Source organism: Enterobacter sp. R4-368 (assembly GCF_000410515.1).
Classification (GTDB): domain Bacteria; phylum Pseudomonadota; class Gammaproteobacteria; order Enterobacterales; family Enterobacteriaceae; genus Kosakonia.
Genome location: NC_021500.1, coordinates 1,671,510 through 1,728,112, shown reverse-complemented (window position 1 = coordinate 1,728,112; position 56,603 = coordinate 1,671,510). Strand labels below are relative to the sequence as shown.

Genomic DNA, 56,603 nt, shown 5'->3' with positions numbered 1-56,603 from the left:
ATCGGGAAATTTATAACGTTCATGCCTGAGGTTAAATCTGCTGTATACCACTGCACATAAATGCCATTGGGAAGTACCATATAGCCATTCAAGGAGGATGATGTTGACCATGCTGACATATCAGGTACTTGCCCCAATCCCGTCCCGATATCTCTCTGAGAGGCAGAACCAAGGCCAAGGTTTGACCTTGCTCCGGCTTTGTCGGTTAAGTCTGATAAGTTGGCGAGTTTATTCATTGCATTAACGAGTCGCGAATCATTGCCAGCAGCAACTGTATTAGCAGTGTTGCCAATATTTTTTGTCGCAGAATCTCCTAGTCCGAGATTCCCTCGGGCTCCGGCTTTATCTGTCAGGTCGGCGAGGTTAAAAATATTTTGTAGCGCCCGGCTGTACCAGTCATCGGAACGATGAATGACATCAGTTAACCCCAGGTACTGAATAAGACTTGCAACATTCTTTCCGGACAGGTCTGAAAGCGTCGCATCAAGAGGTTGTTTCCCGCTCAATCCGGATTGTACAAATGCCGTTGTGGCGAGCTGGGTGGTGTTATCCCCTATAGCTGCAGTCGGCGCTTTCGGTGTTCCTGTAAATGTCGGGTTGGCAATCGGTGCATATTGCGCATGCGGGTTACTGGCGGCGACATGCTGTTTCATCAGCTCGTCGGAATAGGCTTTTACCTCAATCACTTTATCGTCGACATATTTGCGTGTCGCCAGCACCACCGACGGGTCGATTTTCAGCGTCACCGCCGCCGTTGACGAGACAATCAGCGCCATGCGAATGGTTTGCGTGCGGCCGCTGCCTTCCTGTAACAACGGCTTGTACGTTTCCGGGCAGTTGGCAATGGCAATCAGCACGCCATCGTCATCAAAAAGCCCCATTTCGCGGATCCAGTAGCCCCCTTCGTTTTCCGGGATCACCTGTTCGGCAATGATCTGATTTGCGTTGGCCGCATCGACAGTGAGCGTGTTCACCGCACCGATGCGCTTCTGGTTAAGCAGTTGGGTTTGTGTGGCGTCGGGCGTTGGCAGGCTGCCATTACCGTCGCCGACGGCCATTTGCGTGATATGGATTTGCGTGCCAAGCGCGGTGGCTGCTGCCAGCTTCGCCGCACCTTGATTGGTCAGAATGGCATAATATTTCGCGGTCATGCGTTCACTCTCAGTTGTCGGAAACGTGAGCACTATTTTCCGGTGAGCGCATCGGGCAGGGCTATCGGTTGGGGTTGGTTTATGGGCAGGACAACTATGAATGAAAAAAACGGGCCGTAGCCCGTCTGGTGTTATTGCGGTTGTTGCGGCCAGTTGATATTCGGTGCCGTTGCGGTATCCACCGCCTGGAGCAGCTTGATGTACTGCAACCAGGCAATCAGCCGGGCTTTATCGTCATCGCTGATGATGTCGAGCTGCAACTCGGTCTGCCACAGGCTGATAGTGTTTTTTGCCTCACTCAGTAACTGCGTTTTTTTCTGTTCCGCCCCGGTGACAAGCGCTGTCTGCTGTGCGGTTGTATCGGTCAACCATTTGCTGCCATCCCATTGATCGTAAGCGGTCGCTGGCGCAAGCGGTGTAACGTCTGCCGGGTAATCACCCAGCTTATCCAGTTGCGTCTGCTTGCCGCTGGCGATGTCATAAACCGTTTCGCCGCGGTGATCAGCAACATATTCCCAGCCACTCGAATCGGCCTTACGGCAAACCGCAAAGCCGCTTTTCAACGCAGGCGGCGCATCGATGGCTGCGTTTGCCGGAATACCAACGCCGACAGCCAGATACTCCACCGAGGTCGAACGATATTCGCGCGTACCGGCTGCGAAGTTATAGACGGTTTGCTCTCCGGCAACGGTGGCAATCAGGTTCTGGTTCAGTGTCGCTTGCGTCATTATGCAGCCCTCACGATGTAGTTAAATGCGATGTTATGCGGGCGAGTTTCCGCGCCACCGGTGTTTTCCATCCAGATATAGGTCCATGCCCGCTTGCCAGGAGTAACGGAACCATCCACGCTTTCACTGTTTTCATCTGTAAAAGCAATAATCCTTATGGTCGGTGTAGCGTATTCGTTAACAAAACGGTGGTTATGTGCTCTCAATTCATCGGCCTGCGCCGAAAGCAGCACTCGTCCGGCATCCAGCCCGCGGCCATTATCCCAGCCGCGAATAAACTCGCCGCGCAGATCGGGAAGAACACCGGATGGATACGCCAGCGCCAGTTTGGGATATTTCGCTTTATCAAACGCCGCGCCATTACATGTAAACCACCCTAATGGCGGCGTCGCCTGCGGCCAGGCAACAACACCCCCTACGGGCAGGATATAGTTGTCATCATTCAGGACATCATGAACAAACTTTGTGTTGGCGATTTGTCGGCCATAGTTGCCGATGTGCGTATCCGGGACGGTAGGCACACCGCTAAATACCGGGCTGGCAAGCGGTGCATATTGTGTATGTGGGTTAGAAGCGGCGACATGCTGTTTCAGCAGATCGTCTGAATAGGCCTTTACTTCGATAACTTTATCATCAACGTATTTACGTGTTGCCAGCACCACCGACGGGTCAATCTTCAGCGTCACGGCTGCGGTCGATGAAACAATCAGCGCCATGCGAATCGTCTGCGTGCGTCCGCTGCCTTCCTGCAACAACGGCTTGTAGGTTTCCGGGCAGTTGGCGATAGCAATCAGCACGCCGTCATCGTCGTAAAGGCCGATTTCGCGGATCCAGAAGCCGCCTTCGTTTTCCGGGATCACCTGTTCGGCAATGATCTGATTGGTGTTATTTGGATCAACGGACAGGCGGTTCAGCGGGGCAATTCGCTTCTGATTAATCAGTTGAGTTTGCGCCGCATCGGGCGTGGGCAGTACGCCGTTGGCATCGCCGAGCGCCATCTGCGTAAGGTTAAGCTTTGTGCCAAGCGACGCGGCGTTCGCCAGCTTCGCGGCCCCCTGATTGGTCAGAATGGCAAAGAATTTTGCAGTCATGCGTTAACTCTCAGGTTGTTGGGTGATGAATCAGTACAGAAGACATTTTCCGTTCAGCGACAGGCGAACGCTATCAGGCGGGGTTGGCTGCCCGCTGGCACAACGAGGCGGGTAAAAAAAACGGGCCGCAGCCCGTTTGGTGTGATGTTACGTGGTTAAGTGATGATGACATCATCAATCAGGTGAACCGCTGAAGCCGGATAATATTCACCGCCAACAACAATCTCTTCCGGCATGTAAGGGTAAACGGTCAGCTCTTCACCCAGATAGCAACCGGCGCCGACATAAAACTCGCCGCTGCTGCTCAGGCTGATGTTTAACCCGGTCAGGTGGCGGCTCGCCGGTTTGGCATCATTAATCAGCCGCTCCAGCTCAAGGTACATCTCCTCGGTAATGCCATTCTCCTGGACGCCAATCACCAGTTTAAAGGTGCCCGGCTCGGCGTTGTCCTCCCACCATTCGCGCAGCTCAATCAGAAAACCGAGCGGCTCAACCACCCGGCGTAGCGCGCTGCGCGTGCCTTTGTGTTGATGAACGAAGAATGAAGCGGCAATCACTTTGCGTTTGGTCGCTTCCGGCCAGTTAAAGTCCCAGCGATCGACGGAGAGCGCCCATGCCAGGTAAGGCAGCAGCTCCGCCGGGCACGTTTGCGGATCCCACAGCGTGCGCAGCGGCACCGGCACGCGCTCAATATCTGCCGCCGCTTTTGCCGCTGCCACCTCAAGAACGGATGAGCCAACAGGCAACAAACGGTCGTCACTCATCGGTGCCTCCGGCATTAATGCTCCAGGCGGTGCAGTAAGAGGCCTGATTTTTCGCCAACACCAGATCGCTTTGCGGCGCGCTCAGCTCCACTCGCTGCACGCCTTCAACGTGCAGCGCGGCATAAATCGCCGACTGGCGGATATCGCGCCCTAAACGCCGTTGCGCGTTGATATAGGCTTTTAACTGCTGCTCAGCGGCCTGGCGAATCGGTTCCGATTCCGGGCCGGGGTAGAAGTAGAGCGTGGCGTTAATCTGGTAAGGCACGATCTCCGCGCTTTGCACCGTCACACGGTCGCCCACCGGGCGCACATCTTCGGCGTTCAGGGCTTTATCCACTATGGCGATCAGCTCATCGCTGGCGCGGCCGTCCCCCTCGCGGGAGAGCACGGAAATGGTGATATACGCCGGGTTCGGGCTGATGACCGAAATATCGGCAACCCGCCCGTCGGCACTGCGACCATGGTATTCGTAAGCGCCTTCCGGCCCGGCGACGCTTAGCCCTTCAAACGCCTGCTGCGCGCGCAGACGCAGATCTTTGTCAGACTCCATCACCGCCGGCGTTGGCGGAATGGTGCTCTCGTCAGCGGGCGAAACCACCAGCCGCGCGGTGTTGCTGTTGGCGGCCATCACATCCAGATCCTTCCCGGCGGCGTAGGCCAGCATCACCGCGCGGGCCGCTTCGTTAACGCGGCTGCGCCACATCACTTCACGGTAGGCGTTCTCTTGCAGAAATTTGGTCAGTGGTTCGGACTCCAGCGCCAGCGTGCGCGCCAGCGCTTCTTGTTCATCGGCGGGAAACAGGGAAATCAGCGTCGCTTTGCGGTCGTTGAGGATAGCCTCATAATCAAGCTCCTCGACCACATCCGGCGCCGGCAGTTGGCTAAGATCGATAATCGGCATGGTTTTAACTCACTGGAAGGGTTAACGAAAGGGACTCGCCGGTGCTGGCGAGTTGCGCGGTCAGGTTGACCAGTAATTTGCCGTCGAACTGGCGCTCGGTGGTGACCGCGCTAACGCTAATGCGCGGCTCCCATTTCAACAGTGCCATGTAACAGGCGGCCTGAATTTGCAGCGTCAGCGCCGGGGTCTGCGGCTGGTCGATCATCTCAAACAGCAATGAGCCGTAATCGCGGCGCATCACTCTGGAGCCTATCGGCGTGCGCAGAATGTCGCTGATGCTCTGGCGAATATGCTCGGTGTCGGTAAGACGCTTGCCGGTGGTGCGGTTTAACCCGCTGTAACGAACTGTCATAAAGGCGCTCCTGTTGTGCCGCCGCTGTCGCCGGGGTGTTTATGGGTATGCAACACTTTGCCGTTGGAAGTGAGCGATCCGCCGCTGTGCTCAATGTTGCCGCTCATCGTGCCGCCTTTTTGTACCTCCAGCGTGCCGGTGATGAGCTTGTTGGTGCAGACCACTTCCGGCGTATCCAGCGTGATGCGGGTCGTGGCGGTCACCCGCACGTCGGGTACGGTAGCGGTAAGGGATTGCGACGCGCTGATGGTGGCGGTTTTAATGCCGCTCACCGTTAACGCGCTGGTTCTCGGTTCATATTCCACGACGGCGCCATCGGGAAAGGCGACATGCAAGGCGTCGGCGGATGCCGAAGGGGCCGGGTTGTCATCGGAAAAAATTCCCGGCAGCACGAACGCGGTGTCAAGCTCGCCGCCGACCGCCAGCAGCAACACCTGTTCGCCGATGGAAGGTGCCCACCAGCTCCGTGAATGCCCGGCGCGGTGGGTTAACCACTGCAACCATTGTGTTACGAGGCCGCCGGTCTGCACCCGGCAGCGCCCGCTGTTCAGATCGATATCAACGATTATCCCGGTGCGGATCATATTGCGCAGCAAGCGGGACAGTTCCTGAAGCGAGAGTTGTCTGTTCATAACGGAAATCATCCTATGCGTGACGGGCGTTGAAAAACGGACAGGGCTGTCCGGTTTTTGGCACAACGCCGGGCGATTCAGGCCGGCCAGCGGCTCACCAGTTCACCGTTGATATAAAGCTCGGTCGGGCGGGTCACGAACGCGGGCGGCAGCGGTTCCGGCAGTGTTTCGGCATGCAGCGCGCCGTCGATTTCCGTGACTTTGGTGCGCTCGGTCAGTTGCAGCACCATCGTCAAATCCTGGGTGTTGTCGGTGTTCGTCACCAGCGACCAGCTGAAGCTGCCTTTGCGACCGGCTTCGGTAGTGAGGATGTCGGGCTGGTTAGCGCGAAGCCACGCCATCACCGGTACGAACAGCGCATCGATATCACCGGCAAAACCGCTGACGGTGACATTGAGGCTGAACTGTTTTTCAAAAGAGAGTGAGCTGGCGAGGGTGGCGGTGTTACTGCCTTTATCCACCCACAGGCGCAGCATTGAGGGGTTATCGCGCAGCGCCGGCACGGCGTCAGTCAGCGCGGTGCGTAGCGTATTGGGTTTTAGCATTGATCTCATCCTGGCAATGTTTAAGGGTTTCGACCTGGAGCGCACACTGTGCCAGCGCAAGCTCCAGTCGGCGGATATCGGCGCTCAAATCGCCGTTAGTTTGTGGGTTACTTCCCGGCATCGGGCACAGGCTGACCAGCGGGCAACTGTTGTAAACAGTGACCGGCGGAAGGGCAGGCGGGGCGCTGGTGCACCCGGCGCACAGCATCAGGCAACTCAGCGCTGTACCAGCGGCGAAACGCGTCATTTTCATTGAGTAACCTCGTTATCGATTGTTCGCGCCGCACCGCTTGCGTGCTGGCGGCATCCAGTTGCAGGCGCAGTGCCACTTGCGCCTGCTGGTTTTTGTCCGCCAACGCGGTGGCGGCGTTCAGTTGCGCTTTCAGCTGCGTAATGGCGCTGTTTTGCTCACGCGTAAGCTGGCGGGATTGCGCCAGCGAGGCGCTCAGCGAGTAGTTTTGCTGCACCAGCCACAGCAGGCCGAGCGAGGCGATCAACAGGGCGATCAGACGAGCATTCATTGCGCCCCCTGCAGGCACCAGGCGCGTTCGCGCTGGCGGCGGTTTTCCAGTCCCTGGTTACGTACACCGTCGATAAACACCCAGCGCGGCAGCTGATTGCAGGCCTGGCGCCACTGCTTTTGGCTAAGGAAATAAACCAGTGTCGAGCGGCAAGCCGCGCCGCTGCCAACGTTAAAGGCGAAGCTGACCACCGCGTCATACACCTGCGGCGGCATCGCCACCGGTGCGCACTGCGCCAGTCTGCGCTCAACCTGTAATACATCGGCGACAAGGTTGCTCGCCGCCTCTTTTTCACTGATATCGCGCGTTGGTATGACGCCTGCGGTATGACCGATGCCGGATGTCCAGACCCCGGCGCTGCACTGGTAAGGGCGCAGGCGACAACCTTCAAGATCGGCAATCAGTGCCAGCCCCTGCGGTGAAGTTTTCAGTAAGCGGAAATCTGGCAGCAGTACCGCCAGCGCCAGCACCGCCGCCGCGCTACAGCGTTTTACGGGTAATCCCATTCATCACCTCCTGGGTTGACGCGCAGGACTGGAGGAACAGATAGCTTTTGCGGCGGTAGTACCAGTTCACCGCCACGGTGACGGCAACACCCAGCGCGCCAAAATAGGCGGCAAAGTCTTGCGGTGTCATGGCGCCGAAAAAGGTCAGCGCCACGCTTATCCAGTACGCCAGCGATGAGGTGACTTTTTCGATGGTCAGCCCCATAGATTCACCGTCTCTTTAATGGTTTGCGTCTGTACTTCCGGCAGGTTGACCGTGGTGCCATAAGGCAAAATAACGCCCAGATCGGCGAGCCCCGGGTTGGCGGCGAGCACTGTTTCGACCACTGATGCGGTGCGCCCGTAATAACGCAGGCAAAGCAGGTCGAGGGTATCGCCTTGTTGTGTTTTCACATTCATCGTTCGCGTCTCTTTCCATCAGGAAGGTTTTTCCCCATGGTTAAGTTTCCTGACCGCAGGCGATGGACGCTATCTTTCGGGGCTGGTTAAGCGCTGGCACAACAGGTGGGCGCAGGGAGAAAAGCACAGCACGAATGCACCAGGCAGCAGTGCCGCTGGCGCATCGAGAGAAGGGCAGCGTTAACTGCCGGGAAGGGTCGTGGCGGGGCGCTATTCGGCCTTGTAGAAAATGTTTTCATCCTCATCGGTAGCGTTTTCGCTGTTGGCCAGGTCCGCAATCAGACTCAGCGCCAGTTTCAGATCGGACGGTTTGCAGTTAGCCAGCAGAGACACCTCGGCAATGAATTGCACGCATGCCCACTTGTGCTGAGTCTGATTTAGTCGCTCAGAGACCATGAATCCCTCTCATGAATTTCTTGTACTGTATGTTTATACAGTATCATAGGCTGATTATTAATGGGAAGCGATAATTATTTGTTCCCATCACTATGTTGCTGATAAAGAAAACCATTATGGCTTTCTGCTCGCGCTTTAAACCCGGTGTTTCCAGCTATTTCCCTGCTACTCCTGCCAGTACAGCGCACGCTTTTTGGCGTACGTTTGCGCGCCTGCAGAATATCGCTGCGCAGCCAGGCGGTAAGTTGCCGACGCTGGCGGCGGTTTAACCGCTGATCGGGCTCGAAGGGCGTACAGTTATTGACAGAACTCCAAGGAAGGGCGGTATCCGGCACGTTTTCCTGCGCGCGCTTTGGCACGATCTTCCACTTTTTCAGCCGCGTCAGCAGCGGCGATCCGCTTCCAGCTACGCTGTCATACACGCCGCGTACGCGCAGCGTCTCTTCGCCATACTGATTAAAATCGCCGTCTGCTTCATAAAGAGTGCGCACCTGCACCGCATCGCGTTTGACGAACGGCCCGCCTTGCGCGTTGACATAACCCGCCCAGTCGCCGCGATCGGCGGCTTCATGCACCTGCGTAAACTCCACGCTTAATCCGCGCGCGGCATCGTTATCGACCAGTTTGCGTAGCTCGCGGTAAACGGTGACCGGCGCGCCGCCAATAAACTGAAACTGGCGGATGCGCCAGCGTACGGCCCAAGCGCAGACCGCGCAGGCGCTCTCTTTCAGCAATGCGCCGCTCTCAACGTCGGTTTCGCCGTCCAGCGCATAGCCGTCGATATTTTTCGCGATATATTTCGCCAGATAACCGGTCGCGCTGCCTTTTTGTGCATCAATGGTTTCGGCGTGAAAGCGTGCCCGTTGCGCTTTCGCGCTGGACAGCTCGTGGCGGTCTTGCTGGCAGGCGAAATCTCGCAGGATCTCGCGCACGCGGGCAACCTCCTGCGGCTGCATAAACAGCAGCAGGTGCCAGTGCGGAGTGCCGTCGTGATGCGGCTCTGCCACGCGAATACCGAAAACGCGCAGGCCGTTGCGGTGCAGCTTCGCGCGGATACGCGCCCACAACGTGGTGAAATACGCCTGGGTTTGCGCCGGGCTGGCGCCGTTCCATTTCCGGTTACGGTAGCCCGCGCGCGTTGTTGCGTGCCAGGCCGAGGGAGCGGTTAACGTGTAAAACTCGCCTGCGTAACCAAGGTTCTGGCAGATGGTTTCGAAACCGCGAAGGCGCGTCATCAGCTCACAGCGACGGATTGCCGGGTTGGCTACCGAACCGTCGTGTTTATCAATAAGGCTAATGCGGTTTCCCTCTTCATCTTCCAGCTCCATGCTTTTAAGAAACTCGCGATTACGCCGTTTTTGCTCGCGCCAGGCAGTTACACACTGCGCGCTGGCGTAGGGCTGTTTTTTCTTGCTGACATTGCCGAGGGCAATGTGCAAATGTTCGCGCCACTGCCCGGCGGCTTTGCGCAGATGCCCGCGCCACCACTGCTCGCTGAACAGGCGCATGATCGCCGGGGCGAGATCTTCCGTGCTGACGACTTTTTGCATTACTCGCTGCCAGTGCGGGGGAGTGACGTTGAATTGCAAAGCGATGGTGCCTGCGTGCAGATACCAGCGATGCAGCGTTTTCAGCTCCGTTGCGCTTGTGTCGTCGTGCTCTGCCAGTTCACCGCGAATAAAATTGGCGATGTCCGCTGCCAGCCTGTCGACAGGAGCTTTGTTCATATCCGGTAACTGGTTGTAGCGGGTAAACAGCGAGACTAAGCGGTGCGCCAGCCCCTGCTGGATAACTGTATCAAAATGGCCGTTGAACACCGCTCTGGAGACGCGCGGCTGTAAATGATCCAGTTGATAGCGTTGCGCCACCGCGTTGAGCCTCGGCAGCGTGCGGCGATAAAAATGCAACAGAAAAGCCTCCGCCCGCGCCATACCGTGCTCTTTTTCTATCGTATCCGCAGCTCGGGTGAGTGAAACGCGTACGCACTCCGGCTGGAGCGCCAGTGCCTGACGCGCCTGCGACACCGCCGCAATATGGCGATTACGGCGGTGCAGCTCAGCGTGAGTGAGCAAGGGGCTGGAGATAGCTGAACGCGGCGCATTCCACGGATAAGCCCAGGTGACAGACAATTAGCGTCTCCTGTAGTGCTTGTCTTTCAGTTCGGCGATCTGCTGGCAACAAACGCAACAGGTGACGCCGGGCAGCGCCATGCGCCGCGCTTGCGGGATAGGCGCATCGCAGCTTTCACAGGTCAGCCTTGAGGGTGCCAGCAGGCGATTGCGTGCATGCTGAATATGCCGCTCGCGTTCTTCCATCTCGCGTTGCTGGGCGAGATCCATTTCGTCGGCCATTAGTGCAGCTCCTGCGCCTGGTTGTCGATGTGGCTGGCTTCCTGGCGCAACAATTCAGCAGCATCATGCCATTCAAGGCGATGCGAACTGATGAATGTGGCCAGTGCGTCCAGACGGGCGGAGATAACGCCGGCGCAGCGCAGACGTTCATTGTTGCGCGCTTGCGCAAGCTGGAGCGCGAGCGCTTCCGGGCTGTGGTTCGGTGAATTGAAGGGGTGTTTTCTCATTGTGTTGCTCCTGAATTTGGGCAAGGGGATGCCCGACGGGTTGACGTCATGGTTGTGGATTTAGGGTTTACAGCGGCATGGTGAGCCGTTTCGGAAACTGGCTGACTACCGCGCGGAAATGGTTCATGGCGGCGATCACCGCCCGCTTCTCATCAAGCGTTAATGCGTGCGGGTTGAGCGCCTGGCGCGCGGCGGGCACTCGGGCAAGAAAGAAAATGGCCGCCAGCGCCCGGTTGTTCTCTTCTGCGTGTTCGTCACGCGGGTCGCGCAGATCGTCGATAAAGCGTGCTACGTCGCTCCAGTTATCGCCCCATAAACGACCGCGAAGCTCGGCGATATGGTTTAGCCCGCTTAGCCGCTCTGATGTGCTAAGCGGAACATGCACGACAAGGGATGTGATAGCCATAAGCTCTCCTGCGATAGTGTTGGCTTGCAAAAGCAAATTCAGCGTAACACCATGCCGAAAGGGCGTTTAACGCCGTGACGGCACTTTTCCTGTTGCGTAAAGGCAACATGCAAAGCGCTGGCATTCACCTGCGCATTGCGCCATGTTGCGGTGTCGTGAAGGTCAGACATGTGGCGGTTAAGTCGGCTCTGCGATATGCGCTCAGCGTATTGCTGATCTCTCTGACATTCGCGCTGGCTATGGATTGCCGAGGATGTTTTCTGGTTTGCTGGCGCGGACTTTGTTATGCGAGTCGCGGCGTAGCATGCCGGAAAACGGGCCGTTATCTCAGTGCTCACCCGGCTGTGGCAGCCACGTTTGGATCGCATTTGAGTAGCGGATTGCGGATGCGACGGCGTTGATTTTGCATCTGACATATCGCATTATCTCCTGTTGTTTAAAATGTACTGCGAAGCTGTGCTTTTTGGTCGATGTACAGCAATATAAATCGCAAATGCGATTATGTAAATCACTTTTTCGATGTTGGTGTCCATGGGTGAAAACAAGATGAGTGTTCAGGATGTGATTGAGCGCATTGCCGCGTCCTATTCCGTCTCCAGCCAGAAAGCCCTCGCTGAGGCGCTGGATGTGCCGGCGAACAATATCAGCAGCTGGATCCAGCGCGATAGCGTGTCGTATAAAGCGGTGGTCAAATGCGCACTCGACACCGGCGCAGACCTGCACTGGCTGGTGACAGGTGAATTTGCAAATACGAAATTGACGGATAAACCGGTGCCGAAGGGCAAAGCGCTGTACGACGAAATTTTGTCGACCGGCGGGCGTCCGGTGCTGCGCCGTATCCTTGATGCGTACGGGTTCGAGATGCAAAAAGAGCTGGGAGATTTACTGGATATCTCCTCCGGCACCATCAGCACCTGGGTGCGACGTGAGTTTTTCCCTGGCGATGTAGTGGTGACTTGTGCGCTGGATACCGGCGTCTCTTTAGGCTGGCTGGCGACGGGCAAAGGCGAAATGTATCCCGCTGCAACCGCGTGCGCCGCGCAAAATGACGCGGCGCTGAGCATCCCGAAATTTCGCCATGAGTCTGGCGAGCTGAAAGAGGCGGGCGTCTGGTCGCTGGATCGCAGTCTCGCGCCAGCGTCTACCGACAGTTTGAATTTTATTGAAGGGCTAAATGCGGGCTGGCTGGTGGATACCCGTGCGCAAAAAATTGGCAACGGCCGCTGGTTTATCAGCATTGACGATACGCTGGATGTTTTTGATGTGGTGCGTCTGCCGGGCGGCAAAGTGCGCCTTACCAACGGTGCGGTGGATTTTGAGTGTGCGGTAGCGGAAATCGTGCCGTATGGCGTGGTGATCTTTACGCTCGAGAAACATGTCTGAGCCGCTGGCGCTGAGTCTGCAGAAAAACGACAAGTAAATTAACTTTCTGGTGATGTTTAATTTACAATGCCGCTTCGACCGGGAGGGGAAGTGGTGAGGAACGTTTTTCATCAATACGCCGCACAACGCGCAGCCGCAGGGCTGGCGCTGTTTGCGATCTTGCTGATCCTCGTCGCGCCGCTGATTTCGGTCTCGCTGCAGCAAGACCCGATGAGCGCGATGCCCGGCATGCACCACGTGATGAGCATGCCAATGCATGCACACCACGATGCTGCATCGCCGTCGAACGAGATGAGCATGCCGATGCGCGCGCATCACGATGTCACATCGCCGCCGAATGAGATGAGCATGCCGATGCGCGCGCATCACGATGCCGCATCGCCGCCGAATGAGATGAGCATGCCGATGCACGCACATCACGATGTCGCATCGCAGCCCAATGAGATGAGCATGCCGCTGCACGCACATCACGATGTCTCATCGCCGCCGAATGAGATAAGCATGCCGATGCACGCACATCACGATGTCGCATCGCAGCCCAATGAGATGAGCGTGCCGATGCACGCACATCACGATGCCGCATCGCCGCCGATGTCGCGCCATCAACCTTCGCCGCAAAGTATGCCGCTTGATCACGCCGAAGCCTGTGGCTACTGCGTACTGCTGGCACATGTTCCCGGTCTTCTCTTCCTCGTTATTTTGCTCCTGCTCGGCCGTGTGCTGCGCATCTGCCTGGTCGTTGCCCGTCAGCCTGTTCAGCACTGGCACTTCTTTCCCTGGCTTTGTCCTGATACCCGCGCCCCGCCGCGCGTCTGCTTTTCCTGATCCTAAAAAAATGTCCGTTCGCCTGTGCGAAACGGCGACCTTTTGCTATTTCTGAGGAAAAGTATGACAACCTGCACTCCGCGTGCGGCGTGGCTCAGCGTGCTGCGACGCCTGCATTTTTACATTGGCCTGTTTGTCGGCCCGTTTATTTTTGTCGCCGCCCTGAGCGGCACGTTATATGTGGCGACGCCACAGCTGGAAAACTGGCTCTATCACGATGCGCTTTACGGTGTGGAAGGGGGAACGCGGCAGCCGCTCGCCGAACAGATTGCCGTTGCTGAACAGCTAACCGGCGGCCATTTGCGTCTGCATGCGGTGCGCCCTGGTCTTACCGGGAGTGACACTACCCGCGTAATGTTTGCTGACCCACAACTGGGGGCATCGGAGAACCGCGCGATTTTTATCGATCCGGTGACGCTGCAAGTGAAAGGGGATATGACGGTCTACGGCACCAGTGGAATTTTGCCGCTGCGCCAGTGGATTGACTATTTCCACCGCTCGCTACTGCTGGGCGATGTGGGTCGTCTGTACAGCGAACTGGCGGCGTCCTGGATGTGGGTTGCCGCGCTTGGTGGTATTGCGCTGTGGTTTTTTACCCGCCCGAAACGGCGCATTAATAACGCTGTGCAAAATCATCGTCGCCTGCATGTCTCTTTAGGTTGGCTCCTGCTTATCGGGATGCTGCTGTTTTCCGCCACCGGTCTGACCTGGTCGCAGTGGGCGGGCGGCAATGTTGACAGCCTGCGTGCAGCGCTTGGCTGGATGACGCCGCAGGTCAATACGCAACTGCATGGTGTGCAGGAGATGCACGATCCGCATGCGGAACACCATATGATGCATGAGGGGATGGTTATGCCGGATATGCAGCTGGACCGGGTGCAGTTCGATGAAGCGTTGCACAGTGCGCGGCAGGCCGGGATCGCCGCCGGCAAGCTGGAGATACGCCCGCCACGCAGTGCGGATAAAGCCTGGACGGTAACCGAAATCGATCGCGGCTGGCCCACGCGTGTGGATGCGGTGGCGATTGATGGCAGCACGATGACGGTGGTGGATCGCACAAGGTTCACGGACTTTCCGCTGATGGCGAAGCTGACCCGCTGGGGCGTTGATTTCCATATGGGCATTCTGTTTGGCCTGGCGAACCAGTTGCTGCTGATCGCCTTTGGCAGTGCGCTGTGCGTCATGATTGTGGTTGGTTACCGGCTGTGGTGGATCCGCCGCCCGGCCAGTGCCAACGCCAACCCGGCAAGTACGCTGCTGCACAATTGGCTGGCTTTACCGCTGTCAGGACGGGTAATAAGCGCGTTCCTGGCGCTGTTGCTGGGGCTGGCGTTACCCGTCATGGGCGCCAGCTTGCTGCTGTTTATCCTCATTGATGCTTTGCGCTGGAAACAACATGCCAGACGTTCTGCCGTAACGATGTAGTAGCAAAACGCCACCAAGTGTAAAAATATAATTACACTTGGTGGCGATTAAATGGCAATTAATTTGCCATTGTAAAGTAATCGTTACGTTATGTGGATTGAAATCTTTACCAGCTATGGTATCGTTACGTCATCCTCACTTGAGGAACAACTATCGCAAACGAGCCATACAGGATTTTCGATCATGCAAAAAGACGCGCTGAACAACGTACATATTACCGATGAACAGGTGCTGATCACCCCGGATCAGTTGAAAGCGGCCTTCCCGTTGACTGCCGAGCAGGAAGCGCAAATTGCCCAGTCCCGCCAGACCATTTCCAACATCATTGCCGGGCGCGATCCGCGTCTGCTGGTGGTCTGTGGTCCCTGCTCGATTCACGATCCTGAAGCCGCGATTGAATATGCCCGTCGATTTAAAGCCCTTGCCGCAGAGGTCAGTGATAGCCTCTATCTGGTGATGCGCGTCTATTTTGAAAAACCCCGGACCACCGTTGGCTGGAAGGGGCTGATTAACGATCCGCACATGGATGGCTCGTTTGATGTGGAAGCTGGCCTGAAGATTGCGCGTCGTCTGCTGGTTGAGCTGGTCAGCATGGGGCTGCCGCTGGCAACTGAAGCGCTGGATCCGAATAGCCCGCAGTTCCTTGGCGACCTGTTTAGCTGGTCGGCGATTGGTGCGCGAACCACTGAATCGCAGACGCACCGCGAAATGGCTTCAGGTTTGTCAATGCCGGTTGGCTTCAAAAACGGCACCGATGGCAGCCTGGCGACCGCTATCAATGCGATGCGCGCCGCAGCCATGCCGCACCGCTTTGTGGGGATCAACCAGGCCGGCCAGGTCTGCCTGCTGCAAACCCAGGGCAACCCGGATGGACATGTGATCCTGCGCGGCGGTAAAGCGCCGAATTACAGCCCGGCGGATGTCGCGCAGTGTGAAAAAGAGATGGAACAGGCGGGACTGAGACCGTCGCTGATGGTAGATTGCAGCCATGGTAATTCCAATAAAGATTACCGTCGCCAGCCTGCCGTTGCTGAATCGGTGGTGGCGCAGATCAAAGATGGCAATCGTTCGATTACCGGTCTGATGATTGAGAGCAATATTCATGAAGGCAATCAATCTTCTGAGCAGCCGCGCTGCGAGATGAAGTACGGCGTTTCCGTGACCGATGCGTGCATCAGTTGGGAAGCGACCGAAGCGCTGCTGCGTGAAATCAATAACGATCTGCGTAACAGCCTGGCGGCGCGTTTTGCTTAAGAGGGTGTTATGGTTGCTGAACTGACCGCGCTGCGCGATCAAATTGATGAAGTTGACAAGGCGCTGCTGGATTTGCTGGCGCGCCGCCTGGAGCTGGTGGCGGAAGTTGGCGAAGTCAAAAGTAAATATGGCTTGCCAATTTATGTACCGGAGCGCGAAGCGACAATGCTGGCATCGCGTCGCAAAGAGGCTGAATCACTGGGCGTGCCGCCGGATCTGATTGAAGATGTGCTGCGCCGCGTCATGCGCGAATCCTACTCCAGTGAAAATGACAAAGGGTTTAAAACCCTGTGTCCGACGCTTCGCCCGGTGGTGATTGTTGGTGGCGGCGGGCAGATGGGGCAACTGTTTGCCAAAATGCTGACGCTCTCTGGCTACCAGGTGCGCATCCTTGAAAAAGAGGACTGGGCGCAGGCCGATATGCTGCTGGCTGACGCGGGCATGGTGATTGTCAGCGTGCCTATTCACGTTACCGAGCAGGTGATCGGCAAACTGCCGACCTTGCCGGAGGACTGTATTCTGGTCGATCTGGCGTCGGTGAAAAGTGGCCCGTTACAGGCGATGCTGACCGCGCACAAAGGGCCGGTGCTCGGGCTGCATCCGATGTTTGGCCCGGACAGCGGTAGCCTGGCTAAACAGGTGGTGGTCTGGTGTGATGGCCGACAGCCGGAAGCGTACCAGTGGTTCCTGGAGCAGATTCAGGTATGGGGCGCGCGGTTGCACCGCATTAGCGCCGTTGAGCACGATCAGAACATGGCCTTTATCCAGGCGCTGCGCCACTTCGCGACCTTCGCATATGGTTTGCATCTGGCGGAAGAGAATGTTCAGCTCGAACAGTTGCTGGCGCTTTCCTCACCGATTTATCGCCTGGAACTGGCGATGGTCGGGCGCTTGTTTGCTCAGGATCCACAGTTGTACGCCGACATTATTATGTCGTCGTCCAGTAACCTGGCGCTGATTAAACGCTACTACCAGCGTTTTGGCGAAGCGATTGGCCTGCTGGAGCAGGGCGATAAGCAGGCGTTTATCGACAGCTTCCGCAAAGTTGAACACTGGTTTGGCGATTATGCGCAACGTTTCCAGAGCGAAAGCCGCGTGTTGTTACGCCAGGCCAACGACAGCCGCCCGTAAATAAAAAAGCCGTTTATACTGAAAAGCCAGTGGTTACCCGCTGGCTTTTTTCATTTAAGGGATGCGCAATGGCTGAGCTGCACACGCTGTTTGATTACACCGGGCATTTGCCGGAATGCCCCACCTGGAGCGACGCGGAGCAGGCGCTCTACTGGGCGGATATTATTGAAGGTGAGATCCACCGTTATCACTTATCGTCTGGCGAACATACGGTGCTGTCGTTTGCCGAAGAGGTTGGCTGCTTTGCGCTACGTGAGGAAGGCGGCTTTATCGTGGCGATGCGTAATGGCATCTGGCTGACGGATGCGCGCGGTTTGCTGCGTCAAAAAGTGTGTGATAACCCTTCAAACCCGCAACTGGCGCGCTTTAACGATGGCGGCACCGATCATCTTGGCCGTTTTTATGCGGGCACATTCTGGGGGCCGGGCGATTATAACGGCGCGTTGCTGTTGCGCATTAATCATGACCTCACGCCCAAAGTGTTGCAGTGCGACATTCACGGTGCCAATGGTCTTGCCTTCAGCCACGATAAGCAGTGGATGTTCACCTCGGACACGCCGAACGCGGTGATTTACCGCACGCCGCTTGATGAGCAGGGTGAGCCGGGTAAACGCGAGGTTTTCCGCCGCTTTAACGCCGGGGAAGGTATTCCGGACGGGGCGGCGATGGATGTGGAAGGTTGCTACTGGAGCGCAATGTTTGATGGCTGGCGCATCGCGCGTTTTTCGCCGCAGGGTGAACAACTGGCTGAGTATCGCTTGCCGGTGCGTTGCCCGACGATGGTCTGTTTTGGTGGGCCTGATATGAAAACGCTGTTTATCACCACCACGCGGGAAAATATGACGGCGGACGAAGTGGCGCAATATCCGCTGTCGGGAGCGATCTTCACCCTGCCCGTGGCGGTGGCAGGAATGAAGAAACCGCTGTTTAAAGAGGTTTAAGCCGGGTCGACCGGCACCACATTTTCACTGGGGTAGCAACCGAGGACTTTCAGCGAACGCGCGGTGTCGGTGAGTTCGCGCAGCGCTTTTTGCATCTGCCCGGATTGCAAATTGGCCTGCACATCGATGTAGAACATCTCTTCCCACGGGTTGCCATGGATCGGGCGCGATTCCAGTTTGGTCATGATCAAATTGTGGTTACGCAGCACCAGCAGGGCTTCAACCAGCGAGCCTGCTTGCTGGCCGGTTGCCATCAGCAGCGTAGTTTTTGCCGGAACCTGATCGGATACATCAATGGCTTTACGCGCCAGCACCACAAAGCGTGTGATGTTCTGCGTCTGGTTCGCCAGATTACGTTGCAGTACCTGCAAGCCATACAGCGCGCCACCGGCTTCGCTGCCCAGTGCCGCAACTTGCGGCGAATTCGCCTGCGCGACCTTTTCCATCGCGGCGGAAGTGCTTTCGCAATACTCAATTTTCCACTGTGGATAGCGGTTAATGAACTGGCTGCACTGCTGGAAAGGCTGCGGATGGCTGTAAACCGTGGTGATGTGTTCTAAATCGGTGGAGCCGGAAACCAGAATGCAATGGTCGATAGGCACCGTCAGTTCACCAACGATAGACAAACTGGTGTGCTGGAGCAGGTCGTAAACGTCGTTAATTGCCCCGGAGCTGGTGTTCTCCAGCGGCACCACCGCGTAATCGGCCTGACCCGTTTCCACCTGGCTGAAGATATCGTGAAATTTCAGGCAACCGCTTTCAATGAACTGCTCAAAATGGCGCGCCGCGTACTGACGGGCGGCCAGGTGTGAATAGGATCCTTTTGGCCCCAAAAAGGCGATGCGGGCAGAGTGCGGGTTGATTTTATTCAGATGCTGCTGGAGCAGGGCTTGCTGGGTGAGAACGGAATCTTCGATGATCAACTGAAACAGGCGGGTGATGTAGTGGGCATCCAGATGATGCGCTTTGCCGAGCTCTATCAAACGTTCGAGTAAATCACGTTCGCGATCGATATCGCGTACCGGACGGTGTGAATCCAGCTTGGCCTTGCCGACTTCAACAGAGAGCTGGCGGCGTTCGGCCAGCAGCGTCAGCAGCTGTTCATCCAGTGCGCTGATCTTTACGCGTAAATCCAGTAAGGGGTTTTCAGCCGTCATGTTGTTGCCTTTCGTCTTTAATTGTTATCAATAAAAAAGGCCTCCCGGTGTGGGAGGCCTTATTGTTCGTCTTCGCATTCTTTATCACAAAACGAATCGCCTCCCTAATTGGGGAAGGTAAAAAAGAATGCGAAGAAGAACGGAACAAGTTTCATGGAGTTTTCCTTTGTGCGACCGAAGTACAGTACCCGTACTGTTTTCGCTCTGTCAATAAAAAACGCGCCCGTGGGCGCGTTGGGATGGGCTCAATGTAGAGACTACTCTTCTTCTTCCTCAACGAAGCTTGTGTCTTTCACCGATGTTGCGGCGCGACGTGCTTCACCTTTGTGTTGCACTTTATTCAGCTGCCGTTCCAGCTTGTTAATCAAATCGTTGATGGCGGTATACATATCTTCATGTTTCGCACTGGCAACCAGTTGTCCGTTCGGTGTGTTGATGGTTGCATCGGCGATAAAGCCCTGTGGTTCTTTCGACAGGATGATATGCGGATTAATCAGTTGAGTTTGCCATTTATCCAGTTTGGCGAGACGGTCTGTGACATGCTGGCGGATTGCCGGAGTAATTTCCATTTGTTTACTGGTAATGTTCATTGTCATAAATTTTACCTCTTGTCTTTCCGTCTTGGTGATTTCAGCATACCGTCCACAATGTCAAAATGTGTGATTTAAATCACATTATTTTGTCACTTTTTGTCAATGAAAGGGTTTTGTGAGGCAGGGCAGGAAGAGGGCAAATTTACCTTGTCTACGCCATCATTAACAGTCATAGTTGATAGGATGAATTGCGGCTAAACCGCTTTAGTGATAGATAAAATGAATAAAAAAACGGCAGCCTTAAGGCTGCCGTTTTGTATTTCAGGCGATCAGGTCAATCAGGTTCGATTGCTGTTCGCCGCAATAATTTTCGCCACTTTATCCGCCTGTGCGTTGAGTTGCAGCTCGCGATAGGCTTTTTCCATCAGCGGCAGCGCGTCATGGGTCGCTTTTGTATCCGGGAAGTCACGCAGCATCCCTTCTACGCGGTTGGTTACTGCAACCCACGCACCGCGATCGGTGTAGTATTCCGCAACCGACAGTTCGTATTTCGACAGACGATCTTTCAGGAACACCAGTCGTCTGGTGGCGTCGGTGACGTACTGGCTGTTCGGGTAGCCGCGCACCAGTTTGGAGAAGTCTTTGAATGCGTCACGGGCATGCGCCGGATCGCGATCGCTCCGGTCTACGCCGAAGAACCCTTGCAGAGCACTGTCATCCAGCGCCATGTTGGTCAGCCCACGCATATACATTACATAATCAATGTTCGGGTGGGTTGGGTTCAGTCGAATAAAACGGTCAATCGCGGCTTGCGCCAGCGGCAGATCGGCATTTTTGTAGTACGCGTAGATCAGATCCAACTGCACTTGTTGTGAGTAAGGACCAAACGGATAACGATTATCCAGTGCTTCCAGTTGCGTTATTGCCGCCTTCCAGTTACCGTCTTGCAGCTTTTGCTGAGCTGTCGCGTAGATTTCGTTTGGCGGATTATCAGGTACTTCTTCCTTTGAACCGGAGCAACCTGTCAAAGCCAGACTCAACGTGGCGGCTGCCACCAGATATTTCAAGCGCGTCATGACGTTTAGACTTTCCTCAGAATGTTTACGCGGGAGATTCTTTATTCCTGCTCCCGACTAAGACCAGCTACAATAGCACACTATATTAAACGGCGAAGCCGTAAAACCCAACGTTAACGAAGAAGCTGTATATGGCACAACTGGTACAACTCACCGCAACGGTATCCGAAAACCAACTCGGTCAACGCTTAGATCAAGCTTTGGCCGAATTGTTCCCGGATTATTCACGTTCGCGTATAAAAGAATGGATTCTCGACCAGCGCGTGCTGGTCAACGGCGTTGTCAGCGACAAGCCGAAAGAGAAAGTGTTGGGTGGCGAACTCATTGCTATCAATGCGGAAATCGAAGAAGAAGCACGTTTTGAACCGCAGGATATTCCACTTAACATCGTCTATGAAGACGATGACATTATCGTCATTAACAAACCGCGCGACCTGGTTGTACACCCGGGCGCAGGTAACCCGGATGGCACTGTCCTTAACGCTCTGCTGCATTATTACCCGCCTATTGTGGATGTTCCGCGTGCAGGCATCGTCCACCGCCTGGATAAAGACACCACCGGTTTGATGGTAGTGGCGAAAACCGTACCCGCTCAGACGCGGCTGGTGGAGTCGCTGCAACTGCGAGAAATCACGCGTGAATACGAAGCGGTAGCGATTGGGCATATGACTTCTGGCGGCACGGTGGAAGAACCGATCAGCCGCCATCCGACCAAGCGTACCCATATGTCGGTGCACCCGATGGGCAAGCCGGCGGTGACACATTACCGAATTATGGAGCATTTCCGTGTGCATACGCGTCTGCGTCTGCGCCTGGAAACAGGCCGTACGCATCAGATTCGCGTACATATGGCGCATATCACTCACCCGCTGGTGGGCGATCAGCTCTATGGTGGTCGCCCGCGTCCGCCGAAAGGCGCATCGGACGAATTTATCGATGCGCTGCGCAAGTTTGACCGCCAGGCGCTGCACGCTACCATGCTGCGCCTTTACCATCCTATCAGCGGTATTGAAATGGAATGGCATGCGCCAATTCCGCAAGATATGGTTGATTTGATTGATGCGATGCGCGCTGATTTTGAAACCCATAAGGACGATGTTGCCTGGTTATGACCAAACTGATCCTCCCGGACTGGCCGCTGCCGAAAGGTGTCGCGGCTTGTAGCTCGACGCGCGTCGGTGGTGTAAGCCTGCCACCTTACGATTCGCTGAATCTTGGCGCACACTGTGGTGACAATGCTGAGCATGTGGAAGAGAATCGCGCGCGCGTATTCGCGGCGGGCGGTTTGCCTTCGAAGCCGGAGTGGCTTGAACAGGTTCATGGCACTGACGTGCTCACACTTAGCGGTGGTCCTTATGCGTCGAAACGGGCGGATGCGTCATACAGCAACACACCCGGTACGGTCTGTGCGGTGATGACCGCAGACTGTTTACCGGTCTTGTTTTGTAACCAGGCGGGCACCGAAGTTGCTGCTGCTCACGCTGGCTGGCGGGGTTTATGTGCAGGTGTGCTGGAACAGACAGTTGCGTGTTTCGCCGATAAGCCGGAAAATCTGCTGGCGTGGCTGGGGCCAGCAATTGGGCCGCAAGCGTTTGAAGTCGGTGCAGAAGTTCGTGAAGCGTTCATGGCGCACGATCCGCAGGCCGACAGCGCTTTTCGTCCTCACGGTGAAAAATATTTTGCTGATATCTATCAGCTCGCACGCCAGCGTCTGGCGAGCGTAGGCGTCCGGCATGTGTTCGGCGGCGATCGCTGTACCTTCAGCGATAAGGATAATTTTTTCTCATACCGCCGGGACAAGACGACCGGGCGTATGGCAAGTTTCATTTGGCTGATATAACCTAAAGAATCAAGACGATCCAGTACGCGTAGGTTTTCTTTCGCATAATTCAGGTCATTCACCTTGAATAATTGAGGGATGACCTCATTTAATCTCCAGTAGCAATTTTGACCTGTTATGGGAGGAGTTATGCGTCTGGATCGTCTTACTAATAAATTCCAGCTTGCTCTCGCCGATGCCCAGTCGCTCGCACTCGGGCACGACAACCAGTTTATCGAACCTCTTCATTTAATGAGCGCCTTACTCAATCAGGAAGGCGGTTCGATTCATCCTTTATTAACCTCTGCTGGCGTGAACGCCGGCCAGTTACGCACAGCGATTGAACAAGCGCTGAGCCGCTTACCGCAGGTGGAAGGCACCGGTGGCGACGTACAGCCTTCTCAGGATCTGGTACGTGTACTGAATCTTTGCGACAAGCTGGCGCAAAAGCGAGGTGACAACTTTATCTCGTCGGAACTTTTCGTTCTGGCTGCGCTTGAATCACGCGGTACGCTGACGGATTTGCTTAAAGCTGCTGGTGCGACAACGGCCAATGTGACCCAGGCGATTGAACAAATGCGTGGGGGAGAGAACGTGAACGATCAGGGGGCCGAAGACCAACGTCAGGCCTTGAAAAAATTTACCGTCGATCTGACTGAGCGCGCCGAACAAGGCAAGCTCGATCCGGTTATCGGTCGTGACGAAGAGATTCGTCGTACGATCCAGGTACTGCAACGGCGTACCAAAAATAACCCGGTGCTGATTGGTGAACCGGGCGTCGGTAAAACCGCGATTGTCGAAGGGCTGGCGCAGCGTATTGTTAACGGCGAAGTGCCGGAAGGGCTGAAAGGCCGCCGCGTACTGGCGCTGGATATGGGCGCACTGGTTGCCGGTGCAAAATATCGCGGTGAGTTTGAAGAGCGTTTAAAAGGTGTGCTGAACGACCTGGCGAAACAGGAAGGCAACGTCATTCTGTTTATTGACGAGCTGCATACGATGGTCGGTGCCGGTAAAGCCGATGGTGCAATGGATGCGGGCAACATGCTGAAACCTGCGCTAGCGCGCGGTGAGTTGCACTGTGTGGGGGCTACGACGCTGGATGAGTATCGCCAGTATATAGAGAAAGATGCGGCTCTCGAACGCCGTTTCCAGAAAGTGCTGGTGGCCGAGCCGACGGTGGAAGACACCATTGCGATTCTGCGCGGGCTGAAAGAGCGTTATGAACTGCATCATCACGTGCAAATTACCGACCCGGCAATTGTTGCGGCGGCAACGCTGTCGCATCGCTACATCGCCGATCGTCAGCTGCCGGATAAAGCCATCGACTTGATTGATGAAGCCGCGTCCAGCATTCGTATGCAGATTGACTCGAAACCGGAAGAACTCGACCGGCTCGATCGCCGCATCATCCAGCTCAAGCTGGAGCAGCGGGCGCTGATGAAAGAGTCCGATGAGGCCAGTCTCAAGCGGCTCGAAATGCTGAATGAAGAGCTGGAAGATAAAGAACGCCAGTACTCATCATTAGAAGAAGAGTGGAAAGCGGAAAAAGCCTCCCTCTCCGGAACCCAAACCATCAAGTCGGAACTGGAGCAGGCCAAAATTGCCATGGAGCAAGCGCGTCGTAATGGTGATTTGGGACGCATGTCGGAACTTCAGTACGGGAAAATCCCGGAACTTGAAAAACAGCTGGCTGCCGCAACTCAGGCCGAGGGTAAAACCATGCGCCTGCTGCGTAACCGCGTGACCGATGCCGAAATTGCAGAGGTGTTGGCGCGCTGGACTGGCATCCCGGTAGCGAGAATGATGGAAGGCGAGCGCGAAAAATTACTGCGCATGGAGCATGACCTCCATCATCGTGTAATCGGTCAGGATGAAGCTGTCGAAGCCGTTTCTAACGCTATTCGCCGTAGCCGCGCAGGGCTGTCGGATCCGAATCGTCCGATCGGTTCGTTCCTGTTCCTTGGCCCAACCGGGGTGGGTAAAACCGAACTGTGTAAGTCTCTGGCAAACTTTATGTTCGACAGCGACGATGCAATGGTGCGTATCGACATGTCGGAATTTATGGAGAAACACTCCGTTTCGCGTCTTGTCGGTGCGCCTCCGGGATATGTTGGCTATGAAGAGGGTGGTTATCTGACAGAAGCGGTTCGCCGTCGCCCTTATTCCGTTATTCTGCTGGATGAAGTAGAGAAAGCGCATCCGGATGTGTTCAACATTTTATTGCAGGTACTGGATGATGGTCGTCTGACAGACGGACAAGGCAGAACGGTTGATTTCCGTAATACGGTCGTCATTATGACTTCCAACCTGGGGTCTGATTTGATCCAGGAGCGTTTTGGCGATCTGGATTACAGCCACATGAAAGAGCTGGTGTTAGGTGTGGTAAGCCAGAATTTCCGTCCGGAATTCATCAACCGTATTGATGAAGTGGTAGTGTTCCATCCGTTGGGTGAAAAACACATTGCGTCTATTGCGCAGATCCAGTTGCAGCGTTTGTATAAACGCCTGGAAGAGCGTGGTTATGCTGTAAGCATTTCCGACGACGCGCTGAAACTGCTCAGCGCAAACGGGTACGATCCGGTGTATGGCGCGCGTCCACTGAAACGCGCTATTCAACAGCAGATTGAAAACCCGCTGGCGCAGCAGATTCTTTCGGGTGAGCTGATTCCGGGCAAACCGGTGCAGCTCGTAGTGAAAGATGAGCGCATTGTGGCAGTGCAGTAAGTCACAAAAGAAGAAAACGAGCCCTTTCGGGCTCGTTTTTGTTTGAAAACCAGGCAAGAATTTAACTTCTCAGCGTAATTCGCCTGAAAAGTGAGCGAACGGTTACTTTTTTCAAATTAAGGGTTGTCAGCGGGAATTAACTCCCTATAATGCGCCTCCACTGACACGGCACAACGGCAAACACACCGGCCTGTCAGGTGAAGCAATCTGAAAATAAACAGTTGACTTCACGGCGGGAAAGCGTAGTATACGCAACCCGCGCCGCAGCAAAAAAGCGAGGCGGCACTGCTCTTTAACAATTTATCAGACAATCTGTGTGGGCACTCAGGGTGACTGGATTCTTGACGTCCTCGGACGAAAAATGAATACCAAGTCTCAACGAGTGAACACGTAATTCATTACGAAGTTTAATTCATTGAGCATCAAACTTTTAAATTGAAGAGTTTGATCATGGCTCAGATTGAACGCTGGCGGCAGGCCTAACACATGCAAGTCGAACGGTAGCACAGAGAGCTTGCTCTCGGGTGACGAGTGGCGGACGGGTGAGTAATGTCTGGGAAACTGCCTGATGGAGGGGGATAACTACTGGAAACGGTAGCTAATACCGCATAACGTCGCAAGACCAAAGAGGGGGACCTTCGGGCCTCTTGCCATCAGATGTGCCCAGATGGGATTAGCTAGTAGGTGGGGTAACGGCTCACCTAGGCGACGATCCCTAGCTGGTCTGAGAGGATGACCAGCCACACTGGAACTGAGACACGGTCCAGACTCCTACGGGAGGCAGCAGTGGGGAATATTGCACAATGGGCGCAAGCCTGATGCAGCCATGCCGCGTGTATGAAGAAGGCCTTCGGGTTGTAAAGTACTTTCAGCGGGGAGGAAGGGAGTAAGGTTAATAACCTTGCTCATTGACGTTACCCGCAGAAGAAGCACCGGCTAACTCCGTGCCAGCAGCCGCGGTAATACGGAGGGTGCAAGCGTTAATCGGAATTACTGGGCGTAAAGCGCACGCAGGCGGTCTGTCAAGTCGGATGTGAAATCCCCGGGCTCAACCTGGGAACTGCATCCGAAACTGGCAGGCTTGAGTCTCGTAGAGGGAGGTAGAATTCCAGGTGTAGCGGTGAAATGCGTAGAGATCTGGAGGAATACCGGTGGCGAAGGCGGCCTCCTGGACGAAGACTGACGCTCAGGTGCGAAAGCGTGGGGAGCAAACAGGATTAGATACCCTGGTAGTCCACGCCGTAAACGATGTCTATTTGGAGGTTGTGCCCTTGAGGCGTGGCTTCCGGAGCTAACGCGTTAAATAGACCGCCTGGGGAGTACGGCCGCAAGGTTAAAACTCAAATGAATTGACGGGGGCCCGCACAAGCGGTGGAGCATGTGGTTTAATTCGATGCAACGCGAAGAACCTTACCTGGTCTTGACATCCACAGAACTTTCCAGAGATGGATTGGTGCCTTCGGGAACTGTGAGACAGGTGCTGCATGGCTGTCGTCAGCTCGTGTTGTGAAATGTTGGGTTAAGTCCCGCAACGAGCGCAACCCTTATCCTTTGTTGCCAGCGGTCCGGCCGGGAACTCAAAGGAGACTGCCAGTGATAAACTGGAGGAAGGTGGGGATGACGTCAAGTCATCATGGCCCTTACGACCAGGGCTACACACGTGCTACAATGGCGCATACAAAGAGAAGCGACCTCGCGAGAGCAAGCGGACCTCATAAAGTGCGTCGTAGTCCGGATTGGAGTCTGCAACTCGACTCCATGAAGTCGGAATCGCTAGTAATCGTGGATCAGAATGCCACGGTGAATACGTTCCCGGGCCTTGTACACACCGCCCGTCACACCATGGGAGTGGGTTGCAAAAGAAGTAGGTAGCTTAACCTTCGGGAGGGCGCTTACCACTTTGTGATTCATGACTGGGGTGAAGTCGTAACAAGGTAACCGTAGGGGAACCTGCGGTTGGATCACCTCCTTACCTTAAAGAACCTGCCTCTGCAGTGTCCACACAGATTGTCTGATGAAAAGTGAATAGCAAGGCGTCTTGCGAGCGAGACTTTACGTCCCCTTCGTCTAGAGGCCCAGGACACCGCCCTTTCACGGCGGTAACAGGGGTTCGAATCCCCTAGGGGACGCCACGCGTTAACTGATGAGGTCAAACCTCCCAGGGGACGCCACTTGCTGGTTTGTGAGTGAAAGTCACCTGCCGATGTATCTCAAAACTGACTCACGAGTCATGTTTGAGATATTTGCTCTTTAAAAATCTGGATCAAGCTGAAAATTGAAACACTGAACAGTGCGAACTGTTCTGTGAGTCTCTCAAATTTTCGCGACACGCGGATGTTCACGAAACATCTTCGGGTTGTGAGGTTAAGCGACTAAGCGTACACGGTGGATGCCCTGGCAGTCAGAGGCGATGAAGGACGTGCTAATCTGCGAAAAGCGCCGGTAAGGTGATATGAACCGTTATAACCGGCGATGTCCGAATGGGGAAACCCAGTGTGACTCGTCACACTATCATTAACTGAATCCATAGGTTAATGAGGCGAACCGGGGGAACTGAAACATCTAAGTACCCCGAGGAAAAGAAATCAACCGAGATTCCCCCAGTAGCGGCGAGCGAACGGGGAGCAGCCCAGAGCCTGAATCAGCTTGTGTGTTAGTGGAAGCGTCTGGAAAGTCGCGCGATACAGGGTGACAGCCCCGTACACAAAAGCACACAGGCTGTGAGCTCGATGAGTAGGGCGGGACACGTGGTATCCTGTCTGAATATGGGGGGACCATCCTCCAAGGCTAAATACTCCTGACTGACCGATAGTGAACCAGTACCGTGAGGGAAAGGCGAAAAGAACCCCGGCGAGGGGAGTGAAAAAGAACCTGAAACCGTGTACGTACAAGCAGTGGGAGCACCTTCGGGTGTGACTGCGTACCTTTTGTATAATGGGTCAGCGACTTATATTCTGTAGCAAGGTTAACCGAATAGGGGAGCCGAAGGGAAACCGAGTCTTAACTGGGCGTTAAGTTGCAGGGTATAGACCCGAAACCCGGTGATCTAGCCATGGGCAGGTTGAAGGTTGGGTAACACTAACTGGAGGACCGAACCGACTAATGTTGAAAAATTAGCGGATGACTTGTGGCTGGGGGTGAAAGGCCAATCAAACCGGGAGATAGCTGGTTCTCCCCGAAAGCTATTTAGGTAGCGCCTCGTGAATTCATCTCCGGGGGTAGAGCACTGTTTCGGCTAGGGGGCCATCCCGGCTTACCAACCCGATGCAAACTACGAATACCGGAGAATGTTATCACGGGAGACACACGGCGGGTGCTAACGTCCGTCGTGAAGAGGGAAACAACCCAGACCGCCAGCTAAGGTCCCAAAGTCATGGTTAAGTGGGAAACGATGTGGGAAGGCCCAGACAGCCAGGATGTTGGCTTAGAAGCAGCCATCATTTAAAGAAAGCGTAATAGCTCACTGGTCGAGTCGGCCTGCGCGGAAGATGTAACGGGGCTAAACCATGCACCGAAGCTGCGGCAGCGACACTATGTGTTGTTGGGTAGGGGAGCGTTCTGTAAGCCTGCGAAGGTGTGCTGTGAGGCATGCTGGAGGTATCAGAAGTGCGAATGCTGACATAAGTAACGATAAAGCGGGTGAAAAGCCCGCTCGCCGGAAGACCAAGGGTTCCTGTCCAACGTTAATCGGGGCAGGGTGAGTCGACCCCTAAGGCGAGGCCGAAAGGCGTAGTCGATGGGAAACAGGTTAATATTCCTGTACTTGGTGTTACTGCGAAGGGGGGACGGAGAAGGCTATGTTAGCCGGGCGACGGTTGTCCCGGTTTAAGCGTGAAGGTGTGTGCTCCAGGCAAATCCGGAGCACTTTAACACTGAGGCGTGATGACGAGGCACTACGGTGCTGAAGTAACAAATGCCCTGCTTCCAGGAAAAGCCTCTAAGCTCCAGGTAACACGAAATCGTACCCCAAACCGACACAGGTGGTCAGGTAGAGAATACCAAGGCGCTTGAGAGAACTCGGGTGAAGGAACTAGGCAAAATGGTGCCGTAACTTCGGGAGAAGGCACGCTGATATGTAGGTGAAGTCCCTTGCGGATGGAGCTGAAATCAGTCGAAGATACCAGCTGGCTGCAACTGTTTATTAAAAACACAGCACTGTGCAAACACGAAAGTGGACGTATACGGTGTGACGCCTGCCCGGTGCCGGAAGGTTAATTGATGGGGTCATCCGTAAGGAGAAGCTCTTGATCGAAGCCCCGGTAAACGGCGGCCGTAACTATAACGGTCCTAAGGTAGCGAAATTCCTTGTCGGGTAAGTTCCGACCTGCACGAATGGCGTAATGATGGCCAGGCTGTCTCCACCCGAGACTCAGTGAAATTGAACTCGCTGTGAAGATGCAGTGTACCCGCGGCAAGACGGAAAGACCCCGTGAACCTTTACTATAGCTTGACACTGAACACTGGTCCTTGATGTGTAGGATAGGTGGGAGGCTTTGAAGCGTGGACGCCAGTCTGCGTGGAGCCGCCCTTGAAATACCACCCTTTAATGGCTGGTGTTCTAACGTGGACCCGTAATCCGGGTTGCGGACAGTGTCTGGTGGGTAGTTTGACTGGGGCGGTCTCCTCCTAAAGCGTAACGGAGGAGCACGAAGGTCAGCTAATCCTGGTCGGACATCAGGAGGTTAGTGCAATGGCATAAGCTGGCTTGACTGCGAGCGTGACGGCGCGAGCAGGTGCGAAAGCAGGTCATAGTGATCCGGTGGTTCTGAATGGAAGGGCCATCGCTCAACGGATAAAAGGTACTCCGGGGATAACAGGCTGATACCGCCCAAGAGTTCATATCGACGGCGGTGTTTGGCACCTCGATGTCGGCTCATCACATCCTGGGGCTGAAGTAGGTCCCAAGGGTATGGCTGTTCGCCATTTAAAGTGGTACGCGAGCTGGGTTTAGAACGTCGTGAGACAGTTCGGTCCCTATCTGCCGTGGGCGCTGGAGAATTGAGGGGGGCTGCTCCTAGTACGAGAGGACCGGAGTGGACGCATCACTGGTGTTCGGGTTGTCATGCCAATGGCACTGCCCGGTAGCTAAATGCGGAAGAGATAAGTGCTGAAAGCATCTAAGCACGAAACTTGCCCCGAGATGAGTTCTCCCTGAGACTTTAAGTCTCCTGAAGGAACGTTGAAGACGACGACGTTGATAGGCCGGGTGTGTAAGCGCAGCGATGCGTTGAGCTAACCGGTACTAATGAACCGTGAGGCTTAACCTTACAACGCCGAAGATGTTTTGGCGTGAGAGACAGAGAAGATTTTCAGCGAGATACAGATTATGTCAGGGCGTGAGAACGGTCTGACAACAGAATTTGCCTGGGCGGCAGTAGCGCGGTGGTCCCACCTGACCCCATGCCGAACTCAGAAGTGAAACGCCGTAGCGCCGATGGTAGTGTGGGGTTTCCCCATGCGAGAGTAGGGAACTGCCAGGCATCAAACAAGTGAAGAGGCCATCCTGACGGATGGCCTTTTTGCGTTTTTACGCTGCGAACTCACGCCCTGCGATGCTGATTGCCGGTCACCGGTTTTCAGCAGTCCCTCGGTGCGTGACGGAAAAAGCAGCCTGCCTCCGGAGCCAGCGCACAAGAGGCGTGACTCCTGATCAAAACAAAGCCTCATGCGAAAGCGCGGGGCTTTTTCAAGTTCGCACATGCCCCTATTCTGAATTGCTTACCTTGCTAAGTTGAAATGTGATGCAAATCACCCCTGTGATATAACAAATGTGTAACATTTTGATCTTTGCGCTGAGTGGATATGGATATTCACAAGGTTCATATCTCCAAAATCTTTAGCAGGAGTATCAGTAGAATGGCAGAAAGCAGTGTGACAACACGAAACTCGCTCACCAGTAGCGATACCCGACGCAGGGTATGGGCGATCATTGGCGCTTCATCAGGTAACCTGGTGGAGTGGTTTGATTTCTATGTCTACTCCTTTTGCTCCCTCTATTTCGCGCACATCTTTTTCCCCGCAGGCAACACGACAACTCAGTTATTACAAACCGCCGGCGTTTTTGCTGCAGGCTTTCTGATGCGACCGATCGGAGGCTGGTTATTTGGCCGTATCGCTGACAGACGCGGACGTAAGGCATCGATGCTCATCTCGGTGTGTATGATGTGCCTGGGATCGCTGGTCATCGCCTGCCTGCCCGGTTATGACTCCATCGGTACCTGGGCACCAGCATTATTACTGCTGGCGCGCCTGTTCCAGGGACTATCAGTGGGGGGGGAATATGGCACAAGCGCGACTTATATGAGCGAAGTTGCAGTGGAAGGGCGTAAAGGATTTTACGCATCATTTCAGTATGTCACGTTGATCGGCGGGCAATTGCTGGCTCTGTTGGTTGTGGTTGTATTGCAGCAGGTTCTGAGCGACGAAGATTTACGTGCCTGGGGATGGCGTATTCCGTTTGCGCTCGGTGCCGCACTGGCTATTGTTGCGCTGTGGCTACGCCGACAACTTGATGAAACCTCACGGCAGGAGGTACGGGCCCTGAAAGAAGCGGGATCGCTAACAGGGCTGTGGCGTAACCGCAAGGCTTTCATTATGGTGCTTGGCTTTACGGCTGGCGGCTCACTGGCGTTCTACACCTTTACCACCTATATGCAAAAATATCTGGTAAATACCGCCGGAATGCATGCCAACGTTGCCAGCGTTATTATGACAGTTGCGTTATTTGTCTTTATGCTGATTCAACCCGTTATCGGCGCGCTGTCGGACAAGATAGGCCGCCGTTCCTCAATGTTGCTGTTCGGCGGCCTTGCCACGCTCTGTACTGTCCCGATTCTCAGCGCATTGCACAGTGTCACTTCGCCTTATGCCGCGTTCGCGCTGGTCATGCTGGCATTAGTGATTGTCAGTTTCTACACCTCAATCAGTGGGATCCTGAAAGCCGAGATGTTCCCGGCGCAGGTTCGTGCGCTTGGTGTCGGGTTATCTTATGCCGTGGCGAATGCGCTGTTTGGTGGTTCGGCAGAGTATGTTGCGCTGTCGCTCAAATCGGCCGGTTTTGAAAGCAGCTTTTTCTGGTATGTTACGGTGATGGGCGCATTGGCATTTCTGGTTTCCCTGATGCTGCATCGTAAAGGGAAAGGCATCCGGCTTTAGTGTCTATCTTGCCAGTTGCCACACGGCAAAACTGGTTGTGGCACCGGCAACATCCCATGCGAAATCTTTCCAGCTCCAGCCGCTCCCTGCCGGGCGGCTATCCCATAACTCTTTCGATGCGCCAAGGCTGACAGAAAACATCAGGCCGTATACCGCACTTCGGTCACGGCTGATGCCCTGGTGTTGCGCGTATTCATTCCCGGCTGCGGAAAGCATGGCCGAACCAAGAAAATGTTGTGCTTTATCCCGCCCGCTCCAGCTATCGTTCGCCATATGGCTACAGCCTGTCAGCAGCAGTGTTGTTGCCAGCAAGGTGTATTTCATTGGAAGACCTGAAAAAAAGCCCCATCGCAGGGACGGGGCTTAAGGTTAAAGAATGCGGCTAATCAGCTTATCAATGCGGATACGGCGCAGGCGGCGTATCAGCTTACGTACTTTGACCGGATAATCCGCAATGCTCTGCAAATCGCGGTAATGATTAACCACTGTGGTGTGCGTGCGAATAAGCTCCAGCTCTTTATCACGCTGTGCGGCCAGCTCATGTTTTGGATCGTGGATGAGCACCGCGTTTTCCAGATCCAGACGCCAGGCGCGCGGGTTCAGGTTGTTCCCGGTGAGCAGGATCCACTCATCGTCGACCCACATTCCTTTCAGGTGGTAACTGTTATCGTCATCTTTCCACAGGCGAACGACAAGCTGGTCGGTATTCACATAATATTGCAGGCGGCTTAAGAAACGACGCAGGTTTATCTCATACAGATAAGGCAACGCGCCAATAATCTTAAACGGCTCATCTTCAGGAATGAAAAAGTCATTGGCCGTCTTATCGCCAACGATGATTTCGACTTTTTTCCCCTCGCGCAGCAATTGAATAATATTGCGTACCAGTACCGCAGGCAGGTTGAAATAGGGCGTACAAATCGTCAGCTTGTGCTCTGCGCACGGCATCAGATGGAAAATCGTCTTATTCAACAGGCTGGATTTACCCAGACCAACCAGCGGAGTCACTGCCAGCTGTTCGTTATCTGCATCGCCCTGGAAATGGTACGATGCATCGCGCAATTCCTGGCGGAACAGGCGGATATCATTTTTGATTTCCGGGCTTTTAGGACGCAGCGGATCGTCAAGGCGGTTCACGCCACGACCCTGAATCAGATTCTGCTCAACCCAGCCTTGCATGACGTCTGCCATCTGCGGATTGCGGATCAACTGATAACGGTCATAGCGGTATTTATCGTGCTGATGCAGGTAAACATCGTTAAGGCTCGCGCCGCTATACAGCACGCAGTCATCAATAATAAAGCCTTTGAAGTGGAGCACGCCTAGCGCTTCGCGGGTATTAACCGGCACGCCGTAAACGGGAACGACAACGCCAGGGTTTTCCTGCGCCAGACGGCAGTACCAGTCCGCATTGGTATTCGACGCTGCTGCGCCAATACGGCCGCGCTGAGCGCGATGCCAGTCAACGAGGACGCGAACATCCAGCTCCGGGCGCTGGCGTTTTGCTTCATACAGCGCGTTCAGAATTCCTTTCCCGCCATCATCCTGCTCAAGATACAGGGCAATGATATAGATCCGGCGCGTTGCGGTGGCTATCTTCGCAAGCAGCGTCTCCCTGAAATCAGCAGGAGCATAGAAGAACTCTATATCATCAGCTGACTGAGAAATCTTGGGTAATTGGGCAAGGTGTTGTTGATGTTTATTACGCTTAAATTTTGACAACATCACAGTGCGTTTCTTCTCTGTTTATTGAAGGGTCTTCTGTTGCATGCAGACGACATAAGCGGGCAATAATAACACCGAGCCTGCTAAAGTGGTCAACATTTCCAGTACCTTACTCGGGATTACTCTGTCTGTGTCAGATGGAGCGACAAACCGACTATGCCATCTTCCAGTTGGATATCGACATCGAATCCCAGTTTACGCGCCAGTGTCACCATGCCGCGATTGTTGGGCATAGTAATACCATTCAAGCACTTAAGTCCGTGATCCCGGGTATAACTGATGAGCTTTTCAAGTAAACGTCGTCCGAGCCCGAGCCCTTTCAAATCGGATCGCACCAGCACGGCAAATTCAGCGTCGATATTATCCGGATCGGAAATAGCGCGGGTTACGCCCAAAATCTCTTCGCCCTGATCGGTGCTGCGCACGGCCACGAAGGCCATTTCCCGATCGTAGTCGATCTGCGTCATATTCGCTAAATCATCGTGGGTAAATTCGTTGATCTCGCTAAAGTAGCGATAATAGAGATCTTCTTTTGTCACCCTGGCAATAAATGCCTGCAACTGAGGTTCGTCCTCGGGAAGAATCGGGCGGAACAAGCACTGTTCGCCATTTCTCATCTCAACATGTTCTTCCAGATGCTGCGGATAGGGGCGAATCGCAAGACGCGTCTCACCGTTCCCGGCGCTGGGCGCAATAGACATTGTGACATCCAGCGCCGTGAATTCGCTGCCGGAAGCCAGCAAAGGATGAATGTCGAGCCGTTCGATTTCCGGGCAATCGACAATCAAATTTGAGACCTGAACTAAAAACTGGCTCAGGCCAGCGATATCCAGCGTGCGTAATGCGCTGCGCCCGCGGATCTTTTTACTTTTGATCGCCTGAATGACCAGGTAGCGCGCCAGATTCATGTTCAGTGGCGGAAGCGCCACTGCGGCTTGATCCTCTGCCCGCCACTCAACGCCGCCTTCACCTAACATGATTAGCGGGCCAAAAACCGGATCGTGTTCTACCACGACACGCAGTTCCTGTGCGCCAGCACGGTTCGCCATGCTCTGCACTTGCAAACCGTGGATGCGCGCCTGCGGCCAGTTCATTTTGACGCGATCGATAATCGCATCAGCAGCCTGCTGCACCTCTTTTGCGGTACGCAGATAAAGCATTACCCCCTGGACTTCCGATTTATGCGGGATATCTGGAGAGCGTAATTTCAGCGCGACCGGGTAGCCAATCTGTTCGGCAATATGCACGGCTTCCGCACTGTCGCTGGCAATCCAGGTCGGCAGCGTTTGCAGCCCCCAGGCGCGCAAAATTGGCTGCACTTCATGGGTATCCAGCGTTGATGCGCCATCGGCCAGTGCCTGTTGCAGAAGGTTGTGTGCTGCGGCGGTATCTGCTGTCAGGCTCACTGAGATCGCTGGCGTTTCACGTAGCTGTTTCTGGTTTCGCCGATATTCCACCATATGCATAAAGGCCGTGATGGTGCCTTCAGGCGTCCGGTAAGTAGGTAACCCGGCTTCGCTGAACAGACGCCGTGCTTCCTGCGAGGAAAACTCACCGCACCAGTTGGTCAATACGGTGACGTATTTCCCGCGTGGATGTTTTTTCAGCGCGTCAATTAACGCCACCGCGCTTTCGCTGCCGGGCGCTGCGGCGCTGGGCGCGTGGATCACCATCAGCGCATCGTAATCCTGGCTGTCGAGCAGAATATTCAACGCGGCGATGTAACGCTCGCTGCTGGCGTCATCGCGCAAGTCCAGCGGGTTAGCGGGTTCCACATACTCCGGCAGCACGGCGCGCAACTGTGTTATCGTCTCTTCACTCAGTGTGGCCAGCTTACCGTTGCGTGACCACAGTTCGTCCAGTGCCAGTGCGGCGGGGGCTGCGCCATTACTGATGATCATCAACCGTTCGCCGCGCAACGGGCGCATATGGCTGAGCGTTTCGACGGCGGAAAAAAGTTCATGGGTATCCTGTACCCGCAATAAACCGGCGCGCTGAATTGCCGCATCCCAGGCCGGATCGAGCCCCGCATGGGAATGCAGCAGACGCTGCGCTTCCGGGCTGCGACCGCTTTTTATGACCAGAATCGGTTTATTACGTGATGCGCTACGTGCGGCGGAAACAAAGCGACGGGCGTCACTTAGCTGTTCCAGATAGAGCAGGATAGCGCTGGTTTTACTGTCGCGCGCCAGAAAATCGAGCAGTTCATCAACATCAATATCGAGGCTATCGCCGAGTGCGATGAAATAAGAAAACCCCATTTCCCGCTGCTGCGCCCAATCGAGGATGGTATTGGAGACGGCGGCAGACTGGGAAATAAACGCCAGTTTGCCGCGTGTAATCGGCACCGGCGAAAAACTGGCGTTAAGGCCTTGCCAGGGGGCGAGCAAGCCCAGGCTGTTCGGGCCAAGCAACCGCATCTGATAGCGGCCAGCGCAGGCCAGCAAATCGGCATGCTGCTCGGGCGGAGCGGAAAGTATAATGCAGGTTTTACACCCCTTTTGGCCGAGCGCCTCAAGCAGCGTCAAATTACGTTTAGCGTGGGTACACAACACCGCAAGATCGGGCGTGAAAGGCAGACTGGCGACATCCGGCCACGCCAGAACACCCTGAACTGCTTTATAGGCGGGCGTTACCGGTAAGACAGGACCGGCGAAACCGCCTGCCAGTAAATTGCGCATCATTAAAAAACCCGCGCGATCCGGCTTCATGGATGCACCCACCACCGCAATCGATCGGGGACGTAATAACGCTTCCAGCCCTCGTTGGCTCATACCGGCCTCCGCAAAAGAGTGACCCGATGATATTAAACGTTTTCTACGGCGTTTGCTGTGATGGCGGATGGATGATGCGGTTTCCCCGCCAGGTAACGCTCGCGGAACAGGGTGAAGTGATCGCTGAGCGCTTGCGCTGCGGTGTTGTCGCCAGCGAGATCCAACAGGGCAATGGCCACTTCCGCTGTGCAGTATTGATCGTCTGCATGCGCTTCTCTTAAACGATAGGCAGACACGCGTGACAGATCGACGGAGATAACCGGTAATGCATCCAGATAGGGACTTTTGCGAAACATTTTACGCGCTTCGGTCCAGGTGCCATCCAGCATAATAAACAGTGGCGGTTTGCCGGCGGCGGGAGCGCTCAACACCTGACGTTCGCTGCCCGCGTAAGACGCCGGGAAGACAACCATCGGTTGGTACTCGTCACTGGTACATAAATCAATAAGTGCTTGCGGTGGTTCGGTACGCGACCACTGAAAAGCCTGCGTATCGGGCAGGATATCGGCAATCAAACGCCCGGTGTTGCTGGGTTTCATTGGCTCGGTGTCGAACATGACCAGGCAAAAACGGCTATTGGCGCAAGCCGGTTTTAAGGTATCACACAGACAGTTTTTCAGCGGCAGCAAGCAGCGCTGGCAGCGGCGAATACGGTTGCCACGCGCCAGAAATGGGCGCGTCGAGCGGGCAAGACGCTCAGCACGGAGTTGGAGAACAGCGTTATTGGTCATGAAGGTCGCGCAAGAAAAACGTCATTGTCGCAGAGCTGAAAACGGGGCACAAGATGCGCCCCGAAAGGATTACAGTGATTCGTTAAGCCAGCTGTCGAACGGCGCTTTTGGCATCGCGCCACTTAGCATGTCCACCACTTCGCCATTTTTGAACAGCATAATGGTTGGAATACTGCGAATGCGGAAACGCGCACTGAGCTCGCGCTCGGCTTCGGTGTTAACTTTTACAAAGCGTACTTTACCGCTGCGTTCTTCTGCGACATCTTCGAAAATCGGCGCGAAGTTGCGGCACGGGCCGCACCATGGCGCCCAGAAATCGACAACCACAGGCAGGTCATCTTTCAGCAGCTTATCCAGGGTTTCGCCAGTCGCATTGATTACATCTCCATCGAACAGCTCATGTCCACAGCGCCCACATTTCGCGCCGTCGTTCATTCTTTCTTCAGGAATGCGGTTCAGCGCCTGACAGCTTGCACATACGGTATTCATAACTAACCTCAGGGAAGCGATGGTACAAAGCGGCGTTTCGCCGGTATGTTTCTTCAATGTTACATATTATTGATAAGAAGGTTTTAAACGACAACGCGTTTTATTCAATGAGTACAATAGCCGATAACTTTTGAACGAATTAATGGCTAAGCGCCAGCACATCAGGTAATCTGCGCGCTTCGCGCAGCGCTGGTGGAGAAAAGCATGAACGATGAATTAAAGAATAAAAGCGGCAAGGTCAAAGTGATGTATGTCCGCAGTGATGATGATTCCGATAAACGTGGCTATAACCCGCGCACCGGGAAAGGGCCAGCGCGTAGCGGAACGTCTTCGCGCGGTGGCGATGACCGTCGCACCTCCCGCGATGATAAAGGTCGTGCTGGCCGTGACGACAGAAGTCGTTCTGCTCGCGATGACCGGGGCCGCCCTGCTCGTGATGACAGAAGCCGCCCGCAGCGAGACAATTTCAGTAGCCAGAGTGATTCGCCGTGGCGTACCGTTTCCCGTGCGCCGGGCGACGAAACGCCGGAAAAACCGGATCACGGTGGTATTAGCGGTAAAAGTTTTATCGATCCGGAAGTGCTGCGCCGTCAGCGCGCGGAAGAGACGCGCGTCTACGGCGAAAATGCCTGCCAGGCACTGTTCAGCAGCCGTCCTGAATCGATTGTCCGCGCCTGGTTTGTGCAGAGCGTGACCCCGCGTTTTAAAGAAGCTCTGCGCTGGATGGCCGCGAACCGTAAAGCGTATCACGTGGTTGATGAAGACGAACTGGCGAAAGCCTCCGGCACGGAACACCATGGCGGCGTATGTTTCCTGATCAAAAAGCGTAATGGTCTTAGCGTCCAGAAATGGGTGGCGAATGCCGCAGAAGAAGATTGCGTGCTGGCGCTGGAAGATGTGGGCAACCCGCACAACCTCGGCGCAATTATGCGTAGCTGCGCACATTTCGGTGTGAAAGGCGTGGTATTGCAGGATGCGGCAGTGGTTGAATCTGGCGCGGCTGTCCGTACCGCAGAAGGCGGCGCGGAACACGTTCAGCCGATCACCGGCGATAGCTTTGTCGATGCGCTGGAAGAGTTCCGCCAGGCGGGTTACGCGCTGGTGACGACTTCCAGCCACAACGGAACGCCGCTGTTTAAAGCGGAGTTGCCGAAAAAGATGGTGCTGGTGCTGGGTCAGGAGCGTGATGGTTTGTCTGATGTGACGCTGTCTCGTTCAGATTTAAGCGTCTCAATTGAAGGCACCGGCAACGTTGAAAGCCTCAACGTGTCTGTCGCAACCGGCGTGTTGCTGGCAGAGTGGTGGCGTCAAAATAAAGCCTGATAGCGCAACGCCATATGCAATAAAAAATGCCAGCGTAATGCTGGCATTTTTTTATTCTACTCGCTGAAAATCACACCCTGTGGGTATGGTCATCAACACCTTTTGGGCTCTGCTTTATTGCTGTTGGATTTCAATTTCACAAGCCTGGCAGAGGCTTTTTTCAAGTCCTTCCAGGGGGCAATTAACGCCGTCTTTTCTGGAGGCTGATTTTTACTTACTCTCTGCCGGGAGTGTCGGCATCCAGTCGATTGGCGTTTCGCCCTGTTTTTCCAGCCATTGATTCGCCAGGACAAAATGGTTACAGCCGAAAAATCCACGGTGCGCGGAGAGCGGTGACGGATGCGGTGCTTTCAGAACATGATGGCGTTTTGTGTCGATAATCGCCCCTTTTTTCTGTGCGTGCGAACCCCAAAGCAGAAAGACCACGCCTTCGCGGTGCTCATTAATCAGGCTAATCACTTTATCGGTGAAGGTTTCCCAGCCGAGGCTTGCGTGCGAGTGCGCCTGACCGGCGCGTACGGTGAGTACGGTATTAAGTAGCAGCACGCCCTGACGCGCCCAGCTTTCGAGATAACCATGTTGCGGGCGCACAAAACCCGGGATGCTGGCTTCCAGCTCTTTATACATATTCAGCAGAGAAGGGGGAGGCGCAATGCCCGGAAGAACAGAAAATGCCAAACCGTGAGCTTGTCCCGGGCCGTGGTAGGGATCCTGGCCGAGGATCACAACTTTGACATCGCCAAGCTCAGTGAAACGAAAGGCGTTGAACACATCTTTCTGCGGCGGATAGATGGTTATTCCGGACTGGCGTTCAGCCGCCACCGTGCTAAGGGTATTAATAAAGTACGGCTGCTGTTTTTCTTCTGCCAGCACATCATGCCATGTTAATGAAGTGGTCATCCCGCTCTCCTGCGAAGTTCGTTCCCCGTAGCTTAACTGCTTATTTCCCCGGAACAAAATTCACTGTCGCCCGTGAACGAAAATCCTAAAAATATTTTTAAAATTTACAAAAATTTTAAGTCGGTGTGACTGATGTAACTTGATATAAAACAAGTATATTCCTCAATATCCATTTTCACTGTATGGTTTTTATTGATTTAAATCAAAGAATGCCGCATGTCGGACTGGTATATAAACAATCAGACAACAATGGTTTTACCAATTGGCCGGAAAGATTCCGGCTAATCAAATAATGTGCCTAAGGGAGGCTATTCATGATTACTGGTATCCAGATTACTAAAGCTGCCAATGACAACCTGCTGAATTCGTTCTGGCTGCTCGATAACGACAAAGGCGAAGCTCGTTGCGTATGTGCCAAAGCGGGTTATGCAGAAGATGAAGTGGTTGCGGTTAGCAAACTCGGCGATATCGAATACCGTGAAATTCCGATGGAAGTGAAACCGGAAGTGCGCGTTGAAGGCGGCCAGCATCTGAACGTTAACGTGCTGCGTCGTGAAACACTGCTTGATGCCGTTGAACACCCGGAAAAATACCCACAGCTGACGATTCGTGTCTCCGGTTATGCTGTGCGTTTTAACTCTCTGACGCCAGAACAGCAGCGCGACGTTATTGCTCGTACCTTTACTGAAAGCCTGTAATTTCAGGCACACATAAAAACGCCGGGATTTCCCGGCGTTTTTTTTACTCTTCTGTATTTTGCGGCGCAGTACTTGCAGCGCTCGGCTTACGTCGCTTACCAATGTTTTTGGTGTCACGATGGCGTTGCTTCACGCGCGGTTTCTCTTTTTCTTTCTCTTTTTTCTTCTCTGCGCGCTTCGCCAGCACTTTCTTCGACGGTTTGCCTGTCAGCTTTTCACTGGGAGCGCGCGTTTTCGCACGCAATTCTTCTATTACGCGTGGCTTCAGCGGCTCTTCAACATAACGGCCAATTTTACCCAGCAGCAGATGATCGTGCGCCTCGACCAGCGAAATCGCAGTGCCTTTACGACCCGCGCGGCCTGTACGACCGATGCGGTGCAGGTAGGTATCGCCGCTGCGCGGCAGATCGAAGTTAAAGACGTGGCTGACATCATCGATATCAATGCCGCGAGCGGCGACATCGGTGGCGACCAGCACATTCACACGACCTTCTGTCAGGCGTTTGATCGCTTCGTTACGCTTCGCCTGTACCATCTCACCTTCGAGATAGCAGTTGTTGATACCCGCTTCACGCAGCCAGTTCGCCAGCTCATGCACACGTTCGCGTTTGCGTACAAACACGATTGAGCGGCTAACTTCAGGTTGCTTGAGCAGATGTACCAGCAGCGCGGTTTTATGGGCGACGTCATCGGCACGGTAGTACCACTGGTGAATTTTCTTGCGCTCACGCGTTGATGGCGTGGCGGAAACTTCGACAGGATCTTCCAGCAGGCGCTCAGCAAAATTTTTAATGGCCTCGCCTTCCAGCGTCGCGGAGAACAGCATGGTCTGCTTGCGCCAGCGGGTTTCACCGGCAATATGCTCGATATCTTGTGCGAAGCCCATGTCCAGCATGCGGTCTGCTTCGTCAAGGATCAGCGTTTCTACCGCGCGGCAGTCGAAGTTCTCTTCTTTAATATATTGCAGCAGGCGGCCAGTGGTCGCGACCACGATATCCTGGTTTTCGCTGAACACTTCCGCGTGGTTCATATACGCTACACCGCCGGTAATGGTGGCGATATCCAGATGCGTGTTCGCGGCAAGTTCACGCGCGTGATCGGCAACCTGCATCGCCAGTTCGCGGGTCGGCGTCAGGATCAGGATACGCGGCGGGCCGGATTTTTTACGCGGGAAGTCCAGAAGGTGCTGCAACGCAGGCAGCAGATATGCCGCCGTTTTACCGGTGCCGGTAGGGGCGGAACCGAGGACATCACGCCCTTCAAGCGCAGGCGGAATGGCGGCGGCCTGGATGGCGGTCGGGCGTGTAAAGCCTTTACTCTGGAGCGCGTCCAGCAGGCTGTCGTCAAGTTCGAGTTCGGAAAAAGTCGTTACAGTCATGATCTACCTCTGTGTGGGGCGCCGATTATAGACGTTACGGCTGCAATCTTCATCTGTTGTCTGCTTATTGCTTTTCCGGCGCTTTGCTTTCCCCTATGCTACACCGGTTTCCGAATCGAGGTTGTAAAGATGTCCCAGTCAAAGGCTCAGTTGCGCCGTGACGGCTTCACGTTTAAAGAATTTTTTGTTGCGCACGATCGCTGTGCCATGAAAGTGGGCACCGATGGGGTGATGTTAGGCGCGTGGGCACCGGTTTCCAAGGCGCGGCATGTGCTGGACATTGGTACCGGCAGTGGGCTGCTGGCGCTGATGCTGGCGCAACGCACATCGCCAGAAGTAACAATTGATGCCGTCGAGCTGGATGAGCAAGCAGCGGGGCAGGCGCAGGAAAATATCCAGGCCTCGCCGTGGGCGGAGCGCATTACCGTGCATCAGGCGGATATCTGCCAGTGGAGCACGGAAAACACCGCGCGCTACGATCTGATTGTCAGCAATCCCCCTTATTTTGACGAAGGGGTGCAATGCGCCACGCCAGAGCGCGATAAAGCGCGCTATACCACAACGCTTGATCATCAGTCCTTGCTGGAAATTGGCGCAACGCTGATTACGGAAGAGGGATTTTTCTGCGTCGTTCTGCCGATTGAAATCAGCGAAGCCTTTGTCAGCAAAGCGCAAACGCTGGGCTGGCATCTGCGTTTGCGTACGGATGTGACTGAAACAGAAAGCCGCTTGCCGCATCGGGTCCTGCTGGCTTTCTCACCGCGAGATGGCGAAATGTTTGCCGATCGTCTGGTGATCCGTGGGCCAGATCAGCGTTACTCAGAGAGCTACACTGCGCTGACCCAGGCGTTTTATCTGTTTATGTAGTTTTGTGGCGAGAGCACTGTCGGGCCGGATTCCGGCAGTAAATCGGGGTAATCCAGCGTGAAATGCAACCCGCGGCTCTCTTTGCGCGCCATCGCACAGCGGACAATTAACTCCGCGACTTGCACCAGGTTGCGCAATTCCAGCAGGTTATTCGAAACACGGAAGTTCGCGTAGTATTCATCGATTTCCTGCTGCAACAACGTAATACGGCGCTGCGCCCGTTCAAGGCGTTTAGTGGTGCGCACAATGCCGACGTAATCCCACATAAACAGCCGTAATTCGTGCCAGTTGTGTTGCAGAATAACCCGTTCATCGGCATCGTCCACGCGACTTTCATCCCATGCTGGCAACGTCGTGACCGCCTGGGCATGCGGTATCCGGTGGGCAATATCTTCCGCTGCAGACCAGCCGTAGACCAGACACTCCAGTAGCGAGTTCGACGCCATGCGGTTTGCTCCGTGCAAACCGCTATAGCTCACTTCCCCAATGGCATACAGCCCGTCGACGTCGGTACGCCCGCGATCGTCAATCATGACGCCGCCGCAAGTGTAATGTGCTGCGGGTACAATCGGAACAGGCTCTTTGGTTAAATCAATGCCAAGCCCGAGCAACTTTTCATAAATCATCGGGAAATGGTGACGGATAAATTCAGCCGGTTTATGGCTGATATCGAGATACATGCAATCGACGCCGAGGCGTTTCATTTCATGATCGATCGCACGGGCGACCACATCGCGTGGCGCTAACTCGCCCCGCGCGTCAAAATCTGGCATGAAACGGGTGCCGTCCGGGCGTTTCAAATGTGCGCCTTCACCGCGTAACGCTTCCGTGAGCAGGAAGTTGCGCGCCTGCGGGTGGAACAGGGCGGTAGGGTGAAATTGATTAAACTCCAGGTTCGCCACCCGACAGCCCGCACGCCAGGCCATGGCGATACCGTCCCCGGAGGCGATATCCGGATTGGTGGTGTACTGATAGACCTTTGAGGCACCGCCGGTTGCCAGTACCACGGCTTTTGCCTGGCAGGTTTCCACCTGTTCTTTATTACGGTTCCACACCCACGCGCCCACCACACGGCGCGTTCCGGCCAGGCCAATTTTGTCGGAGATAATCAGGTCCACCGCATTGCAGCGCTCAAGCACGCGAATGTTCGGATGGTTAATCGCCTGGGTGACCAGCGTGTTTTCGACCTCTTTGCCGGTCGCGTCGGCGCTATGCAGAATGCGGCGGTGGCTATGCCCGCCTTCGCGCGTGAGGTGGTAACTGGCTTCGCCGTTGGCAGCGACTTCGGTATCAAACAACACGCCTTGATCAATAAGCCACTGGACACACTGGCGCGCGTTGCTGGCGACAAACTCGGCGGCATGGCGCTCCACAATCCCGGCACCGGCAATCAGCGTGTCTTCCACATGCGATTCGATGCTATCGGTTTCATCAAATACCGCAGCGATACCGCCCTGCGCATAAAATGTCGAACCTTCGCTAATGGGACCCTTGCTTAAAACAATGACCTTATGTTCGTCTGCAAGCCGTAAAGCCACCGAAAGACCGGCCGCGCCGCTGCCGATGACCAGTACATCACAGGAGAGTTCAGGAGTTGTTTTCATGGTTTGTTTAATTTACTAAACAGTGTTTGCGCAGCATAGCACCGTAAGCGGCAATTGATCACTGTTTTTTGTTGCTCTTGTATTAACGGCTAAACATGTCTGCGAGGATGAAAAGAGGTAACCGGAAAAAAGCTATTAATAAGCAGTTTGTTAGCGAGGGCGTATTAGAGATGAAAAAAAAGCGGTATTGCGTTACTCTCTGGCGGTCTTAAGGTCTTTTCTTTGAGAAAACACATTGTTCAAAGTTTGCGGACTTATAATGAGTGAGAATGAAAAGTCTGTGGAACGATGCACAAAAACAAAGGCGTGACGGAACTTTATCACATACTGCCCCTCTAACTGGCTGCTTGCTCATATAGTGCAGTATTGGAGTGGCGTTCTGGATACGCGTGGAAATTGGTTTTGGGGAGACTTTACCTCGGATGAGCGAGCAGTTAACGGATCAGGTCCTGGTCGAAAGGGTCCAGAAAGGAGATCAGAAAGCGTTTAACTTACTGGTGGTGCGCTACCAGCATAAAGTGGCGAGTCTGGTTTCCCGTTATGTCCCTTCGGGCGATGTGCCTGATGTCGTACAAGAGTCATTTATAAAAGCCTATCGCGCGCTTGATTCATTCAGGGGGGATAGCGCTTTTTATACCTGGCTGTACCGAATTGCGGTTAATACAGCGAAAAATTACCTGGTTGCCCAAGGGCGCAGGCCGCCATCCAGTGATGTGGACGCAATTGAAGCAGAAAACTTCGAAAGTGGCGGTGCACTGAAAGAAATTTCGAACCCTGAGAACTTAATGTTGTCAGAAGAACTGCGACAAATAGTTTTTCGTACCATTGAGTCACTCCCGGAAGATTTACGTATGGCAATTACGTTGCGGGAGCTGGATGGCCTGAGTTATGAAGAGATTGCGGCCATAATGGATTGTCCGGTAGGTACCGTTCGTTCGCGTATCTTCCGTGCGCGGGAAGCTATTGATAATAAAGTTCAACCGCTTATCAGGCGTTGACGATAGCGGGATACTGAAAAAGGTATTAGGCATGCAGAAAGAACAACTTTCCGCTTTAATGGATGGTGAAACGCTGGATAGTGAGCTGCTCGTTGAGTTGTCTCAGGATCCGGAAATGCAGAAAACCTGGGAGAGCTACCATCTCATCCGCGATTCCATACGTGGTGATACCGCCGATCTCCTCCATTTCGATATCTCAGCCCGAGTAATGGCCGCGATTGAGAATGACGCTGTTCAGGCGCCGGCGCCATTGATTCCTGAAGCTCAGCCCGCTCCTCACCAATGGCAGAAAATGCCGTTCTGGCACAAAGTTCGACCATGGGCCAGCCAGCTTACCCAGATGGGTGTTGCGGCATGCGTATCGCTTGCTGTAATTGTTGGCGTCCAGCACTATAATGGCTCGGCTGAATCAACCCAACAGCCCGAAGCGCCAGTGTTTAATACGCTGCCGATGATGGGCAAAGCCAGTCCGGTGAGTTTGGGTGTTCCGTCTGATGCGACGGCAAATGCCGGTCAGCAACAGCAGGTGCAGGAACAACGTCGTCGCATTAATGCGATGCTGCAGGATTATGAACTGCAACGCCGTCTGCACTCCGAACAGCTTCAGTTTGAGCAGGCGCAAACACAGCAAGCAGCTGTTCAGGTGCCAGGAAATCAAACTTTAGGAACGCAATCGCAGTAATGAAGCAACTTTGGTGTGCCATGTCTTTTGTGGCTACTGGCTTGTTCTTCTCTGTCAACGCCTCGGCTGATGTTTCGTCCGGGGCGTTGCTGCAGCAAATGAACGTGGCGAGCCAGTCGCTCAACTATGAACTCTCTTTTGTCAGCATCAATAAGCAGGGTGTTGAATCGTTACGCTACCGCCATGTGCGTCTTAACGATCAGCCGCTTGCACAGTTGTTGCAAATGGACGGCCCCCGCCGCGAAGTGGTACAGCGTGGCAATGAGATCAGCTACTTCGAACCGGGTCTTGAGCCTTTCACGCTCAACGGCAACTTCATCGTCGATTCACTGCCGTCGCTGGTTTATACCGACTTCAAACGTCTTTCTCCCTATTACGATTTCATCTCCGTGGGACGCACGCGCATTGCTGACCGGCTGTGCGAAGTGATCCGCGTTGTGGCGCGTGATGGCACCCGTTACAGCTATATTGTGTGGATGGATGAAGAAACCCGCCTGCCGATGCGCGTTGATTTGCTTGATCGTGATGGTGAAACCCTTGAACAGTTCCGCGTTATTGCTGTCACCGTCAACGGCCAGGTGACCAACAGCATGCAAACACTGGCGAAAGCCAGTTTGCCGCCGCTGCTTTCACTTCCGGCTGGCGATAACGTCGTGTTTAACTGGGAACCGGCCTGGTTGCCACAAGGGTTTAGCGAAGTCTCCAGCAGCCGTCGCCAACTGCCAACCATGGATATGCCCGTTGAATCCCGCCTCTATTCCGACGGCTTGTTCAGCTTCTCCGTTAACGTTAACCGTGCTAATCAGAACAGCGCCGATCAGATGCTGCGCACCGGTCGACGCACCGTGAGCACGACGGTTCGTGATAACGCTGAAATCACGGTTGTCGGTGAATTGCCGCCGCAAACCGCAAAACGTATTGCGGACAGTCTCAAATTTAAGGCCGCACAATGATAAAAGAGTGGGCGACCGTCGTTTCCTGGCAAAATGGTAACGCGCTGGTCGAATGTGATGTCAAAGCTTCCTGTAGCAGTTGCGCTTCGCGTGCCGGTTGCGGCAGCCGCGTGCTGAATAAACTCGGTCCGCAAACCACGCATACCATTGCCGTGCCCAGTGCCGAGCCGTTAGTTGCCGGGCAGAAAGTTGAATTAGGCATCGCCGAGAGCAGCCTGCTGGGCTCCGCGGTACTGGTCTATATGTCGCCGCTGGTAGGCTTGTTTGTCATGGGCGCCATTTTCCAGGCGCTCTTCGGCCAGGATCTCGCAGCGCTTTGCGGCGCAGTGCTTGGCGGCGTCGGCGGTTTTTTACTGGCCCGTGGTTTGTCGCCAAAGCTTGCCACGCGCAGCGAATGGCAGCCGGTTATTCTCAGCGTCGGCCTGCCTCCGGATCTTATCCGCGTCGACAACGCATCCGCTGAACGCCAGCCGTAATATCCTCTTAAAGTCTTACGATAATAGCGATACTTTTCTGCCTGGTATCAGCATTTCCCCGCATTGTTGTTGTAGTGTAGAATGCGGCGTTTCAGTACATTGACGTCAGGCGCGTACAGGCCTCTTAGTTACTCGTAAGGCATAAAAACTCACTATATGAAGAATATTCGTAACTTTTCGATCATCGCTCACATCGACCACGGTAAGTCGACGCTGTCTGACCGTATCATCCAGATTTGCGGTGGTCTTTCCGATCGCGAAATGGAAGCCCAGGTTCTTGATTCCATGGATCTTGAACGTGAGCGCGGCATTACCATTAAAGCGCAAAGTGTCACGCTGGATTACAAAGCCAACAATGGCGAAACCTACCAGCTGAACTTTATCGATACCCCCGGTCACGTTGACTTCTCCTACGAGGTTTCCCGTTCGCTCGCCGCCTGCGAAGGCGCCCTGCTGGTGGTGGATGCGGGCCAGGGCGTGGAAGCGCAGACGCTGGCAAACTGCTATACCGCCATCGAGATGGATCTGGAAGTCGTACCGGTACTGAATAAGATCGATCTGCCAGCTGCCGATCCTGAGCGTGTTGCAGAAGAAATTGAAGACATTGTTGGCATCGACGCCACCGATGCGGTGCGCTGCTCGGCGAAAACCGGCGTGGGCGTGCCCGATGTGCTGGAACGCCTGGTGCGTGACATTCCGCCGCCGGAAGGCGATCCGGAGGCGCCATTGCAGGCGCTGATCATCGACTCCTGGTTCGATAACTACCTTGGCGTGGTTTCTCTGGTGCGTATCAAAAATGGCACCATGCGCAAAGGCGACAAAATTAAGGTGATGAGTACCGGGCAGGTTTATAACGCCGACCGCCTGGGGATTTTCACGCCGAAACAGGTTGATCGCACCGAACTGAAGTGTGGCGAAGTAGGCTGGCTGGTTTGTGCGATTAAAGACATTCTCGGCGCGCCAGTGGGCGATACCCTGACTTCCTCCCGTAACCCGGCAGATAAAGCGCTGCCAGGCTTTAAGAAGGTCAAACCGCAGGTTTATGCCGGTCTGTTCCCGGTCAGCTCTGACGATTACGAAAACTTCCGCGATGCGCTCGGCAAACTGAGCCTCAACGACGCCTCGTTGTTCTATGAACCGGAAAGTTCCACCGCGCTGGGCTTTGGTTTCCGCTGCGGCTTCCTCGGTCTGCTGCATATGGAGATCATCCAGGAGCGTCTTGAGCGTGAATACGATCTGGATCTGATCACAACCGCACCGACCGTGGTCTACGAAGTGCAGACCACCAATAAAGAAGTGGTTTACGTCGATAGCCCGTCTAAGCTGCCGCCGCTGAACAACATTGACGAGCTGCGCGAGCCTATCGCCGAGTGTCACATGCTGCTGCCGCAGGAGTACCTTGGCAACGTTATCACGCTGTGCGTAGAGAAACGTGGTGTGCAGACCAACATGGTTTACCACGGCAACCAGGTTGCGCTGACTTACGAAATTCCGATGGCGGAAGTGGTGCTGGACTTCTTCGATCGTCTGAAGTCAACGTCGCGCGGTTATGCGTCACTCGATTACAACTTCAAGCGTTTCCAGGCCTCTAACATGGTGCGTGTGGACGTGCTGATCAACGGTGAGCGTGTGGATGCGCTGGCGCTGATCACCCATAACGATAACGCCCCGTACCGTGGCCGTGAGCTGGTCGAGAAAATGAAAGAACTGATCCCGCGTCAGCAGTTTGATATCGCGATTCAGGCGGCGATCGGTAACCACATTATTGCCCGTTCGACAGTCAAACAGCTGCGTAAAAACGTGCTGGCGAAATGCTACGGCGGTGACGTGAGCCGTAAGAAAAAGCTGCTGCAGAAACAGAAAGAAGGTAAGAAACGCATGAAGCAGGTCGGCAACGTCGAACTGCCGCAGGAAGCGTTCCTTGCCATTCTGCATGTGGGCAAAGATAGCAAATAATCCTAAGGAGTTGGCATGGCGAACATGTTTGCCCTGATCCTGGTGATCGCGACACTGGTGACGGGTTTTTTATGGTGCCTGGATAAATTTATTTTTGCACCAAAACGCCGGGAACGTCAGGCCGCTGCGCAAGTTGCGACAGGCGATGCGCTTGATGCAAAAACGCTGAAGAAGATCGGTCCGAAGCCTGGCTGGCTGGAAACCGGTGCGTCCGTATTCCCGGTGCTGGCTATTGTGCTGGTGGTGCGTTCGTTTATTTACGAACCGTTCCAGATCCCATCTGGTTCAATGATGCCAACGCTGCTTATCGGTGATTTCATTCTGGTGGAGAAGTTTGCCTATGGAATTAAAGATCCGATCTACCAGAAAACGCTGATTGAAACCGGTCATCCGAAACGCGGTGACATTGCGGTATTTAAATACCCGGACGATCCGCGTCTGGATTACATCAAGCGTGTGGTTGGCGTACCGGGCGATAAAGTGACTTACGACCCGGTGACTAAACAAGTGACCGTGCAGCCGAACTGCAGCTCTGGTCAGGCTTGCGGTAGCGCTTTGCCTATCACTTACAGCAACGTTGAAGAGAGCGATTTTGTGCAGACCTTCGGACGTCGCTCCGGTGGTGAGGCAAGCAGCGGTTTCTTCCAGTTACCGAAAGGCCAGTCCCTGCCGGATGGCGTACGTTTAACCGAGCGTAAAGAGACGCTGGGGGATGTGACGCACCGCATTCTGACCGTGCCTATCGCGCAGGATCAACTGGGGATCTACTATCGTCAGCAGAGCCAGCCGCTGGCTACCTGGATTGTGCCGCCGGGCCATTACTTTATGATGGGCGACAACCGCGATAACAGCGCAGACAGCCGCTACTGGGGCTTTGTGCCGGAAGCGAACCTGGTTGGCCGTGCCACGGCAATCTGGATGAGTTTCGAAAAACAAGAAGGTGAATGGCCGACAGGCGTACGCCTGAATCGTATCGGCGGAATTCATTAATTAACCAGGGCGCAATCAACGCGATTGCGCCCTTAATTATTTCCAATATTATTCCCACCAGACTAACGACAACCCCGGTCGTTGCGTATAGAATATTCCCCCGAAGTTTAAGGCTGGTTCCCCCGGGCGCCACAGCACACGAAACCGCGTTGGTTTTCTCAGGTCGGTTTCGTGTGCTGCATTGTTGACGCATTTATTTATTGGTATCGCATGAACCCCATCGTAATTAATCGGCTTCAACGGAAGCTGGGCTACACTTTTCAACATCAGGATCTGTTGCAGCAGGCATTAACCCACCGCAGCGCCAGTAGCAAACATAACGAGCGTCTCGAATTTCTCGGTGACTCTATTTTAAGTTATGTGATTGCTAACGCGCTCTATCATCGTTTCCCGCGTGTGGACGAAGGTGATATGAGCCGCATGCGCGCGACGCTGGTGCGTGGAAATACGCTGGCGGAGATTGCCCGCGAATTCGAACTGGGTGAATGTCTGCGCTTAGGGCCGGGCGAACTGAAAAGCGGCGGTTTTCGCCGTGAATCCATTCTGGCAGACACCGTTGAGGCGTTAATTGGCGGGGTGTTTCTTGATAGCGATATTCAGACCGTCGAACAATTAATTCTGAGCTGGTATCAAACGCGCCTTGATGAAATCAGTCCTGGTGATAAACAAAAAGATCCGAAAACGCGCCTGCAGGAGTTTCTGCAGGGTCGCCATCTGCCGCTGCCGTCTTATCTGGTGGTGCAGGTGCGCGGCGAAGCGCACGATCAGGAATTTACTATCCACTGCCAGGTCAGCGGCCTGAGTGAACCGGTGGTTGGCACAGGTTCCAGCCGTCGCAAGGCGGAGCAGGCTGCCGCCGAACAGGCGCTGAAAAAACTGGAGCTGGAATGAGCGAAGAAAAAACCTATTGCGGATTTATTGCCATCGTCGGACGTCCCAACGTTGGCAAATCCACCTTGTTGAATAATCTGCTTGGGCAGAAGATTTCCATCACCTCTCGTAAGGCGCAGACCACGCGCCACCGCATCGTCGGTATCCATACTGAGGGCGCGTATCAGGCGATTTACGTCGATACCCCAGGCCTGCACATGGAAGAGAAACGTGCCATCAACCGTCTGATGAACAAAGCTGCCAGCAGCTCCATCGGTGACGTTGAACTGGTCATTTTCGTTGTGGAAGGCACCCGCTGGACGCCGGATGACGAAATGGTGCTGAACAAGCTGCGTGACGGCAAAACGCCGGTGATCCTCGCGGTCAACAAAGTGGACAACGTGCAGGAGAAAGCCGATCTGCTGCCGCACCTGCAGTGGCTGGGCAGCCAGATGAACTTCCTCGATATCGTGCCGCTGTCTGCCGAGACTGGTCTGAACGTTGATACCATCGCGGGCATCGTGCGCAAGCATCTGCCGGAAGCGGTGCATCACTTCCCGGAAGATTACGTGACCGACCGCTCACAGCGCTTTATGGCCTCGGAAATCATCCGCGAAAAACTGATGCGTTTCCTCGGTGCGGAACTGCCGTACTCGGTCACCGTGGAGATCGAACAGTTCGTGACCAACGAACGCGGTGGTTACGACATCAACGGGTTGATCCTTGTTGAGCGCGAAGGGCAGAAGAAGATGGTGATTGGCAACAAAGGTGCCAAAATCAAAACCATCGGTATTGAAGCCCGTAAAGATATGGAAGAGATGTTCGAAGCCAAAGTTCACCTGGAACTGTGGGTGAAAGTGAAATCCGGCTGGGCCGACGACGAACGCGCGTTGCGTAGTCTCGGTTACGTAGACGATCTCTAAGAATCTGCTCTCTATGGCTCCCGGGTTGCAGGCAAACTGCCAGGTTGTGAGTGTTCAGGTGCTTGCTCGAATAAGCGCTCTGGATGTGCGGATGAAGCCAGCGCTGCTGCGGCCTGAAAGACGACGAGAATAATATGGAAGGCTGGCAGCGCGCTTTTGTTCTGCATAGTCGCCCGTGGAGCGAAACCAGCCTGATGCTGGACGTCTTCACGGAAGAGTCTGGCCGCGTGCGCCTTGTCGCCAAAGGCGCACGTTCCAAACGTTCTAATCTGAAGGGCGCATTACAGCCTTTCACCCCTCTGCTGGTGCGCTTTGGCGGGCGTGGCGAAGTCAAAACGCTGCGCAGCGCGGAAGCGGTATCGCTGGCACTGCCGCTCAGCGGCATCACGCTCTACAGCGGTCTCTACGTTAACGAACTTATCTCCCGCGTGCTTGAACACGAGACGCGCTTTTCTGAACTGTTTTTTGATTACCTGCACTGTATCCAGGCCCTGGCAGGTGTCACCAGCACGCCGGAACCGGTGCTGCGCCGTTTTGAACTGGCGCTGCTCGGGCATCTGGGTTATGGCGTTGATTTTCTCCACTGCGCCGGCAGCGGCGAGCCGGTCGATGATGTAATGACTTATCGTTACCGGGAAGAAAAGGGCTTTATTGCCAGTGTCGTAATAGATAACAGCACCTTTACCGGGCGGCATTTACGCGCACTGGCGGAGAGGGAGTTCCCGGATGCCGATACACTCCGCGCCGCAAAGCGCTTTACCCGTATCGCGTTAAAGCCGTATCTTGGAGGCAAACCGCTGAAAAGCCGGGAGCTGTTCCGGCAGTTCGTGCCAAAAAGATAGCAGAATAACAACCGCACTGACGCGGCGAAGCGCGCGTCAGTGCCTTTGAGAACATTGAGGATTGTCATGGCTGAATTACTGTTGGGCGTCAACATCGATCACATCGCCACACTGCGTAACGCGCGCGGGACGGCCTATCCGGACCCGGTACAGGCCGCTTTTATCGCCGAGCAAGCAGGCGCTGATGGCATCACGGTGCATTTGCGTGAAGATCGTCGTCATATTACTGACCGCGACGTGCGCATTCTGCGCCAGACTTTGCACACCCGAATGAATCTGGAAATGGCGGTGACCGAAGAAATGCTGGCGATTGCCTGTGAAACCAAACCGCATTTTTGCTGCCTGGTGCCGGAAAAACGCCAGGAAGTCACCACCGAAGGCGGGCTGGATGTGGCCGGGCAACGCGAGAAAATGCGCGACGCCTGCCAGCGACTGGCGCAGGCGGGCATCCTGGTGTCGTTGTTTATCGATGCTGATGCTGAGCAGATCAAAGCGGCGGCAGAGGTTGGCGCACCGTACATCGAAATTCACACTGGTTGCTACGCGGATGCTAAAAGCGATGCCGATCAGGCAAAAGAGCTCGAACGCATTGCTAAAGCGGCGACCTACGCAGCAAGCCTTGGCCTGAAAGTTAACGCCGGACACGGCCTGACCTATCACAACGTCAAAGCCATTGCCGCGCTGCCGGAAATGCATGAGCTGAACATCGGCCACGCCATTATTGGCCGCGCGGTGATGAGCGGCCTGAAAGAGGCGGTAGCAGAGATGAAACGGTTGATGCTGGAAGCGCGCGCGTAATGGCGATTCTGGGATTAGGTACGGATATCGTCGAGATAGCCCGCATCGAAGCGGTGGTCGCCCGCAGTGGCGATCGCCTGGCTAAACGGGTGCTGAGCGACAACGAGTGGGCGCTGTATCAGGCGCATCAGCAGCCGGTGCGCTTCCTGGCGAAACGCTTTGCGGTCAAAGAAGCGGCGGCAAAAGCCTTAGGCACGGGGATCCGTAACGGGCTGGCGTTTAATCAGTTCGAAGTGTTTAACGATGCGCTGGGCAAACCGAGCCTGCGCCTTTGGGATGAAGCACTGCGGATGGCGGAGCAGATGGGCGTGCGCGCAATGCACGTGACGCTGGCGGATGAACGCCATTACGCCTGCGCGACGGTGATTATCGAGAGCTAAATCTTATCTGCGTGGTGCATCAGGACAAACTTGTCCCACAACTGTTCTTCAGTTTCCACATGCGCTGGATCTTTGAGGATGGTATTGGGTATCGGGCACACTTTCTGGCAAGTCGGGGTTTCGTAATGGCCGACGCACTCGGTACACCGATCGCTGTTGATTTCATAAATGCTGTCGCCCATCGAAATGGCTTCGTTCGGACATTCCGGTTCGCACATGTCGCAATTGATGCAGCGTTTTGTAATGAGTAAAGCCATTTCAAAGAATTACCGTCAAATCTGGATGCTATCTGGAAACTACTGGATGTTAACCGGCGCACTTTACCACAGAAACCGGATAGCCCCAATCACGATGATGTTTTTGCGCACAAAAGTGGCGCGGGACAATCTTTCTACTCCCTCCTGAGACGTTTTGGCGAATGTTCTTAATCAAACATAAGAAAAGCGTCATTGACCGGAGAATATTTCTGCGCTGAAAATATAAATAACACACGGGCAGAATAGAGTGCGGTGTCTTTTTATTGATTAAGAATGATCACCACGTCTCTGATATATGAATGTTGCTCTATTTTAGCGCGGCCTGGCAGGGATAATTAATAAGGGATTATGATGGAAAGAGCGAAATTATATATCGCATTTATTGCCAGTATCACAAGCGGGATGGCGAATGCGGCGAATGAATATACCTATACAACGCCGGTACCGCCTGCGTATGAATCCTCCGCAAACCAGCGTGCGTTGCGGACAAACGACGAGACGTCAACCTATATCAAATGTGTGTATAACATCGATAATCAGGATCAAAGTAATCCTGCCTCATCCTGGATATGGGCACGTGACGGGAGTAACTACCTGAAGCTGCGCGGATATTGGTATAGCACCACGCCGCTGGCAAATATGTTTTATAGCGAATCATCCTACGCAAACCTGGTAAATATCTGCCGGAGCACGTTGAAGGCCAGCAATATTAATGCGCAGACCGTTATTCCTTATGCTTCCGATTACGCGCTCTCCTGGTATTATATGATTTGGCATCAGGGGCAGGCGCAACCGGCGATACTGTTTGGCAATAATAAAATTGATCGCATGGTCATATTTGGCGACAGCCTTAGCGATACGATTAATGTTTATAACGGCTCATACGGCACGGTTCCAAATCACGCATCGTGGTTTCTTGGTCATTTTTCTAATGGCAAAGTCTGGCACGAATATCTGGCCGGTTCACTTAATTTACCGGGCTATGTATGGGCGACAGCCAATGCGGAAAGCGGTGAGAAACCGTTATTTAACGGTTTTGATAAGCAGCTGGATTCTTTCAGCGCTTATCTGAGTAAAACAGAGAATTATGACATCGCGCAGACCCTGTTTACGGTGCTGTTTGGCGGTAATGATTTTATCACTGGCGCAAAAACGCCGGACGATATCATCGCTACTTACCGCATACAGCTGGCGCGTCTGGCGGCACTGGGAGCGCAGCATATCGCGATATTCAGGCTGCCTGATTTCTCTGTCATTCCTGGTGTCGCTACCTGGACACCAGCGGAAAAAGAGGCGCTAAAAAACAAATCAGAGAAGTTTAACCAGCAGCTGGACCACCTGCTCGGCGAATTACGCACCGCGTATCCGAAAGCGAATTTTTTCACCGTCAAACTGGATAGCGCATTTAATGATCTGCTCAGTGAAAGCGGTAAATATGGCTTTGTTAATACCAGCGAAACTTGCCTGGATATCTCCGCTTCCGGCATCTCTTACGCCACAGGTGTCGCGGTGAAGCAGGCATGTAAAACGGCGAACGGGGCGTTTGTTTTCTGGGACAATATGCACCCGACCACCAAAACCCATGCTCTGCTCGCA

The 56,603-nt window shown here is 54.5% G+C and carries 56 protein-coding genes, 1 tRNA gene, 3 rRNA genes, 1 pseudogene and 1 other annotated feature (2 of these 62 cut by a window edge); of the genes and pseudogenes, 30 read left to right on the top strand and 31 right to left on the bottom strand.

The genetic code is table 11. The features are described 5' to 3' along the window. From H650_RS25925 to H650_RS07965, 18 genes are all read right to left on the bottom strand, one after another. Window positions 1–1,151 carry the 5' portion of a phage tail protein gene (locus tag H650_RS25925; RefSeq protein ID WP_020454790.1) on the bottom strand. 142 nt of this gene lie to the left of the window's left edge, so the window shows 1,151 of its 1,293 coding nt (coding positions 1–1,151); its start codon is at window positions 1,149–1,151; its stop codon lies beyond the left edge, outside the window. 131 nt (window positions 1,152–1,282) lie between these two features. Beyond that, the gene (locus H650_RS08040; RefSeq protein WP_020454789.1) at window positions 1,283–1,879 is read right to left on the bottom strand and encodes a tail fiber assembly protein; all 597 of its coding nucleotides are present in this window, start codon (window positions 1,877–1,879) and stop codon (window positions 1,283–1,285) included. Beyond that, the gene (locus H650_RS08035) at window positions 1,879–2,970 is read right to left on the bottom strand and encodes a phage tail protein (RefSeq protein ID WP_020454788.1); all 1,092 of its coding nucleotides are present in this window, start codon (window positions 2,968–2,970) and stop codon (window positions 1,879–1,881) included. Before H650_RS08035 ends, H650_RS08040 begins: the two co-directional genes overlap by 1 nt. Window positions 2,971–3,125: 155 nt before the next feature. Continuing rightward, window positions 3,126–3,734: a phage tail protein I gene (locus tag H650_RS08030; protein WP_020454787.1), complete on the bottom strand. Its 609-nt coding sequence runs from the start codon at window positions 3,732–3,734 to the stop codon at window positions 3,126–3,128. Beyond that, a complete protein-coding gene (locus tag H650_RS08025; RefSeq protein WP_020454786.1) occupies window positions 3,727–4,635 on the bottom strand; it encodes a baseplate assembly protein in 909 nt (302 codons plus the stop codon). Before H650_RS08025 ends, H650_RS08030 begins: the two co-directional genes overlap by 8 nt. A gap of 4 nt (window positions 4,636–4,639) precedes the next feature. After that, the gene (locus tag H650_RS08020) at window positions 4,640–4,987 is read right to left on the bottom strand and encodes a GPW/gp25 family protein (protein WP_020454785.1); all 348 of its coding nucleotides are present in this window, start codon (window positions 4,985–4,987) and stop codon (window positions 4,640–4,642) included. Continuing rightward, entirely contained in the window at window positions 4,984–5,619 is a 636-nt protein-coding gene (locus tag H650_RS08015) for a phage baseplate assembly protein V (RefSeq protein WP_020454784.1), read from the bottom strand. Before H650_RS08015 ends, H650_RS08020 begins: the two co-directional genes overlap by 4 nt. Before the next feature lie 77 nt (window positions 5,620–5,696). Then, window positions 5,697–6,164 (bottom strand): phage tail protein, encoded by a 468-nt coding sequence (locus tag H650_RS08010; protein ID WP_044489451.1) that lies wholly within the window; start codon window positions 6,162–6,164, stop codon window positions 5,697–5,699. Continuing rightward, a complete protein-coding gene (gene lysC, locus H650_RS25920; RefSeq protein ID WP_082071816.1) occupies window positions 6,127–6,372 on the bottom strand; it encodes an Rz1-like lysis system protein LysC in 246 nt (81 codons plus the stop codon). The genes H650_RS08010 and lysC overlap by 38 nt, the downstream gene beginning before the upstream one ends. Further along, window positions 6,272–6,685, bottom strand: coding sequence for an Rz-like lysis system protein LysB (gene lysB, locus H650_RS08005; RefSeq protein WP_020454782.1), 414 nt, complete (start codon window positions 6,683–6,685; stop codon window positions 6,272–6,274). Before lysB ends, lysC begins: the two co-directional genes overlap by 101 nt. Further along, window positions 6,682–7,191, bottom strand: a complete 510-nt coding sequence (locus H650_RS08000; protein ID WP_020454781.1) for a lysozyme — start codon at window positions 7,189–7,191, stop codon at window positions 6,682–6,684. The genes lysB and H650_RS08000 overlap by 4 nt, the downstream gene beginning before the upstream one ends. Continuing rightward, window positions 7,166–7,396: an HP1 family phage holin gene (locus H650_RS07995; RefSeq protein WP_017459945.1), complete on the bottom strand. Its 231-nt coding sequence runs from the start codon at window positions 7,394–7,396 to the stop codon at window positions 7,166–7,168. Before H650_RS07995 ends, H650_RS08000 begins: the two co-directional genes overlap by 26 nt. After that, on the bottom strand, window positions 7,387–7,590 hold the full coding sequence (locus tag H650_RS07990; protein WP_020454780.1) for a tail protein X: 204 nt from the start codon (window positions 7,588–7,590) through the stop codon (window positions 7,387–7,389). Before H650_RS07990 ends, H650_RS07995 begins: the two co-directional genes overlap by 10 nt. A gap of 210 nt (window positions 7,591–7,800) precedes the next feature. Continuing rightward, a complete protein-coding gene (locus tag H650_RS07985; protein ID WP_017459947.1) occupies window positions 7,801–7,986 on the bottom strand; it encodes a hypothetical protein in 186 nt (61 codons plus the stop codon). Window positions 7,987–8,060: 74 nt separating this feature from the next. Continuing rightward, complete coding sequence (locus H650_RS07980; RefSeq protein ID WP_020454779.1) at window positions 8,061–10,115, bottom strand: replication endonuclease; 2,055 nt, start codon at window positions 10,113–10,115, stop codon at window positions 8,061–8,063. Then, window positions 10,116–10,337, bottom strand: a complete 222-nt coding sequence (locus tag H650_RS07975) for a TraR/DksA family transcriptional regulator (protein WP_020454778.1) — start codon at window positions 10,335–10,337, stop codon at window positions 10,116–10,118. Further along, entirely contained in the window at window positions 10,337–10,564 is a 228-nt protein-coding gene (locus H650_RS07970) for a DUF2732 family protein (RefSeq protein WP_020454777.1), read from the bottom strand. Before H650_RS07970 ends, H650_RS07975 begins: the two co-directional genes overlap by 1 nt. A 67-nt stretch (window positions 10,565–10,631) precedes the next feature. Then, window positions 10,632–10,970 (bottom strand): DUF5347 family protein, encoded by a 339-nt coding sequence (locus tag H650_RS07965; protein WP_020454776.1) that lies wholly within the window; start codon window positions 10,968–10,970, stop codon window positions 10,632–10,634. Between the two features lie 531 nt (window positions 10,971–11,501). Here H650_RS07965 and H650_RS07960 point away from each other — a divergent pair. The 7 genes and pseudogenes from H650_RS07960 to H650_RS07935 all read left to right on the top strand — a co-directional run bounded on the left by H650_RS07960 (window position 11,502) and on the right by H650_RS07935 (window position 17,929). Then, window positions 11,502–12,353: a phage repressor protein CI gene (locus tag H650_RS07960; protein ID WP_020454775.1), complete on the top strand. Its 852-nt coding sequence runs from the start codon at window positions 11,502–11,504 to the stop codon at window positions 12,351–12,353. Between the two features lie 66 nt (window positions 12,354–12,419). Continuing rightward, window positions 12,420–12,653, top strand: a pseudogene (locus tag H650_RS25680) (hypothetical protein); the annotation flags it as partial. Between the two features lie 150 nt (window positions 12,654–12,803). Further along, window positions 12,804–13,178: a DUF2946 family protein gene (locus H650_RS25675; protein ID WP_502690912.1), complete on the top strand. Its 375-nt coding sequence runs from the start codon at window positions 12,804–12,806 to the stop codon at window positions 13,176–13,178. A gap of 63 nt (window positions 13,179–13,241) precedes the next feature. After that, window positions 13,242–14,603: a PepSY-associated TM helix domain-containing protein gene (locus tag H650_RS07950; RefSeq protein ID WP_020454773.1), complete on the top strand. Its 1,362-nt coding sequence runs from the start codon at window positions 13,242–13,244 to the stop codon at window positions 14,601–14,603. Between the two features lie 183 nt (window positions 14,604–14,786). Then, the gene (gene aroF, locus H650_RS07945; protein WP_020454772.1) at window positions 14,787–15,857 is read left to right on the top strand and encodes a 3-deoxy-7-phosphoheptulonate synthase AroF; all 1,071 of its coding nucleotides are present in this window, start codon (window positions 14,787–14,789) and stop codon (window positions 15,855–15,857) included. A 9-nt stretch (window positions 15,858–15,866) separates the two neighbouring features. Further along, on the top strand, window positions 15,867–16,988 hold the full coding sequence (gene tyrA / locus H650_RS07940) for a bifunctional chorismate mutase/prephenate dehydrogenase (protein WP_020454771.1): 1,122 nt from the start codon (window positions 15,867–15,869) through the stop codon (window positions 16,986–16,988). Between the two features lie 68 nt (window positions 16,989–17,056). Then, a complete protein-coding gene (locus H650_RS07935; RefSeq protein ID WP_020454770.1) occupies window positions 17,057–17,929 on the top strand; it encodes an SMP-30/gluconolactonase/LRE family protein in 873 nt (290 codons plus the stop codon). Here H650_RS07935 and pheA read toward each other — a convergent pair. From pheA to bamD, 4 genes are all read right to left on the bottom strand, one after another. Further along, window positions 17,926–19,086 carry a bifunctional chorismate mutase/prephenate dehydratase gene (gene pheA, locus H650_RS07930; protein ID WP_020454769.1) on the bottom strand — a complete coding sequence of 387 codons (1,161 nt, stop codon included), beginning with the start codon at window positions 19,084–19,086 and terminating at the stop codon, window positions 17,926–17,928. The two genes, H650_RS07935 and pheA, sit on opposite strands and share 4 nt — an antisense overlap. Window positions 19,087–19,116: 30 nt before the next feature. After that, window positions 19,117–19,242, bottom strand: a sequence feature (Phe leader region). Continuing rightward, on the bottom strand, window positions 19,191–19,241 hold the full coding sequence (gene pheL / locus H650_RS25670) for a pheA operon leader peptide PheL (protein WP_189660115.1): 51 nt from the start codon (window positions 19,239–19,241) through the stop codon (window positions 19,191–19,193). It overlaps the preceding feature by 51 nt. A 101-nt stretch (window positions 19,243–19,343) precedes the next feature. Further along, complete coding sequence (gene raiA, locus H650_RS07925) at window positions 19,344–19,682, bottom strand: ribosome-associated translation inhibitor RaiA (protein WP_044489450.1); 339 nt, start codon at window positions 19,680–19,682, stop codon at window positions 19,344–19,346. Window positions 19,683–19,957: 275 nt separating this feature from the next. Then, the gene (bamD, locus tag H650_RS07920; protein WP_020454767.1) at window positions 19,958–20,695 is read right to left on the bottom strand and encodes an outer membrane protein assembly factor BamD; all 738 of its coding nucleotides are present in this window, start codon (window positions 20,693–20,695) and stop codon (window positions 19,958–19,960) included. Window positions 20,696–20,826: 131 nt separating this feature from the next. On the opposite strand from bamD, the gene rluD reads away from it, so the two are divergent. The 8 genes from rluD (at window position 20,827) to H650_RS07880 (ending at window position 32,393) form a co-directional block, all read left to right on the top strand. Continuing rightward, window positions 20,827–21,807, top strand: a complete 981-nt coding sequence (rluD, locus tag H650_RS07915) for a 23S rRNA pseudouridine(1911/1915/1917) synthase RluD (RefSeq protein WP_017459962.1) — start codon at window positions 20,827–20,829, stop codon at window positions 21,805–21,807. Next, window positions 21,804–22,535 carry a purine nucleoside phosphorylase YfiH gene (gene yfiH, locus H650_RS07910; protein ID WP_020454766.1) on the top strand — a complete coding sequence of 244 codons (732 nt, stop codon included), beginning with the start codon at window positions 21,804–21,806 and terminating at the stop codon, window positions 22,533–22,535. The genes rluD and yfiH overlap by 4 nt, the downstream gene beginning before the upstream one ends. Before the next feature lie 129 nt (window positions 22,536–22,664). Next, window positions 22,665–25,238, top strand: a complete 2,574-nt coding sequence (gene clpB, locus H650_RS07905) for an ATP-dependent chaperone ClpB (protein ID WP_020454765.1) — start codon at window positions 22,665–22,667, stop codon at window positions 25,236–25,238. A gap of 432 nt (window positions 25,239–25,670) precedes the next feature. Then, window positions 25,671–27,210: ribosomal RNA gene (locus H650_RS07900) — 16S ribosomal RNA — on the top strand. 84 nt (window positions 27,211–27,294) lie between these two features. Next, window positions 27,295–27,370, top strand: a tRNA-Glu gene (locus tag H650_RS07895). 230 nt (window positions 27,371–27,600) lie between these two features. Further along, window positions 27,601–30,505 (top strand): 23S ribosomal RNA (locus tag H650_RS07890). 97 nt (window positions 30,506–30,602) lie between these two features. Beyond that, window positions 30,603–30,718, top strand: a 5S ribosomal RNA gene (rrf, locus tag H650_RS07885). Together the 16S, 23S and 5S rRNA genes with 1 tRNA gene alongside form the textbook arrangement of a ribosomal RNA operon. Window positions 30,719–31,094: 376 nt before the next feature. Continuing rightward, window positions 31,095–32,393 (top strand): MFS transporter, encoded by a 1,299-nt coding sequence (locus H650_RS07880; RefSeq protein ID WP_020454764.1) that lies wholly within the window; start codon window positions 31,095–31,097, stop codon window positions 32,391–32,393. A 3-nt stretch (window positions 32,394–32,396) separates the two neighbouring features. On the opposite strand, the gene H650_RS07875 is transcribed toward H650_RS07880, so the two are convergent. The 5 genes from H650_RS07875 to trxC form a co-directional block, all read right to left on the bottom strand. Then, on the bottom strand, window positions 32,397–32,717 hold the full coding sequence (locus H650_RS07875) for a YfiM family lipoprotein (protein WP_020454763.1): 321 nt from the start codon (window positions 32,715–32,717) through the stop codon (window positions 32,397–32,399). A 45-nt stretch (window positions 32,718–32,762) separates the two neighbouring features. Continuing rightward, window positions 32,763–34,118 (bottom strand): CDP-diacylglycerol--serine O-phosphatidyltransferase, encoded by a 1,356-nt coding sequence (gene pssA, locus H650_RS07870; protein ID WP_020454762.1) that lies wholly within the window; start codon window positions 34,116–34,118, stop codon window positions 32,763–32,765. Between the two features lie 119 nt (window positions 34,119–34,237). Beyond that, window positions 34,238–36,892: a bifunctional acetate--CoA ligase family protein/GNAT family N-acetyltransferase gene (locus H650_RS07865; RefSeq protein WP_020454761.1), complete on the bottom strand. Its 2,655-nt coding sequence runs from the start codon at window positions 36,890–36,892 to the stop codon at window positions 34,238–34,240. Between the two features lie 32 nt (window positions 36,893–36,924). After that, window positions 36,925–37,623 (bottom strand): tRNA-uridine aminocarboxypropyltransferase, encoded by a 699-nt coding sequence (locus H650_RS07860; protein WP_020454760.1) that lies wholly within the window; start codon window positions 37,621–37,623, stop codon window positions 36,925–36,927. A gap of 69 nt (window positions 37,624–37,692) precedes the next feature. Further along, window positions 37,693–38,112: a thioredoxin TrxC gene (trxC, locus tag H650_RS07855; RefSeq protein WP_020454759.1), complete on the bottom strand. Its 420-nt coding sequence runs from the start codon at window positions 38,110–38,112 to the stop codon at window positions 37,693–37,695. A gap of 204 nt (window positions 38,113–38,316) precedes the next feature. Here trxC and H650_RS07850 point away from each other — a divergent pair, with 204 nt between their 5' ends. Then, complete coding sequence (locus H650_RS07850; protein WP_020454758.1) at window positions 38,317–39,435, top strand: tRNA/rRNA methyltransferase; 1,119 nt, start codon at window positions 38,317–38,319, stop codon at window positions 39,433–39,435. Between the two features lie 210 nt (window positions 39,436–39,645). Here the strand turns inward: H650_RS07850 and ung are convergent, their stop codons facing one another. Further along, window positions 39,646–40,335, bottom strand: coding sequence for a uracil-DNA glycosylase (ung, locus tag H650_RS07845; RefSeq protein WP_020454757.1), 690 nt, complete (start codon window positions 40,333–40,335; stop codon window positions 39,646–39,648). Window positions 40,336–40,649: 314 nt separating this feature from the next. On the opposite strand from ung, the gene grcA reads away from it, so the two are divergent. Continuing rightward, window positions 40,650–41,033 carry an autonomous glycyl radical cofactor GrcA gene (grcA, locus tag H650_RS07840; protein ID WP_020454756.1) on the top strand — a complete coding sequence of 128 codons (384 nt, stop codon included), beginning with the start codon at window positions 40,650–40,652 and terminating at the stop codon, window positions 41,031–41,033. Window positions 41,034–41,076: 43 nt separating this feature from the next. Here the strand turns inward: grcA and srmB are convergent, their stop codons facing one another. After that, window positions 41,077–42,411: an ATP-dependent RNA helicase SrmB gene (gene srmB / locus H650_RS07835; RefSeq protein WP_020454755.1), complete on the bottom strand. Its 1,335-nt coding sequence runs from the start codon at window positions 42,409–42,411 to the stop codon at window positions 41,077–41,079. A 129-nt stretch (window positions 42,412–42,540) separates the two neighbouring features. On the opposite strand from srmB, the gene trmN reads away from it, so the two are divergent. Next, window positions 42,541–43,278, top strand: coding sequence for a tRNA(1)(Val) (adenine(37)-N(6))-methyltransferase TrmN (gene trmN / locus H650_RS07830; protein ID WP_020454754.1), 738 nt, complete (start codon window positions 42,541–42,543; stop codon window positions 43,276–43,278). On the opposite strand, the gene nadB is transcribed toward trmN, so the two are convergent. After that, window positions 43,263–44,882 (bottom strand): L-aspartate oxidase, encoded by a 1,620-nt coding sequence (nadB, locus tag H650_RS07825; protein ID WP_020454753.1) that lies wholly within the window; start codon window positions 44,880–44,882, stop codon window positions 43,263–43,265. The genes trmN and nadB overlap by 16 nt on opposite strands. Before the next feature lie 422 nt (window positions 44,883–45,304). On the opposite strand from nadB, the gene rpoE reads away from it, so the two are divergent. The 11 genes from rpoE (at window position 45,305) to acpS (ending at window position 54,750) form a co-directional block, all read left to right on the top strand. Further along, window positions 45,305–45,880, top strand: coding sequence for an RNA polymerase sigma factor RpoE (gene rpoE / locus H650_RS07820; protein WP_000003307.1), 576 nt, complete (start codon window positions 45,305–45,307; stop codon window positions 45,878–45,880). A gap of 31 nt (window positions 45,881–45,911) precedes the next feature. Then, a complete protein-coding gene (gene rseA, locus H650_RS07815; protein ID WP_020454752.1) occupies window positions 45,912–46,562 on the top strand; it encodes an anti-sigma-E factor RseA in 651 nt (216 codons plus the stop codon). Next, complete coding sequence (gene rseB, locus H650_RS07810) at window positions 46,562–47,515, top strand: sigma-E factor regulatory protein RseB (RefSeq protein ID WP_020454751.1); 954 nt, start codon at window positions 46,562–46,564, stop codon at window positions 47,513–47,515. The genes rseA and rseB overlap by 1 nt, the downstream gene beginning before the upstream one ends. Continuing rightward, the gene (gene rseC, locus H650_RS07805) at window positions 47,512–47,991 is read left to right on the top strand and encodes a SoxR-reducing system protein RseC (protein WP_020454750.1); all 480 of its coding nucleotides are present in this window, start codon (window positions 47,512–47,514) and stop codon (window positions 47,989–47,991) included. The genes rseB and rseC overlap by 4 nt, the downstream gene beginning before the upstream one ends. A gap of 156 nt (window positions 47,992–48,147) precedes the next feature. Then, window positions 48,148–49,947 (top strand): translation elongation factor 4, encoded by a 1,800-nt coding sequence (gene lepA / locus H650_RS07800; RefSeq protein ID WP_020454749.1) that lies wholly within the window; start codon window positions 48,148–48,150, stop codon window positions 49,945–49,947. 15 nt (window positions 49,948–49,962) lie between these two features. Continuing rightward, the gene (gene lepB / locus H650_RS07795; RefSeq protein WP_020454748.1) at window positions 49,963–50,937 is read left to right on the top strand and encodes a signal peptidase I; all 975 of its coding nucleotides are present in this window, start codon (window positions 49,963–49,965) and stop codon (window positions 50,935–50,937) included. Between the two features lie 210 nt (window positions 50,938–51,147). Further along, window positions 51,148–51,828, top strand: a complete 681-nt coding sequence (rnc, locus tag H650_RS07790; protein ID WP_044489704.1) for a ribonuclease III — start codon at window positions 51,148–51,150, stop codon at window positions 51,826–51,828. Continuing rightward, window positions 51,825–52,730 carry a GTPase Era gene (gene era / locus H650_RS07785; RefSeq protein WP_020454746.1) on the top strand — a complete coding sequence of 302 codons (906 nt, stop codon included), beginning with the start codon at window positions 51,825–51,827 and terminating at the stop codon, window positions 52,728–52,730. Before rnc ends, era begins: the two co-directional genes overlap by 4 nt. A 134-nt stretch (window positions 52,731–52,864) precedes the next feature. Further along, on the top strand, window positions 52,865–53,572 hold the full coding sequence (gene recO / locus H650_RS07780) for a DNA repair protein RecO (protein WP_017459036.1): 708 nt from the start codon (window positions 52,865–52,867) through the stop codon (window positions 53,570–53,572). Window positions 53,573–53,638: 66 nt separating this feature from the next. Continuing rightward, window positions 53,639–54,370, top strand: a complete 732-nt coding sequence (gene pdxJ / locus H650_RS07775) for a pyridoxine 5'-phosphate synthase (protein ID WP_017459035.1) — start codon at window positions 53,639–53,641, stop codon at window positions 54,368–54,370. Continuing rightward, window positions 54,370–54,750, top strand: coding sequence for a holo-ACP synthase (acpS, locus tag H650_RS07770; protein ID WP_017459034.1), 381 nt, complete (start codon window positions 54,370–54,372; stop codon window positions 54,748–54,750). Before pdxJ ends, acpS begins: the two co-directional genes overlap by 1 nt. Here acpS and H650_RS07765 read toward each other — a convergent pair. Further along, window positions 54,747–55,007, bottom strand: a complete 261-nt coding sequence (locus H650_RS07765) for a YfhL family 4Fe-4S dicluster ferredoxin (protein ID WP_017459033.1) — start codon at window positions 55,005–55,007, stop codon at window positions 54,747–54,749. The genes acpS and H650_RS07765 overlap by 4 nt on opposite strands. Before the next feature lie 348 nt (window positions 55,008–55,355). On the opposite strand from H650_RS07765, the gene H650_RS07760 reads away from it, so the two are divergent. Next, window positions 55,356–56,603: the 5' portion of an SGNH/GDSL hydrolase family protein gene (locus H650_RS07760; RefSeq protein ID WP_110093605.1), read on the top strand. The gene runs 51 nt beyond the window's last position; 1,248 of the gene's 1,299 nt are visible here — the first part of the coding sequence; its start codon is at window positions 55,356–55,358; the stop codon falls past the right edge of the window.

Coding starts and splice junctions, on each gene's coding strand:
- H650_RS08040 (WP_020454789.1), bottom strand. CDS start 1,879: ATGACGCAAGCGACACTGAACCAGAACCTGATTGCCACCGTTGCCGGA.
- H650_RS08035 (WP_020454788.1), bottom strand. CDS start 2,970: ATGACTGCAAAATTCTTTGCCATTCTGACCAATCAGGGGGCCGCGAAG.
- H650_RS08030 (WP_020454787.1), bottom strand. CDS start 3,734: ATGAGTGACGACCGTTTGTTGCCTGTTGGCTCATCCGTTCTTGAGGTG.
- H650_RS08025 (WP_020454786.1), bottom strand. CDS start 4,635: ATGCCGATTATCGATCTTAGCCAACTGCCGGCGCCGGATGTGGTCGAG.
- H650_RS08020 (WP_020454785.1), bottom strand. CDS start 4,987: ATGACAGTTCGTTACAGCGGGTTAAACCGCACCACCGGCAAGCGTCTT.
- H650_RS08015 (WP_020454784.1), bottom strand. CDS start 5,619: ATGAACAGACAACTCTCGCTTCAGGAACTGTCCCGCTTGCTGCGCAAT.
- H650_RS08010 (WP_044489451.1), bottom strand. CDS start 6,164: ATGCTAAAACCCAATACGCTACGCACCGCGCTGACTGACGCCGTGCCG.
- lysC (WP_082071816.1), bottom strand. CDS start 6,372: ATGCTGTGCGCCGGGTGCACCAGCGCCCCGCCTGCCCTTCCGCCGGTC.
- lysB (WP_020454782.1), bottom strand. CDS start 6,685: ATGAATGCTCGTCTGATCGCCCTGTTGATCGCCTCGCTCGGCCTGCTG.
- H650_RS08000 (WP_020454781.1), bottom strand. CDS start 7,191: ATGGGATTACCCGTAAAACGCTGTAGCGCGGCGGCGGTGCTGGCGCTG.
- H650_RS07995 (WP_017459945.1), bottom strand. CDS start 7,396: ATGGGGCTGACCATCGAAAAAGTCACCTCATCGCTGGCGTACTGGATA.
- H650_RS07990 (WP_020454780.1), bottom strand. CDS start 7,590: ATGAATGTGAAAACACAACAAGGCGATACCCTCGACCTGCTTTGCCTG.
- H650_RS07985 (WP_017459947.1), bottom strand. CDS start 7,986: ATGGTCTCTGAGCGACTAAATCAGACTCAGCACAAGTGGGCATGCGTG.
- H650_RS07975 (WP_020454778.1), bottom strand. CDS start 10,337: ATGGCCGACGAAATGGATCTCGCCCAGCAACGCGAGATGGAAGAACGC.
- H650_RS07970 (WP_020454777.1), bottom strand. CDS start 10,564: ATGAGAAAACACCCCTTCAATTCACCGAACCACAGCCCGGAAGCGCTC.
- H650_RS07965 (WP_020454776.1), bottom strand. CDS start 10,970: ATGGCTATCACATCCCTTGTCGTGCATGTTCCGCTTAGCACATCAGAG.
- H650_RS07960 (WP_020454775.1), top strand. CDS start 11,502: ATGGGTGAAAACAAGATGAGTGTTCAGGATGTGATTGAGCGCATTGCC.
- H650_RS25675 (WP_502690912.1), top strand. CDS start 12,804: ATGCCGCTGCACGCACATCACGATGTCTCATCGCCGCCGAATGAGATA.
- H650_RS07950 (WP_020454773.1), top strand. CDS start 13,242: ATGACAACCTGCACTCCGCGTGCGGCGTGGCTCAGCGTGCTGCGACGC.
- aroF (WP_020454772.1), top strand. CDS start 14,787: ATGCAAAAAGACGCGCTGAACAACGTACATATTACCGATGAACAGGTG.
- tyrA (WP_020454771.1), top strand. CDS start 15,867: ATGGTTGCTGAACTGACCGCGCTGCGCGATCAAATTGATGAAGTTGAC.
- H650_RS07935 (WP_020454770.1), top strand. CDS start 17,057: ATGGCTGAGCTGCACACGCTGTTTGATTACACCGGGCATTTGCCGGAA.
- pheA (WP_020454769.1), bottom strand. CDS start 19,086: ATGACGGCTGAAAACCCCTTACTGGATTTACGCGTAAAGATCAGCGCA.
- raiA (WP_044489450.1), bottom strand. CDS start 19,682: ATGACAATGAACATTACCAGTAAACAAATGGAAATTACTCCGGCAATC.
- bamD (WP_020454767.1), bottom strand. CDS start 20,695: ATGACGCGCTTGAAATATCTGGTGGCAGCCGCCACGTTGAGTCTGGCT.
- rluD (WP_017459962.1), top strand. CDS start 20,827: ATGGCACAACTGGTACAACTCACCGCAACGGTATCCGAAAACCAACTC.
- yfiH (WP_020454766.1), top strand. CDS start 21,804: ATGACCAAACTGATCCTCCCGGACTGGCCGCTGCCGAAAGGTGTCGCG.
- clpB (WP_020454765.1), top strand. CDS start 22,665: ATGCGTCTGGATCGTCTTACTAATAAATTCCAGCTTGCTCTCGCCGAT.
- H650_RS07880 (WP_020454764.1), top strand. CDS start 31,095: ATGGCAGAAAGCAGTGTGACAACACGAAACTCGCTCACCAGTAGCGAT.
- H650_RS07875 (WP_020454763.1), bottom strand. CDS start 32,717: ATGAAATACACCTTGCTGGCAACAACACTGCTGCTGACAGGCTGTAGC.
- pssA (WP_020454762.1), bottom strand. CDS start 34,118: ATGTTGTCAAAATTTAAGCGTAATAAACATCAACAACACCTTGCCCAA.
- H650_RS07865 (WP_020454761.1), bottom strand. CDS start 36,892: ATGAGCCAACGAGGGCTGGAAGCGTTATTACGTCCCCGATCGATTGCG.
- H650_RS07860 (WP_020454760.1), bottom strand. CDS start 37,623: ATGACCAATAACGCTGTTCTCCAACTCCGTGCTGAGCGTCTTGCCCGC.
- trxC (WP_020454759.1), bottom strand. CDS start 38,112: ATGAATACCGTATGTGCAAGCTGTCAGGCGCTGAACCGCATTCCTGAA.
- H650_RS07850 (WP_020454758.1), top strand. CDS start 38,317: ATGAACGATGAATTAAAGAATAAAAGCGGCAAGGTCAAAGTGATGTAT.
- ung (WP_020454757.1), bottom strand. CDS start 40,335: ATGACCACTTCATTAACATGGCATGATGTGCTGGCAGAAGAAAAACAG.
- grcA (WP_020454756.1), top strand. CDS start 40,650: ATGATTACTGGTATCCAGATTACTAAAGCTGCCAATGACAACCTGCTG.
- srmB (WP_020454755.1), bottom strand. CDS start 42,411: ATGACTGTAACGACTTTTTCCGAACTCGAACTTGACGACAGCCTGCTG.
- trmN (WP_020454754.1), top strand. CDS start 42,541: ATGTCCCAGTCAAAGGCTCAGTTGCGCCGTGACGGCTTCACGTTTAAA.
- nadB (WP_020454753.1), bottom strand. CDS start 44,882: ATGAAAACAACTCCTGAACTCTCCTGTGATGTACTGGTCATCGGCAGC.
- rpoE (WP_000003307.1), top strand. CDS start 45,305: ATGAGCGAGCAGTTAACGGATCAGGTCCTGGTCGAAAGGGTCCAGAAA.
- rseA (WP_020454752.1), top strand. CDS start 45,912: ATGCAGAAAGAACAACTTTCCGCTTTAATGGATGGTGAAACGCTGGAT.
- rseB (WP_020454751.1), top strand. CDS start 46,562: ATGAAGCAACTTTGGTGTGCCATGTCTTTTGTGGCTACTGGCTTGTTC.
- rseC (WP_020454750.1), top strand. CDS start 47,512: ATGATAAAAGAGTGGGCGACCGTCGTTTCCTGGCAAAATGGTAACGCG.
- lepA (WP_020454749.1), top strand. CDS start 48,148: ATGAAGAATATTCGTAACTTTTCGATCATCGCTCACATCGACCACGGT.
- lepB (WP_020454748.1), top strand. CDS start 49,963: ATGGCGAACATGTTTGCCCTGATCCTGGTGATCGCGACACTGGTGACG.
- rnc (WP_044489704.1), top strand. CDS start 51,148: ATGAACCCCATCGTAATTAATCGGCTTCAACGGAAGCTGGGCTACACT.
- era (WP_020454746.1), top strand. CDS start 51,825: ATGAGCGAAGAAAAAACCTATTGCGGATTTATTGCCATCGTCGGACGT.
- recO (WP_017459036.1), top strand. CDS start 52,865: ATGGAAGGCTGGCAGCGCGCTTTTGTTCTGCATAGTCGCCCGTGGAGC.
- pdxJ (WP_017459035.1), top strand. CDS start 53,639: ATGGCTGAATTACTGTTGGGCGTCAACATCGATCACATCGCCACACTG.
- acpS (WP_017459034.1), top strand. CDS start 54,370: ATGGCGATTCTGGGATTAGGTACGGATATCGTCGAGATAGCCCGCATC.
- H650_RS07765 (WP_017459033.1), bottom strand. CDS start 55,007: ATGGCTTTACTCATTACAAAACGCTGCATCAATTGCGACATGTGCGAA.